Below are 54,874 nucleotides of genomic sequence, written 5' to 3' on the forward strand. Positions count from 1 at the left end.
CGGCCCGTTCTGGGCGCGCCTCAATCGTAGCCCGAGACGGTCCCGGGCTGACAATTTCGACTGTAATGGACGTTCTTTAATGACTAGCTGTTTAAGAACGTCGCATGCGACTAGTTCACCTCGACAGGCTTGGCGCCGGGATAGCGGTCCTCAAAGTCCTGACGGTACTTGTTGTCATTGGTGCCCGCCACGTTGTCGCGCGACAGCGGCGCCACGATTTCGTCCTTATGGTCCGCGGGCTTTGCGTACTTTAGGCTGATCTCCCAGGCATCGCAGATCGCGTCGATGCGGTGGTCCAGGTCGTCATACAGGGCGACGATGTCTTTCCAGGAGCTGTAGTTCTTAGAGCTCATGGGGACGTCCAGGTCCTCGACGATATCGTAGTACTGTTCGATGGTGTCTTCCGTGCGCTCGGCGACATCAGCGAGATTTTGACGGGTGGTACGGTCCTCTTCCAGATAACCGCCATTGAACGCCTCTGCGCAGGCACGGACCTGGCTATCGAGATCTTCGAGCAGGTCGTAGTATTCGCTCAGGCGACGGTAGAGGTTTTGCTCGGAGAGGGTTGCTTCGCCGTCATCATCGTCGTCGTCATCGTAGAGGCTATTGGGGTCGTCGAGAGGCTTAAGGTCGTCGGCGTCGACATCATGGTGCAGCTTGGTAACCTCAGCTGTCGTTTGCGTAGCGGCGTTGTCGAAAGGCTTGATCACAAAGAAAATGACCAGGGCGATGATGATTGCCACCAGCACAACGATAACGGCGATAAGCGCCCTGGTGGCGCTCTTTTTTGCGGCGGGGGCCTGCGGTGAATCAGACGCGTACGCAGACGCCGGTTGCTGTTGGGCTGGGGTGCCCGCGACGGGTATGCGCTGCGTCGTCTCGACCGCTGCGGGGTCGGCAGCGGGGTCGGGGCGATAGGCGAGGGGGTCGTCCGGTTTGGTTTGTGGCGTATCGAGGGAGCCGGTCTGTTCAAACGCGGGTTGGCCATTGCTTGCAGTTGTTTGCTCAACGGGTGCACCGCATGAGGTGCAGAACTTGGCATCGTCTGCAAGAAGCTTGCCGCACGAGGCGCAATACCGAGACATTGCCGCTCCTTTCGTCACATTTCAAATCAATACGACGATTATACCCACCGCCCAAAAAAGCCGGTGGTTAGGGACGTTCCTTTTCGGACGGCATTTTAGGAACGTCCCTAACTGTCGCCTGGTCATTCAAGAGCGTCCCCAATGGCTAGGTGGGATTTGGGACGCGCCGAGCACTGGGGTATCATGGCTTGGTTGATATATCTGCATTTACGCGCCTTGTAGGAAGGGGCTGCGCCCATGGCTTTTGAGCCCGCTCAACATAGCTTTATCACGCTCGAGGGCGTCGACGGTGCCGGCAAGTCCACGCAGGCGCGCCTGCTTGCCCGCGCGCTCGAGCTCGCTGGCCACCAGGTTGTGAGCCTGCGCGAACCGGGCGGCACCGCCATCAGCGAAAAGATCCGTGCTCTGCTGCTCGACCCCGCCAATACGGCGATGGGCGACACCTGCGAGTTGCTGCTCTATGAGGCGGCGCGCGCCCAGTTGGTGCACGAGGTCATCGCGCCCGCCCTCGCGGCCGGCAAGGTGGTCCTGTGCGACCGCTTCTACGATTCCACAACCTGCTACCAGGCATTTGCCGACGGCCTCGATCGCCAGATGGTGCGCGATGCCAACAGCCTGGCCGTCGCGGGGACGCACCCGGCGCTCACGCTCGTCTACCACATCACGCCCGAGCAGGCGGCGTTGCGCATGGCCGCCCGTGGCGCGGCGGATCGCATGGAGGCAAAAGGCATGGCATTCCAGGAGCGTGTCTACCAGGGCTTTTGCGCAATTGCCGCCGAGGAGCCAAATCGCGTAAAGCTTATCGACGCCACCGCGCCCATCGAGGAGGTCTTCGGGAAGACGGTCGAGCAGGTTCGCGCGTACGGTCTCGACATTCCGCAAGACGCCGTCGTCGCCGCGCTTGCCAAGGAGGCCGAGTAACATGGCCCCCGCTCAGGCAAGCCTGCTGGCCAAGCTCGACACCCAACAGCGCGTGCGCGATTTTTTGACCAACGCCGTCGCCAGCGGCCGTGCATCGCACGCCTACCTGTTTTTGGGCGCTCCCGGCGCCGGCAAGCTCGATGCCGCATGGGCGCTCGCCCAGGCCTTCCTGTGCGAGCAGGACGGCTGCGGCGCATGCGACAGCTGCGTGCGCGTTGCGCGGCACACACACCCCGACGTGCACTATTACACGCCTGAGAGCGCCACGGGCTACCTCATTGCCCAGACCCGCGAGCTGCTCGACGACGTGCCGCTGGCGCCCATCCGCGCTAAGGCCAAGGTCTACATCATCGACCGTGCCGAGCAGCTGCGCGCTAACACCGCCAACGCACTGCTCAAGACACTCGAGGAGCCGCCCGAGGGCGTTATGTTTATCTTGCTGGGCACCTCGGCAGACGTGATGCTGCCCACCATCGTGAGCCGCTGCCAGTGCGTGCCGTTTCGGCTGGTGTCGCCCGCCGTGGCCGCGCGTGCCGTGAGTCGCGCGACGGGTCAGGACCTCGCGCGTTGCCGCATGGCGGTCGCCGTGGCGGGGAGCCCCACGCGCGGCATCGAGTTCCTTAAGAGTGCCGAGCGCCAGGATGCTCGCCGCCAGATGGTCCGCGCCATCGATTCTCTCATCGCTGCCGACGAGGCCGATGTGCTCAGTCGCGCCAAGTCGCTCATCGTCGCCGTCAAGGCGCCGCTCGCCGAGGTCAAGTCCACGCAGGAAAAGGTGCTCGAGCAAAACGCCGATTACCTGTCGCGTGGAGCATTGAAGCAGCTTGAGGACCGTAACAAGCGCGAACTCAACGCGCGCGAGCGTTCGGGTATCATGGAAGCGCTGGCGAGCGCACGGACGCTCATGCACGACGTGCTGCTGACACTTCAGGACGAGGCGGCCGACGTCGTGAACGAAGACGTGCGCGACACGATCGGTCGGCTTGCCGCCGCGACGAATGTTGCGGGTGCCACCCGGGCGCTCGAGGCGGTCGCGACCGCCGAGCGCAACATCGCCAGAAACGTTACTCCCCAGCTGGCTATCGAGGTCATGCTGTTCGATATCAGGAAGGCACTGAAATGCCGTTAGTCGTACCCGTTAAGTTTACCTACGCCTCGCGCGACCTGTGGTTTGACCCGCAGGATCTGGATATCCTCGAGGCCGATTATGCCATTTGCTCCACCGAGCGCGGAACCGAGATCGGCCTGGTCACGGCCGATCCCTTTGAGGTGCCGCAAGATGAGATCGGCCAGCCGCTCAAGCCCGTGCTGCGCGTGGCGAGCGACATCGACCTGCAGCTTGCCGACGACCTAGCCATCCAGGGCGACGAGGCGATGGTTGATTTCCGCCGTCTCGTCAAAGAGCTCGACCTCGAGATGAAGCCGGTCGGCGTCGAGTACCTGTTTGGCGGCGAGAAGGCCGTGTTCTACTTTGCGGCCGAGGAGCGCGTCGATTTTCGTCAGCTCGTCAAGGACCTGTCCTCGACGCTGCACATTCGCGTCGACATGCGCCAGATTGGCGTGCGCGACGAGACTCGCCTGGTGGGCGGCTATGCTCAGTGCGGACAGGAGCTCTGCTGCACGCGCTTTGGCGGACAGTTTGAGCCCGTCTCGATTCGCATGGCAAAAGAGCAGGACCTGCCGCTCAACTCGTCCAAGATCAGCGGCGTGTGCGGTCGCCTGATGTGCTGCCTGCGCTATGAGTTCGAGGCGTACAAGGACTTTAAGAGCCGTGCGCCCAAAAAGAAGACGCTCATCGATACGCCGCTCGGCAAGGCGCGCATTCAGGAATATGACACGCCGCGTGAGCAGCTGGTGCTGCGCCTGGAGAACGGCAAAGTCTTTAAGGTCAACCTAGCCGATATGACGTGCTCGGAGGGCTGCAAAAAGAAGGCCGCCGAGCAGGGCTGCAACTGCCGCCCCGACTGCGTGACGCGTGACGTGCTCGAGCGCATCGAGTCGCCCGAGATGCGCCTGGCGCTCATGGAGCTCGATCGCGAGAACGGCGTCGATGTGGGCGATGGCCTGTCGAGTGCCGATCGTCTGGCCGGCACGTCGATGCCCAAGCGCCGTCGTCGCGATGCCGATTCCGATACCCGCGCTGCTCAGAGCCAGGGCGAGGGTCGTGGCCGCGGAAAGAGCCGCGGCAAGGCCGAGGCGCCCGAGGCCGAGGGGGCGGCCGATGGCCGTCGCCGCCGCAAGCGCGCGGCGTCCGTCGACAATGGCGAGACCGCGGGCAAGAACGCTTCCCGCGAGCGCGAGGCTCAGCAGCCCCAGCAACAAAACCGCGGCGGTGGCATGAATCCCACGCGCCGTCGTCGCCGTCACCTGTCGAGCGAGGAGCGCGAGGACGCCTTCCGCGCCGCAGCCGCTCGCGAGGCCGGTGCCGCTCCCAAGGGCGCCTCGGCCTCCGATGCGCCTGCCGACAAGGCTGGCAAGCCGCGTGGCGAGGAGGAGCGCGCGCCACGTCCGCGTCGTCGCCATTCCTCGGGCGCGCAACAGAAGCCCTCAGTGCCCTCCGTGGCCGATCAGGTCTCGGATGGCGAGGTCAAGGTCACGCGCCGTCGTCCCGGAGATGGCGGGGGAGCGGCTGCTAAGGCTTCGCGTGGCGCCGCTCGCGACGAGCACGAGCCGCGCGAGGATCGCGGTGGCGAGGGCTCGGCCGACCAGGGTCAAAAGCGCCGTCGCCGTCGCCGTTCCCGCAAGCCGCGCCAGGATGGTGGCGAGGGCTCGACCCCGTCTTCGTCCGCACCACAACCGCCCGCCGGCGAATAACGCCCGCGAGCGGATTTAGCTCGCCTTGCCCCGAGCGCATCGGGGTATCATAGCGCCGAATCAACAACCCTCCCTGCGACCGAACGTAGGGAGGGTTGTGTCTTGAAGAGCCATCTGAACATATTGAGCCGTCTGCAGGGTGCCGGTGCCCTACCGTTTGCGGACGAATTACTACCGTTTGCCGAGCGGGCGGCACGCGAGGCGCTCGAGGCATTGTCGCCAACACGATGTGCTGGCTGCGAGCGCGCCGGTGCGCTTATTTGCCAAGACTGCCTGGCCGCGCTCACGCTCATCGACCCGCGGCATAGCTGCACTCGATGCGGCGCCCCGTTTGGAGACTTGCTGTGCACCGAGTGCTCGGTCGAGGGCACGTCCTCGGCAATGGCGGAGGCACTCGACCGCTGCCTGGCGTGCGCCGTCTATGCGCATCCGCTGCCGCGCATCATTAAAGCGTACAAGGATGCGGGCGAGCGACGTCTGGCTCCGTATCTGGCGGAGCTGCTCTACGACACCGCCCTGCATGCCCAGGTCGTAGCGCCCGAACGCTTAGGAGGTGTGCTGTCCGGTGCGGATGCGGTGGTGTTTGTACCCGCGACGGCGACAGCGTTTCGGCGGCGTGGTTTTGATCATATGGAGGCTATTGCGCGCCCATTTTGCGAGCTGTCGGGTGTTCCCCTGCTCGATGCTCTCGTCAAGTACGGGCATGGCGACCAGCGCGAACTCGGTCGTGAGGAGCGCCGCGAGCGTGCCCAAGGCATGTACGAGACGGTTGAGGACGTGCACGGCCGCCGCCTGCTGCTTATCGATGACGTTATCACCACGGGCGCGACGATGGCCGCGGCTTCGGCGGAACTCAAGCGCGCCGGCGCCGCAGCAGTCGATGGCCTCGCTATCGCACGCGTTTGGTAGGGGTGGTTTTGTGGCAGTAAAGATTGAGCGGTGCAACGAGCCGACAGGCGAACAGCTAGCGGCTTCCGTAATCCTAACAGGCGCCTCGGCGCTACGCATGATGCGCGCCGAGCGCCGACAAATGGGTTACATCAGCTGGAGGGACCTCGATCCCGATGAAGAGCGCCGCGTGCTGCGCACGTCGTCGCCCTCGACCGAGGACATCTATCTTCCCGACTTGGTGCGGATTGGGGCCGCAAGCGGCGAGGTGCAAGAGGATTTGTGCTTGCTGGTAGGGTCTGCAGCGCAGCGCCGCCGCATTCTTGGCGTGAGCTGGTCCGTATGCTCCGGGTTGCCCGCCGGCTCGATTCTAGAGGTGGAACCGGGGGTGTACAGTCTATCTCCCGAGGCCCTTTGCGTAGCCGTCGCACGCGAGGTCGGCTGCATCCAGGCATTTGCCCTGGCTCAGGAGCTGTGCTCTAAGATTTCGCTGAGTGACCGCGGGAAGTATCTGCCTCCCTACACCTCGCCTGTTACGAATAAACTTGCAAAGGACAAGGACCAGCCAGCAGATGTGGGCTACTTTGAGGTTGAACCGGTGCTGATGCCCGATCGTCTGGCAGATTACCTCGCGGTATGCAAGGGGAACGCGGCCAAACAACTGCAGCGTCTGTGTCCCTATCTTTCGGAAAACCTGCGCTCACCCATGGAGTGCATCATGCTCGCCCTGTTTTCGCTTCCGTTTTCCTATGGCGGATTTGCCTGCGGTCCCTTTAAGACCGACTACAAGATTGAGTTCGATGACCGCGCGCAGGCAATCTCGGGGATGCCGCATGCAGTTTGCGATGCGTATCAGGAAGCAGCCCGGTTTGACCTGGAATACAACGGTGAGCCGGGTCATTCCTCTCGAAGGGGACGCATCCACGACGAAAAACGGAACACGGGCTTGATTACTATGGGAATCGAGGTTGCGACGGTCAACAACGAAATGCTCTGTGACATGGAAGCGGTGGAGGCGCTCGCATGGCGCATGCACCAGCGTATGCGAAAGCGGTACCGGAATCGTGTCGATGCCCGCAGGAAGAAGCAAGAGGCGTTGCTTAACACGCTGCGGGCGTGTTTTGGGCTTAAACCCGCCTAACAATGCTCTGAAACAGGGGGTTGGATATATGCTCTGGCCAAAATATAGCAAATATGAGTACTGCTACAAATTCAGTAACAGTAAAATCAGGGATTTTGGGACTTGAAGATGGCGTAAATTAGAAAATTATTAAACAAATGTGGAATATCCTGGCATCAATCTGACGTTATAGAGCGTGAAAACAGCTTGCAGAGCCAAAAACTCCTGCTACTAAATTGGTAACAGTACTCATATTTGCTATTTTTTGGCCACGGCGCCCTAAGACGGGTGTGTTGGGGCTTTCCATGGGGGAGCGACGGGCTTAATCAGAGCGCGTGCGGCCCGTCCTGACCCGCAAAATCTGTGCGCACGATGCGAATGACGCCCTTAACCTTAAACTTTAGCTTGAACTTAGCTATAATGCGCTACGTTCCTACCAGGCTGTGGTTGCGGACGGACGAAATGCCCGTCCTAGTCCAAGACAGACGCGGTCAAAGGGATCCACGTAAGCGACCGCGTGCGCGCGGCGCGATCATGGCGCGTCCTAGATGTAAGCCGCACCGTCCGTTCTACTTTCTTTGGGGCAATACCGCCTCGCGGGCGAGCGGGCCAGTCGTGAAGGTGGCTGCGGCCTCCCGAGCAAACACCCCGGTGCGCAAGTGTGGGGTCAAATACCAGGTCAGCTGGTGGGAACAACCTGATATTCCGCGCAACGCACGGATCGTATACGACACAGAAGGCAGGGTAGTGGACATGGTGAGGGGCAGCTTGATGCACGCGGCTCGGTTAGGTGCTGGGACCGCAGCGGTCATCGCCGTTTTGGGCCTGAGCGGATGCGCGTTCAACCCGCTGTCTACGTTCACGACTCCCACGATCGACCAGATCGAGTACGAGACGGTCACGCCGGCGGTGTCGGACGATGCCCTGGTCACTCCCGGAACCCTGACGGTTGCCCTCGATACTTCCGATGCGCCGCAGGCCATGCAGGGCGCCGACGGCGAGCTCACGGGATATGCGGTCGACGCCGCCCGCGCCCTCGCAAGCCGCATGGGCCTTAAGGTCGCCTTTGTCGATGCGTCCTCGGCGGGTTCCGCGCTCGGCGACAAAAAGGCTGATATCTTTATCGGCGAGATCAACTCCACAGACGGGGACGTTAGCTCGCTCGGCACCTGCCTGTACGATGCCGCTTCTGTGTTCGGTAAAACCAGCGATGGTGGGTCGCTAAGCGTTTCCACCGATACCCTTAACACGTCTACCCTGGGTGTCCAGATGTCCTCGGCCTCGCAGGAGGCGCTTGCCAAGCAGAGCATTACTGCCAACCAAAAGACCTACTCCAACATCAACGAGTGCTTTGAGGCGCTCGAGTCCGGCGAGGTCGACTATGTGATCTGCGACTCCACGGTCGGCGGCTACCTTGCACGCTTGATGAGCGAGATCTCCTTTGTCGGTGCGCTCGAGGCGCCCTCGACGCTTGGTGTTGCGGGCCTCTCGTCCAATGACGAACTGTGCCGTGCCGTGAGCGATGCCCTCGACGGCATCACGGTCGACGGTACGCTCGAGGCAGTCCACTGCGTCTGGTACGGCCAGATGCCCTACGACCTCACCACTAAGGCGGTTTCGGGCGCTAACGTGCAGCCGGGCGACTCTAAGTCCAGCGAGACCACGTCCTCCGTCAGCGAGTCCTCCGATTCCAACAATGAGACCGCATCCTCCGAGGACAAATCGTCCAGTCAGGAAGGCACCATCGCTGACGACGACATTAACAAACTCAATAGCTAGTTATTGCTAGGGGTGGTGTCTCCTATACGTTGGAAATAACACCTCTTCACGGTTTCAACACGCACTGCCGGGCTTCCCCAATAGGGGAGCCCGGCTTTTTCATCCCTATAAAACCAGCAGGTCAAAGCCAATTTTCGGGATCAAATACAAATCTGTCGGCTCCCTCCTATAGCGCACTTTGCCATGGAAAAGTACGAGACTTCGGTATGCGGTATCAAGCAATCGTTATTCGGGTCTTTAGGAATCCGCGTGATTAAATGCACGGCAATGGGTACATAGCCAGTACAGTAAGTCCCCGAGGCAGATTGGAGCCACGTATGGATATCAAGGTTTCTGGACGCAAGACGACGGTAACCGATGCTCTGCGTGCGCATGTGGATGAGAAGATCGGCGAGGCGCTCAAGGTTTTCGATATCGAGCCCATGACGGTCGACGTTGTACTTCGCTATGAGAAGAACCCCTCGAACCCCAACCCGGCAATCGTTGAGGTCACGGTTCGTGCCCGCGGTTCGGTGATTCGCGTTGCCGAGCACGGTGCAGATATGTACGCCGCCATCGACCTCTCCGCCGATAAGGTCACCCGCCAGCTGCGCAAGTTCAAGACCAAGGTCGTGGACAACCGCCAGGGCGGTGCCAGCGCCGCGGATGTCGCGCCGGTCGAGCGCGTCGAGGATCTGGCCGACCTGCTGCTGCCCGAGGAGGAGGACGACCTGCTCGTCCGCGAGAAGGTTATTGACGTCACCCCGATGACCGAGGAACAGGCGCTGGTGCAGACCGATCTGCTGGGTCACGACTTCTACGTGTTTGAGAACGCGACGACCGGTCTCATCAATGTGGTGTATCACCGTAAGAATGGTGGATATGGCATCATCAAGCCCCGCATCGAAACACTTGACGAGTAAAATACGTTAACTTGCATGAGTTAACGGTTGGCGGCCATCCCATGCGGGTGGCCGCCTTTTTACGTAAGGAGTCGCTTTGATGGACAAGGCCGCATCCGCCGGTCATTCGAACCGTTGCCGCATCGTCGTCGATACCTGCTGCGACTTTAGCCCCGAGGTCGCCGCGAACCTCGATGTCGATATCCTGGGTTTTCCCTTTATTATCGATGGCGAGGAGCGCACAGACGACATCTGGTCGAGCATGAGCCCTAAGGAGTTCTACGACCGCATGCGCGCTGGTGCCCGCGTGTCCACCTCGGCTGTGTCGCTCGGTCGCTATATCGAGTTCTTTACCGAGTGCGCCAAAGAGGGTACGCCCACGGTCTACCTGTGCTTTACCTCGGCGCTGTCGTCGAGCTACAACTCCGCGTGCCAGGCGGCAGATGCCGTGCGCGCCGAGTATCCCAACTTTGAGCTCTACGTGGTCGACAACGCTCTGCCCTGCGCGACCGGCGCGCTCTTGGCGCTCGAGGCCGTGCGCCAGCGTTCGGCGGGACTGACCGCCAAACAGCTGGTCGATTGGGCAAACGAGGCAAAAACCTACGTGCACGGCTACTTTACGCTCGAGAGCTTCGACGCACTGGCTGCCGGCGGCCGCATTCCTCCCGCGGCGGCGCAGCTCACGGCAAAGCTCGACGTCAAGCCCGAGCTCTCCTACGACCTGGCCGGCTCGCTGTCGCTGATCGGCGTCAACCGCGGCCGCAAGAAGGCGCTCAAGTCCATCCTCAAGTCGTTCCGCGAGAACTACGTGCCCGATCGCACCATGCCCATCGCCATCATGACGGCCGATGCCGAAAAGGATGGTGACTGGCTCGAAGCCGCCATCCGCAAGGAGGAGGGTTGCGCCGACGTCACGATCATTCGCGGCTCCGTGGGTCCCACCATCGGCTCGCACGTGGGCCCCGGCATGGTGGGCTGCGCGTTTTGGGGTAAGAACCGCGCCGACAAGGCGTCGCTTTCCGACCGTATCGCCCGCCGCGTGCGCGGTCAGTAGGCAAGCGCTGCGTCCGTAATCGCCCTCGACTCACAGCCCAAACGCTGGCACCGAGTATTCAACCTGGTAACAACACCCAACCCAAAAGGAAAGGTTTCATGGCAAACAAGCTCTCCGTCGCATTCATTGGCACCGGAATTATGGGTGCCCCCATCGCCGGCCACATTCTGGACGCCGGCTATCCCGTCACGGTCAACAACCGCACCAAGTCCAAGGCCGCAGCGCTCGTTGAGCGCGGTGCCGTCTGGGCCGATACGCCGGCAGATGCCGCGGCGAACGCCGACGTCGTCTTTACCATGGTGGGTTATCCCTCCGAGGTCGAGGAGCTCTACCTGGCGGGCGACGGTCTGCTCGCGTGCACTAAGCCCGGCGCGGTCCTGATCGACCTCACCACGAGCTCGCCCGAGCTGGCGCGCGACATTGCCGAGGCCGCCCAGGTCTCCGGCCGCATGGCGTTTGACTGCCCCGTCACCGGCGGCGAGTCGGGAGCTATCGCCGGCACGCTTACGGCTATCGTGGGCGCCACCGAGAACGACATCGCGCCGGTCCGCGACATCCTTTCCACCTTTGCGGCAACCATCTGCTGCTTTGATGGCGCCGGCAAGGGCCAGGCTGCCAAGCTCGCCAACCAGGTGTCGCTGGGCGCCTGCATGGTCGGCATGGCAGACGCCATGGCGTTTGCCGAGCTGAGCGGCCTTGATCTTGAGAAGACCCGTCAGATGATCCTGGGCGGCACCGGTAAGTCCGGTGCCATGGAGAGCCTGGCGCCCAAGGCGCTCGACGGCGACTACAAGCCCGGCTTCATGGTCGAGCACTTCATTAAGGACCTGCGCTTGGCGCTCGCCTATGCCGACGACCGTGAGCTTGCGCTGCCCGGCGCCGACGTGGCCTTTACGCTTTACGACATGCTCGATGCCATCGGTGGCGCCAAGCTGGGCACCCAGGCCGTCACGGTCCTCTATAAGGAGGAGGCCGACGCCATCGCCGCCGGTCTGGACTGGTCGCAGTATCGTCCCGAGGAGCATGGTGCTCACGAGGAAGGCTGCGGTTGCGGCGAACATGGCGACGATCACGAGTGCGGTTGTGGCCACCACCACGACGAGGGCCACGAGTGCTGCGGCGGCCACGGCCATGATGATGGCCACGAGTGCTGCTGCGGCCACCATCACGGGGAGTAGCGCCCATGAGCTGGACGTTCGTGGTGCTTGCGCTGGCGCTCTTTCTCTTCGCGATCTACATCGGCTTTTTGTGCGGCCAGTGGGCGTGCGAAAAGCGCGTCATCACCAAGCGCGACTACTGGATTGCCAACTTTGCGGGAGCGGCGGCAGTCGTCCTGCTGACCTGGGTGTTCTCGCTGTTCCCGCTGGTGCAGTTTGCGCCGATCGGCTGGCTCGGCGGCTTTATCGCCGGCCTTAAGATGAGCTTTGGCGAGTCCGTCGGTCCGTGGCGCAAGCACGACGAGGTCTTTAACGTCAACAAGGCACACCGCGCCGCCGCCGACGCGGGCGATGCCGAGGAACGCCGCCGTGCGCGTCGTAATGGCGCTGCCGACCGACAGCTCATCTCGGTCACCGATGACAGCAAGGGTGCTGGCAAGCACGCTAAGAAATAGTAAAAAGAGGTAACTATGGCAGAAAACAAAGACGAACAGCTCACCGACGAGGAGCTGGCGCAGCTTCAGTTGGCAGAGGAGAACGAGAATGCCGTCGACCGTCTGGTCCAGGAGCTCGGCTGCCCCACGCGCCGCATCCGCCAGTTTGCCGCCCGCGTGCTGCACCTGCTCGCCGAGCGCGATCCGCAGCGCGTCGTGCCCTGCGTCACCGCGCTGATCGAGGCGCTCGACCGCCCCGAGGCTCAGACCCGCTGGGAGGCCCTCGATGCCCTGACGGCGCTTGCCACCACCTGTCCCGAGCAGCTGGGCGATGCCTTTGAGGGCGCCGAGACCGCGCTGTTCGACGAGATTTCCTCCACGCTGCGCTATGCCGCCTTCCGCCTGCTGTGCGTGTGGGGCGCCACGAGCGTCGAGCGTTCGCGCGAGGCTTGGCCCATCCTGGACGAGGCTATCCAGTGCTACCACGGCGACCTCGAGTATCGCGACATGCTCGGTTGCCTGTACGAGTTTGGCCAGGGCGAGATCGACGCCGAGGTCGCCGAGAAGCTTGCGCTGCGCCTTAAGTTCGATGCCGAGAACGGCAAGGGCAGCTATCTCAAAGCCCGTTCGAGCGAGATTTGCGAAATGCTTGTTAAACGCTTTGACCTTGATCTCTCCAAAAAGAAGAAGCGTGCTAGCGTTAAAAAATCTGACGACGCCGAAAACGAGGAGTAACAGATTATGGCGCACGATGTAGTCCTGATTCCCGGTGACGGTATCGGTCCCGAGATTACGCAGGCCATGCGCCGCGTGGTCGAGGCCACCGGTGTCCAGATCAATTGGAATGTCCAGGAGGCCTGTGCCGGCGTCATGGACGAGTTTGGCACGCCACTGCCCCAGCACGTGCTCGATGCGGTCGCCGAGACCAAGGTTGCCATCAAGGGTCCCATCACCACGCCGGTCGGCACGGGTTTCCGCAGCGTTAACGTCGCCCTGCGCAAGCACTTCGACCTGTACGCCTGCGTGCGCCCCTGCCTGTCGCAGCCGGGCGACGGATCGCGCTTTCGCGATGTCGACCTGGTCATCGTGCGCGAGAACACCGAGGACCTCTACGCTGGCATCGAGTTCGATGAGGGGGCTGCCGAGGTCGAGGAGCTCTCGCAGCTTGTCGAGCGCTCGGGTCAGAAGACCTTCGCCGCCGATTCCGCCATCTCGATCAAGCCCATCTCCATCGCCAAGAGCCGCCGCATTGTGGAGTATGCCTTTGAGTATGCCCGCCGCTGCGGCCGCAAAAAGGTGACGGCCGTGCATAAGGCCAACATCATGAAGGCGACCGACGGCCTGTTCCTGCGCGTTGCGCGCGAGGTGGCCGCCAACTATCCCGATATCGAGTTCAACGACAAGATTGTCGACGCCACTTGCATGGGCCTGGTCCAGAACCCCAACGACTTCGATGTCCTGGTGCTGCCCAACCTGTACGGCGACATCGTGAGCGACCTGTGCGCCGGCCTGGTGGGTGGCTTAGGGATGGCCCCCGGCTCCAACATCGGTGCCGACTGCGCCATCTTTGAGGCTACGCACGGCTCCGCGCCCGATATCGCTGGTCAGGATATCGCCAACCCCACGGCCGAGATCCTTTCTGCTGCGATGATGCTCGATCACCTGGGCGAGAACGACGCTGCCAATCGCATTCGCGCCGCCGTATCTGCCACGCTCGACGAGGGCGAGCAGGTTACCGGTGACGTGCGTCGTGCCCAGACCGGCTCCGTCGAGGGGGCCGTGGGCACGCAGGCCTTTGCCGATGCCGTTATCGCGCACCTGGCCTAAGGCATGCGTGCTGCAAACGCCTAAATAGTACTTAAGTGTTTGCGTATAACCTAAGAATCAATACGCCCGGCGCTCTGTCGGGCGTATTCTATTGAGGACTATGTTTCCTAACAAGGAGTAACCGATATGGGTCTGATTCAAAAGAAGGACGAGAAGGACGAGATCGACGGCATCCAGATCATCGAGCGCGGCGAAGGCCCCGACGGTGACGAGGATGAGAAGATCGATCTGGTCGCCGGTACGTCTGCCGAGCACATTGCCGCCGGTACGACGGCCGAAGAGGAGGACGCCCGACTGGAGGCTCAGATTGCCGCGGATGCCGCTGACGAGAATCTGATGCCCGAGGCCCAGGATGAGGACGACGACTCCGACTTGGACGACCACGCTTGCAAGCACAAGAAGACGATGATTGCCGCCTTTGTGGTCGCCGTCGTGATCGCTGCCGTGGTCGGCTTCTTTATCGGCAATGGCGGTTTTGGCGGCAAGGGCGTCGGCTCGGCGACCCTCACCGAGGACCAGCTCGATTCGACCGTGGCAAGCTACAGCTACAACGGCAAGAAGAGCGACATCACCGCGCGCGAGGCCATCGAGAGCCAGTACAGCCTCGACACCGTCAAGGATAGCGATGGCAACTACACCGCTCCGTCTGCCGACGTTATCCTGTCCTACGTGCGCAACAAGATCCTGCTCGATGCTGCCGAGGACGAGGGCATTACCGTCTCTTCCAAGGAGATGAAGAAGTACGCCGAGGATTCCATCGGCACCTCCGACTACAAGACCATGGCCACGCAGTACGGCGTGTCCAAGGATCAGGCCAAGCAGATTGTCCGTCAGTCCGCGACGCTGCAGAAGCTCTACAAGAAGAAGGTCGGCGACAGCTCCGCAAGCATGCCGACCGCCCCGACCGAGCCTGCTGACGGCAACGAGGAGACCGCGAGCAAGGACTACGCTGACTACATCATCAACCTTGCCGGTGACGAGTGGGATAGCGAGAAGGGCGCCTGGAAGGATGCCGACAGCACCTATGCCAAGGCCTTCGCTGACGATGCCTTTACGGCCGATAGCGCTACCTATAAGCAAGCCATGACCGCCTATTACACTGCTTATCAGCAGTATTCCTCGCAGGCTTCGAGCGCCAGCTCCAAGTGGACCGAGTATGCGAACGGCCTCTACGCCAAGGCCAACATCAGCATCTACGGCCTGTTTGCGTAAGGTTTGCCTGCACTACTGCGCGCTAACCGATCTACCTGATTGAGCCCGCTAGAACGGACAACGTTCTAGCGGGCTTTTTGCGTTGAGGGCGTGATTGACGGCTTAATTATGACTATTCATCTTTAAGCCCAAAAAGGCTATCGGCTTCATCGTCGGATATATATTCCAGTACATCGCCTGGTTGGCAGTCGAGTGCCCGGCATATCGCGTCAAGAGTTGAAAAACGTATGGCAGAAACCTTGCCCGTCTTAATGCGTGACATATTGACCTGGGAGATGCCCACGCGTTCCGCAAGCTCTTTGGATGAGATCTTGCGTTCGGCGAGCATGCGGTCAAGCCGCAGAATAATCATGGATTTCCCCTAGAGCAACTCGTCATCTTGCTTTTGCAGGATATACCCGTAGCGGAAGATGCTGGCAATCAGGCAAATAATCAGGCCTGCAAAGAGCATGGAGGGCTCGAATAACTGGCCGACGAACGCATCCGTAAAGCTGCCGCCAAATCCTGAGAGTATCATTCCCGTGATTACGGCGCCAAGAAGCCTCACGGCAACGCCGCCGATAAGGAATAAATGTCCTACTCGACGAAGTGTCTGGTTACATTCAAGGTCAAAGGGCCTGCCTTCCTTTTCAATGTTGAGGAAAAGCCTGCGCACGCTTATCGCGATGGTAAGCGCGAGGCATGTCATCAAGAGGCTCCCTATGGCAGTGTGACCATCGTGTGCGACGAGCATAAGTGGGGCCTGCGCATCGGTACCGACGATAGCAAGGCACGGCCCTTCGCCGGCTTGAAGTTCTACGGATTGGAGACACGAGCCTTGGGAGAGGCCAGGCAATATGAGTAGAAGGTCAATCGCAATGACTGCGAGGAGCCCCAGAGCGAGCGCGGTGGTAATGCAGATCGTGGCCCATTTGCAGATGCGAGCGAGCTTCCTCAGTTTGGCTACCGTCTGTTCGCGGCTGATGGTTTCATTCGATATAGATGCGTTTCGATGGACCATAACCCCTCCAATCGGCGTTTTGGATGATACTTGTATCTTATCAGAATTAATGACAAACGATAAATAATTACGGATACTGAGTATGTAATGATTGAAAACGATTAGCGTGAGCTATTAGCTCATTTTGGATGCCGGAGTTTGGCGCGTGGGGGATAAGGACAAATGCCAAAATTTCCTGTGATCGCGCAAGCGCTCCATCGGGTTCCCCTAATTCATATGGGAAAACAGCTGCAAACGATTGCAAGTAACCGGTGAACGGTCGAAAACTACCGTTCACCGATAATCTCAAAACTGGTTCTAACTGGTATTAAGTCAAAAAGACCAATTCACATATCTTCACAATGACCTGCAATTTTTCTACACGCTATTTTTAGCCGCCCTACGTTGTTTAGACACAGGAAAAGATCAGATTTTTTGCCAAAGCATTTCGAAACGGTTTCAAAACCGCAGGTAGAAGTGTTAACGACCGGTAAACGGTCGATTTATCACCGTGAGCGGTGCAAAAACGTTTTACCGTATGAATCAACGAAAGCGACCTCTTCTGGGGTGATATAGTGACAACAACACGTCACGTGGTTACTACCAGTTTAGAAACCACTGGTCTTCAAAGAACGCTTTCTAAGAAGCTTTAAGGGCGAGCGCCCGCTGGCTTCCGAAAATCATCGGACTCAGATCGTACACACCTTCGGAAGGGAAATTTGAATGGTTGGCTTTATTCTTACCGGTCATGGACAGTTCGCACCCGGTCTTGCAAGCGCTATCGCTATGGTTGCCGGCGACCAGCCTGCTTTTACCGTCGTTCCTTTTGAGGGCGACCAGGCCGCATCCTACGGTGAGGATCTCCGCGCCGCTATTACCGCCATGCGCGAGGAGTGCGATGGCGTGCTTGTCTTTACCGACCTGCTTGGCGGCACCCCGTTCAACCAGTCGATGATGATTGCCCAGGATGTCGACAACGTCGAGGTTCTGACTGGCACCAACCTTCCCATGGTTATTGAGCTTCTGTTCCTCCGCGGCAATGCCACGCTCGCCGAGCTTGGCGAGCAGGCCGTGACCGTTGGCCAGACGGGCGTCACCGCCCAGACGGTCGCATCCGTTGCCGGCTCCGAGGAAGAGGATATCTTCGGCGACGAGGACGGCATTTAATGGCCGATTTCGGAGCCAACGTCCTGAGCTCCTCGGTCGCCCTTTTAGGCCTGCTTGTCATCATGGGCTTGATTTACACCATCTGGTCGCAAATCAACATGAAGAAGAAGCAGAAGTACTTCAAGGAGCTGCACACCGAGCTCAAGCCGGGTCAGGAGGTTCTTTTCGCCGGCGGTATCTACGGAACCGTCAAAGGCTTCGAAGGCGAGAAGGTCCAGATCAAAGTCCGATCCGGAGCCGTCGTAGATGTTTCGCGTTACGCGATTCAGGAGATCAAGTAACTGTCGTCAGCAAATATCGAAAGGAAGCTGATCAACATGGCAGAACCCAACATTCTTCTTACCCGCATCGATAACCGACTGGTTCATGGTCAGGTTGCCACCCAGTGGAACTCCACTCTGGGCTCCAACCTCATCCTCGTCGCCAACGACGACGTGGCGTCCAACACCATGCGCCAGAACCTCATGAAGATGGCCGCTCCCGCCGGCGTCGCTACGCGTTTCTTCTCTCTGCAGAAGACCATCGACGTCATTGGCAAGGCGAGCCCGCGCCAGAAGATCTTCATCGTGGCCGAAACACCGGAAGACGTGCTTACGCTCGTCAAGGGCGGTGTGCCTATAAAGAAGGTAAACATCGGCAACATGCACATGTCGGAAGGAAAGCGCCAAGTCGCCACCTCCGTCGCAGTTAACGACGAGGATGTCGCTGCGTTTAAAGAGCTGCAGGAATTGGGGGTGGAGTTGGAGATCAGGCGCGTTCCGAGCACGCCTGTTGAGGACACGAGCAAGCTCTTCTCGTAATCCTCGTGATCCACGTTGTCAGGAGTGAAACCCTGACGTTCTGTACGTGATATCCAAAGTGCGTACATTCATTTTGAAAGGAGGAGCAAGATGGAATACTCGATCATCCAGATCGCTCTGGTCTTCGTCGTCACGTTCATCGCGGCAATCGACCAGTTTGACTTCCTCGAGTCTCTCTATCAGCCCATCGTCACCGGCGCCGTCATCGGTCTTATCCTTGGCGACCTCAACACCGGTCTTCTCGTGGGTGGTACTTATCAGCTCATGACGATCGGCAACATGCCGATCGGAGGCGCTCAGCCGCCTAACGCCGTCATTGGCGGCATCATGGCAGCCATTCTCGCTATCGCTACGGGTCTCGAGCCCAACGCGGCAGTCGGCCTTGCCATTCCGTTCGCTCTGCTTGGTCAGCTCGGCGTTACCCTGGTCTTCACGCTTATGTCCCCGCTTATGTCCACGGCCGATAACATGGCTCATAACGCGGACACCAAGGGCATCGAGCGCCTGAACTACTTCGCCATGGCTCTGCTCGGCCTGATCTTCGCTGTCGTCGTCACCCTGTTCTTCATCGCTGGCGCTACCATCGGTCAGACCATCGCTTCCGCCATCCCGACTTGGCTGCAGACCGGTCTGTCCGCTGCAGGCGGCATGATGCGCTTCGTCGGCTTCGCCGTCCTGCTCAAGGTTATGATGAACCGCGATATGTGGGGCTTCTTCCTCATGGGCTTTGGCCTCGCGCTCATCACCGTTGCCAACGATTCTCTGGCAACCCCTGCTCTGCTCATCCTCGCTCTCATCGGCTTCGGCATCGCTTTCTGGGACTTCCAGCAGCAGACCGAGCTGAAGGGTGCAGCTGTTTCTGACGGAGGTGACTTCGAAGATGGCATCTAATGAGTATGTGATCCCGGAGCACTACGAGGATCTCACTCCTGCTCCGCAGCTCGACCAGAAGACCCTCAACAAGATGGCTTGGCGCTCCTGCTTCCTGCAGGCCTCGTTCAACTACGAGCGTATGCAGGCCGCCGGTTGGCTCTACTCCATCATCCCCGGTCTGGAGAAGATCCACACCAACAAGAACGACCTCGCGGCTTCCATGAGCCACAACCTGGAGTTTTTCAACACCCACCCGTTCCTCGTCACCTTTGTTATGGGCATCGTGCTTTCGCTCGAGCAGAACAAGGTTGACATCCCCACGATCCGCGCCGTCCGCGTCGCCGCAATGGGCCCGCTCGGTGGTATCGGTGACGCTCTGTTCTGGCTGACGCTCGTGCCTATCACGGCCGGCATCACCTCCAACATGGCCATCAACGGCAACGCCGCTGCGCCGATCATCTTCCTGGTGATCTTCAACGTCGTCCAGTTCGCTCTGCGTTTCTGGCTCATGAACTGGTCCTACAAGCTTGGCACCAGCGCTATTGACGCTCTGACCGCCAACATGCAGGCCTTCACGCGTGCCGCTTCCATCATGGGCGTCTTCGTCGTCGGTTGCCTGGTCGTCACCATGGGTGGCACCCAGATCAACCTCCAGATCCCCAACGGCACCACCCGTGGTCTCTCCGCTACTACCGTGATCGTCTCCGAGAAGGAGGCCGAGAACTTCACCGGTATGGAGGGCATCGATACCGAGACCGCTGAGGCCGGTACCATCGCCATGACCGATAAGGACGGCAACGCCCTTACCGCTTCCGATGCCGACGGCAACGCTGTCGAGTGCGGCGTCACCGATCTGGGCAACGGCATGGAGTCCGTTACCTACGGCACCGTTACCGAGGATCCGGTCAACTTCTCTGTTGCCGACACCCTCAACACCATCGTCCCGAAGCTCGTCCCGCTTATGCTTACGCTGCTGCTTTACTACATGTTCGCTAAGCACAGCTGGACCCCGACCAAGGGCATTCTCCTGCTCTTCGTCCTTGGCATCCTGGGCGCTGGCCCGCTTGGTCTCTGGCCGAGCATCTGGTAAGGCTCTAGCTTGAGGGGTGTGTCCCTACGCGGCTCACACCCCGACCCCTTAAGCCATGTGTATGTTAAAAGCCGCGTGCTCGAAAGAGCGCGCGGCTTTTGTTTTCTTGTTGATTCGGGTGTGGCAGACAGATAATGCATAACACCCTAGGTAGTTAGCCGAATTCGAGCAAAAGGGAGGATAGGATGGCGATCGGAGCGCGTAAGCAACCGCTGTACGATCAGCTGGTCGATATTCTGACCGAAAAGATTGACCATGAATATCGCGCCGGTGACATGATTCCTTCCGAGCGCGAACTTTCGGAGCGCTATGGTCTCTCGCGCACTACGGTACGCCTGGCTCTGCAGGAACTGGAGCGTTTAGGACTGGTGGTTCGGCAGCACGGTCGCGGTACCTTTGTGACCGACCGTTCGGCAAAAGCAACCAATCTTATGCAGTCCTACAGCTTTACCGAGCAGATGCGCGCGATGGGTCGAGAACCCGAGACCACGATTCTCGAGTTTTGCGAGATGGAGGCCGATAAGAATCTGGCCGAGCATATGGGATTGCGCATCGGTGATCGCATTTTTAAGCTCAAGCGCCTTCGTTCTGCCGACAACATGCCCATGATGGTCGAACGCAGCTATCTACCGGTTCGTCAATTTCTGTCCCTAAAGCGACCGCTGCTGGAGCGTAAGCCGCTTTACGATGTGATTGAGCAGGACTTTCAGCAAAAGATTCGCGTGGCCGAAGAGGAGTTCTATGCGAGCATAGCCCGTCCCACCGATGCCCACCTTTTGGGAATTGTCGAGGGCTCGCCTGTGCTCGATTTGGTCAGGACTACGTATAACGAGTCAAACGAGGTAGTGGAGTACACACTCTCGGTTGCTCGTGCCGATCAGTTTAAATACAAGGTTTACCACCAGCGCAGTAACTAGTGCTCGCATCGTTTCCATATGGTGATTCTTTGCATTTAACTGGTTACTACCAGATAACCAACCGAAGTGTATAATTGCACGTCAGAGGATTACTTCTAGAGAGAGGTATTAGAAATGTTCGAGAAGAGTGTCGAGGAGCTCACCGAGCTCGGCGCCCAGATCACCACGGCCGAGATTGCTCAGCAGCCCGAGCTTTGGCGTGATACGCTCAACATCTATCGCGAGAATAAGGAGGCCATCGAGGCCTTCCTGGCCGAGGCTCGCGCTATGGGCGAGGGTCGTCTGTCCGTTGTCTTCACCGGTGCCGGTACGTCCGACTACGTTGGCGATACCTGCGCCCCGTACCTGCGTCACGCTGGCAACACTGATCTCTACGACTTTAAGCCCATCGCCACGACCGACATCGTGAGCGCCCCGCGCGACTTCCTGCGCGCCGAGGATCCCACGCTCGTGGTTTCCTTTGCCCGCTCTGGCAACAGCCCCGAGAGCCTTGCCGCCGTTGCCGTTGCCAAGGAGCTCGTCCACAACGTCAAGTTCCTCAACATCACCTGCGCTCCCGAGGGCAAGCTTGCCGTCGAGTCTGCCGATGATCCCAATGCGCTGACGCTGCTCATTCCGCGCGCCAACGACAAGGGCTTCGCCATGACCGGTTCTTATTCCTGCATGACCCTGCTCTCCACCCTTATTTTCGACACTGCCTCTGACGAGCAGAAGGCCGAGTGGGTCGAGACCATCGCCAAGATGGGCGAGGAGGTCATCTCCCGTGAGCCTGAGATCGCCGATTACCTGGCTGGCGATTTCAACCGCGTGACCTACTTGGGTTCTGGCTCCTTCGGTGGCCTTGCTCAGGAGAGCCAGCTCAAGATCCTCGAGCTCGCTCACGGTCTGGTCGCTACTTCCTACGACACCTCCATGGGCTATCGTCACGGACCTAAGTCCTTCGTCGACGATAAGACGCTCGTCTTCGTGTTCGTCAACAACGACGCCTACACCCGTCAGTACGACATCGACATCCTCAACGAGATCGGTGGCGACGAGATCGCTCAGCACACCATCGCCGTTCAGCAGGAAGGTGCCACCGTCTATGAGGGTGAGTCCTTCACCTTTAAGGGCTACGAGGCACTTCCCGAGGGTTACCTTGCTCTGCCGTTCGTGATGTTTGCCCAGGCTATCAGCCTGCTCAACTCCGTCCGCGTGGGCAACACGCCCGATACGCCGAGCCCCACCGGCACGGTCAACCGCGTGGTTAAGGGCGTGACGATTCACCCCTTCACCGCTTAATCGCGTCCCCCTGTAAGGGCGCCCGTCCGCTCATAACGGCGGGCGGGCGCTTTTTGTTTTACGTGAGCTGGGTATAAGCATTACCACAGTCAACTGCTTTAGAAGCGAGGAGTGCATATGAGCACGTACGCAATTAAGGCTGACAAGTTCTTCTTGCCGGCAGGCCCGCAACTGGGCGGCTATCTTATGGTCGAGGATGGCGTTTTTGGCGCCTGGCAGGCCGACGAGCCCTCTTGCGAGATTAAGGACTACACGGGATCGTGGATCGCACCGGGTATGGTCGATACTCACATCCATGGCTTCTACAACCACTCAACTACCGATAACGATCCCGAGGGCATCGATATCAGCTCAACCGAGCTCGCCCGTCGCGGTACCACCAGCTGGCTGCCCACGACGTTCACCGATGGCGTCGAACAGATCAAGGACGCCTGCGCTGCTATCGCCAAGGCGGACGAGGGCCGCGGCCCCGACTTCTGCGGTGCCCGCATTCAGGGCATCTACCTGGAGGGCCCCTTCTTTACCATGAAGCACGTGGGCGCGCAGAACCCCGCTTACCTGATTGACCCCTCCGAGGAGGTTTTCGACCAGTGGCAGGAGGCTGCGGGCGGTCGCATCGTTAAGAGCGCCATGGCCGCCGAGCGCGACGGTGCCGCTGCTTATGCGGCTGCTCTGAACGCCAAGGGCGTGGTGACCAGCATCGGTCACTCCGACGCCACCTACGATGAGTGCATCGCCGCTATCAATGCCGGTGCCAGCTGCTTTACGCATACCTATAACGGCCAGCGCGGTCTGCATCACCGTGAGCCCGGTGTCGTGGGTGCTGCCATGTCTACGCCCGAGACCTACGCCGAGATCATCTGTGACGGCAAGCACGTAAACCCTGCCGCCATCAAGGCGCTGCTGCAGGCAAAGGGCTGGCAGCACACGGTACTCATCACCGACTGCCTGGGTTGCGGCGGCATGCCCGAGGGCAGCTACACCAGTGGCGGCATGGACGTCATCATGAAGGACAACCTGTGCTGGCTCGCCGACGGCAAGAGCATTGCCGGCTCGGTGCTCACGCTTGCCCAGGGCGTCAAGAACATCGTCGACTGGGGCATCGCCAGCGCCGATATCGCCATTCGCATGGCAACCGAGGTGCCGGCACGCTCCGCGCACATCGAGGATAAGTGCGGCAGCATCATGCCGGGTCGCGACGCCGACTTTGTCGTGTTCGACCATGAGCTCACCCTCGTCGAGACGTATGTTGGCGGCCAGAGCGTCGGCAACGCCTTTACCGAGTAACGATAGAAAAAGACGGCGGGCCCGAATCTGCTCGGACCCGCCGTATGAGTTAAACGCTCAAAAGCACCTTCACAGTTACAGCTTGTTAGCGATCTTCTTTGCCGTGCGCTTGACGCCGGCCACAAGACCTCCCGCAGGATGCTCCTTTTCGTATGCTAGACGCTTCTCGCGCTTGGCGTACTCTTCGACGATGATATCGCCATACTCGTCTTCGATCTTGTCGAAGAAGTCGACGGCGCCCTTAATTTCCTCAGCGGTCGGGTGTCCCTTTTGGACACCGCCGGTGAGCTTGAACGGCCCCCACGTATCAAAGCCGGGGCAGCCGTAGACACCCATAAAGATGGCCTGCCTCATGCGGCAGATGCCATCGATATCCTTGCCGTACCACTTGTTTTTGCCACCGTAGGTCATAAGGCCAAACACCTTGTCCTGCGGCTGCAGCACGTTAGTGAGCACGCGTGCCATGTCCTTGTCGATCTCGGAGTAATAGATGCCCGTGGCGACACCGATCAGATGATATTCGTGCAGGTTGGGATACTCGTTTTTACCGAGTGACTTCACGTCGAGGGTATCGATCTCGGGGTGTGCCTCGACGATGGCGTCCACGAGCTTTTTCGTATTGCCGTGATGGCGCGAGGCGTAGAGGATGATGGTTCGCATAAGAAGGCCTTTCAGCTGTAATTGCATCAATGTCTGTATGGTACCCCGTTGTATGGCTGGGATATCGGACGCATCGATGAACGTGCGGGTTTGTCCTTTGGTCAGGGCCGAGACGGGTTCTTGCGAGCAAAAAAAGCAGTTGTTCGAAAGGATGGGCAATGGAATACGCTCTCTCCAACGATTCGATTTCTATTAAGGTGTCCACGGCTGGTGGTTCGTTTACCTCGATTGAGGCCGGAGGCCGTGAGTATCTGTGGCAGGGCGATCCCGCCGTGTGGTCCGGCCAGGCACCGATTTGCTTCCCAATTTGCGGAGGCTTGCGCGATAACAGCGCCATGACGTTTGCCGGGCATCATGTAAAGCTCGCTCGCCACGGCTTTGCGCGCAAGCAGGAATGGAAGCTGTTGAGCCAAAGCGCGAACGAGCTGGCGATGTGCCTGGCTTCGGAGGATAACGCTGCATTGCTGAGCGATTACCCATATCCGTTTAAGCTTGTCGCTCGTTATGCGCTCGAGGACGCTGCCGTGCGCGTTTCCTATGAGGTGACCAACGAGGGTACCGAGGACATGCCTTTCTTTATCGGTGGGCACCCCGGCTTTAGGTGCCCGCTCGACGAGGGCGAGGCCTATACGGACTACGAGTTGCGCTTTGAGAAAGACGAGGCTGCGGAGCTTTGCACCGCTGTCCCTTCGACTGGCTTGATTGACGTGGCAAACCGCTCCAAGAACCCCATGGCGGGAAAGACGCTGCCCCTGTCGCACGAGCTCTTCGATTTTGCGGAGACCATCTTTGACGTGCTCGAGAGCCGTCAGGTCACGCTTTCCAAAAAGGGCGAGGACAAGGGCGTCCGCCTGAGCTTTGAGGGCTTCCCATATCTCATTGTGTGGAGCAAGCCCGAGGGCGATTTTGTGGCGGTTGAGCCTTGGGGCGGCCTCTCGACCTGCTCCGATGAGGACGACGTGCTTGAGCATAAGCGCGGCTGCCTTGTCGCCAAGCCCAAGGAGACCGTCGTTCGCTCGTTCACGATTGAGATTCTGTAATTCCGTTTTGTCGACTCGTATCGCGAGGCATAAGGAGCCTGCGAGATAAGGAGCTAAAAATGATCCTCACCGTTACGATGAACCCGTCTGTCGATACGCGCTATCAGCTCGATGAGCTCATTATCGACGACGTCAACCGCGTGACGCCCGAAAAGACCGCCGGCGGCAAGGGCCTTAACGTGGCCCGTGTGCTGGGTCAGCTGGGCGACGACGTTGTGGCAACCGGTCTGCTCGGCGGCCACATGGGCGCTTACATGGCTGAGCTCATGGACGCCAACGGTATTAACAACGACTTTGTGCCCATCAAGGGAGAGACTCGCATTTGCCTCAACATCCTCCACGCCGGCAACCAGACCGAGCTGCTCGAGAGCGGCCCGACGATTGCTCCTGAGGAACTCGATGCCTTTACCGCCAAGTTTACCGAGCTTGCGGGAAAGGCCGACGTCGTCACCATCTCGGGTTCGCTGCCTCGCGGTGTCGAGGCAGACTACTATGCCAAGATCACGGGCATTGCCGAGAACGCCGGCGCCAAGGTGTTGCTCGATACCTCGGGTGCTTCGCTCGAGGCTGCGCTCAAGTCCGATATTAAGCCCGAACTGGTCAAGCCGAATCTGACCGAGATCAACGGCCTTCTGGGCACGAGCTTTACCACCGATGATGTGGACGAGCTCCGCGCCGCGCTTGCCTCTGATGCCCGCTTCTCCGATATCCCCTGGGTCGTCGTATCCATGGGCGCTGCCGGCTCCGTTGGCTTCCACAATGGCCGTGCGTTCCGCGCAAAGACGCCCGATATCCCTGCCGTTAACGCTACGGGCTCTGGTGACTCCACTATCGCAGGCTTCGCACATGCTATCGCTGCTGGCGCGGATGACGAGACGGTGCTGCGTACCGCCAACACCTGCGGCAAGCTCAATGCCATGGATCCCATGACCGGCCATCTGGTCATGGACCGTTGGGACGAGGTCTACAACGGCGTTGTCGTGACCGAGCTGTAAGAGCTTGGGCGTCGGCCCCGGCATTGCTTGCTAGCTCATGTCGACGACAAGTGCAGTAGCATTATGCCGGGGCGCGACGCCGGCTTTGTCGTGTTCAGTCCCGACCTTACCCTGGTCGAGACGTAGACGTATGTGGGCGGCAACAGCTTTGGTAATGCGTTTGCCGAGTAGCCGCCACGGAAACGATCCGAGAGGGGATTTAGATGATTTACGGTGCACTGGGCGATATCGAGGAGTATCGCGGAATGCTCAAGGGCCTCGATGTACTGATCGACTGGCTCGAGGAGAACGACCCGGCGGAGCTCGAGGTCGGCAGCCATCCGATTCTGGGCGACAAGGTCTATGCGAACGTCATGGCTCCCACAACGCGTCCCGAGGCTCACTATGAGACGCATCAGCGCTATCACGACTTGCAGATCGACGTCGAGGGTCGCGAGGCCTTTAAGGTTGCCACGGGCAGCCTGACGCTGGTTCAGGAGTTTGACGAGAAGGATGACTACGATCTGGTCGATTCCGACGCCTCGATCGCCGGCGACCTTGCTGACGACAAGTTTGCACTGTTCGTTGCCGGTGAGCCTCACATGCCCACGCTCGAGTTCCCGGGCGATGGCGCACAGCCGGTCAAGAAGATCTGCTTTAAGCTGCTTGCAGATGCTTACTGGGAAGAGTAGCGCGCTGCTCGGTTGAGCTGTTCGTATGTTGGCGTGATTCCCCTAGGGGAATCACGCTAGGACCCCGCCAAGCGTGTTTCCCTAGGGGAATCACGTTTGGCGGGGTTTTCTGTTTTTGAATAGGGAAGCTGTTTATTTGCGAAGAACATCGGCTAGCCGCAGGATTGAAATCATTGACCGATAAGTGAGTTCCACTTTTTCGCCCGCAAGCAGTCGTTTCGAGCCAATCTCATCTAGCCCCACAAGCCGAGAAAACAGTGGGCCGCTCATCGTGCCCTCGTCAATTGACTCCCTTATGGTTTTCAAAACGTCCGTATCATGAAACGATGCCGAGCTGTAGGGGACAACACGAGCGGAACTCTCAATTAACGACGAGACAAAAGGATGGAGATGCTTTGGACATAATCCATCAAACACCACATCCCCATTGTCGTTCGAGCCGACCAGGCGCCAAGTATAATGATCGACCCAGTCATCTCCGTCATATATGGCGTCCATGAGCAACTTCCCGCCTAGAGAGAGAAACCTATTTGGACATCGGGGCGCAAGACCGCAATCCATATCGGGCCTGCAGCAGCTCCAACCCAACGCACCACATAGGTTCCCTTTCGTACATGTGTATCAATCTGCCCCGAAATGCCGGTGAATGCAATTCCAGACCCGTTTGTCGGATAGCAATCGACGTATTTTTGTATTCCGCTCACAACCTTGTATAGATATATCGTTCCAGCAAAAGAGAAGGGATCGTGACTATTTTAGATCTATATGGCCAATTCGAGCCCTCACCATGGCAATTGTTGCAGCTGGGTTTCTATTCATTAATATTTCACTTCGGTAAATCCCCGCCCCTAAGCATTAAACCCGAAGTCCACCGAGTGGGCGAATTGGCAACAAAAAAGCCGCCCGAAGGCGGCTATCTTGTGCAATGGAGCCAGCGACCGGGCTCGAACCGGTGACCCCCGCTTTACGAGAGCGGTGCTCTACCAACTGAGCTACGCTGGCGACCATGTGGTGACGCAACTGAGGCGTCAACGGCTGTCTATGATACGGGACATTGCACATCCGCGCAAGTGTTCTGACGGCTTTTCTCACTTTAAATGCACTAATATTGGAGACGCGATGTCTTGCTCTTACGGGTCTCAAGCAGAATGGGGCAGCGATGGCTCAACCCAAGATTCTTCTCACACGCATTGATGACCGTTTCATTTACGGGCAAGACGTTGAGCTGTGGAACGAGGCTGTGGGTTCCAACCTCGTCATAATCGTCAACGATGAGATCGCGGCGGATTCGCGCCAATGGGCACCCATGAGGGTGGCGGCGCCAGAAGGCGTTTGGACGCGGTTTTTCTCGGTGCAAAGGACCATCGACATCATTCATACCGCAACGCCGCGTCAATGGATTCTGATTATGGTGGCCTCACCCGCCGATGCGCTCGCGCTGGTTAAGGGTGGTGTGCCAATAACCAAGATCAGCATTGGCCATATGCGGGCAGGGGAGGGCAAGCGTCCCGCAACGCCCGCAGTCGCCATAGACGATGCGGACGTCGCTGCTCTGAGAGAGCTGCAAAAGCTCGGAATAGAACTAGAAATCCGCTACCTCCCCAACTCCAATCCCGACCCCATTCAACTAGTCATTTAAGAACGTCCCCAATGACTAGGCAGCAAAGCGCCCGTCGGCGGTGGTGCCGGCGGGCGTTGCTGTGCGATATGTCGCGTTGTGGGCCTAGTGCCTCATAAAGTGGTATTCAATCACATTGCTGTAGGGATGACCGGGGCCCACGATGCCCTGGGGGAACAGCGCATGGTGCGGCGTGTCAGGATACATTTCGGCCTCGAGGGCAAAGCCGGCGCCCCAACCATAGTTGGCATCGTCTTTGGCGTGTTCGTCGCCCAGCCAGTTGCCGGTGTAGAGCTGCACGCCCGGGGCAGTGGTGTAATAGTCCAGCTCACGGCCGGTCCACATCTCCTCGACGTGCATCGCGCGGCGCAGATTACGGCCGTACTGATAGCCATCGATGCACAGGCAGTGGTCGTAGCCACGGGCCTGCTTAATCTGCGGGTCGTCGGCTTCCATGCCGGGCGCGACGGGGCGCAGCTCACGGAAGTCAAACGGCGTGCCCTCGACCGGAGCGATCTCTCCGGTGGGGATATTCTGCTCGTTGATGGGCAGGTAGTGGGCAGCGTTAGCAACAAAGAAGTGCTCACAGTCCATGCCGGCGTTGTGACCGGCAAGGTTAAAGTACGTGTGGTTGGTCATGGACACGTACGTGGCGCGGTCGCTCTCACAGCCATATTCGATACGGAAGCAGCCGGTGCGCGTCACGGTAAACACGGCCGTAAAGGTGCGGTTGCCGGGAAGGCCCAGCTCACCGTCCTCAAGCGAGGTGGTCATGCGCACGGCATTGTGGACCTCGTCGAGCTCAACGTCCCATACGCGCTTGTGCAGACCATGCTCAAGATCGCTGTGCAGGTTGTTGGTGCCCTCGTTGGCGGGCATATGCCAGTCCGTGCCGGCGATGGTGATCGTGGCACCTGCAGTGCGGTTGGCCACAGGTCCGATGGTCGCGCCAAAGCAGGCGGGGTTGTCAAAGTAATCCTCGAGCTTATCGAAGCCTAGCACCACATCACGCGCGTTGCCGGGGATGTCGGGCACGTCGATGCCCAACACGGTGGCGCCATAGTCCATAATGCGAACGCAGATCTCGGGCCCGTTGAGGGTGTAACGATGAACGGGGGTACCGCACGGCGCGGTGCCGAAAAGCTCGGAAGTGATCATTTGGTTCCTAACATCGAGGTATTTCGGACAAACTGTAGCGCGAACAGGCGAGATTATCACTACACCCCACTAAAGCAGGGGGTATTTTTCTCAAAAAAGTGATGATTGGAGCTGTGCGGGCGTTCATTTTTGACGCGCGCGAGTCTGATACAATTTGTTCGTTACTGTTTGAATGATATGCGCGCAAAGAACGGCGAGGATTCATCGTGATTAAGGCAGAGCGACAGGATAAGGTTCGTCAGCTGCTCGAAGAGCAGGGCACGGTCTCGGTCAAGGAGATTTCGGATGCGTTAGGTGTCTCGGATATGACGATCCGCCGCGACCTCGAAGAACTTGCGAGCCTGGGCGAGATTGAACGCGTGCACGGAGGAGCCCGTAGTGCACAGGGCCGTCCCCACGCTATGTTGCGCCACGAGTATTCGCACAGCGAAAAGCGCACCAAGCATGCCGAGGAAAAGCTGCAGATCGCGCGCCGCGCTGTGGAGCTCATCGAGGAAGGCTCGACCATCTTTTTGGGCACGGGCACTACGGTGGAGCAGATGGCCTCGATGCTGCCGGCGTTTCGCCTGCGCATCGTGACTAATTCGCTTTCGGTGTTTAACCTGCTCGAGGCGCGCGAAGACTGCGACCTGTGCCTCGTGGGCGGTATGTACCGTCGCCGCACCGCCGCTTTTGTGGGGCCAACGGCCGAGGATACTCTGCGTGCGCTGGGTATCGATGCGGCGTTTATCGGCGCCAACGGCATTCTGGATGGCGACGTGTCTACGTCTAATATGGATGAGGGTCGTATCCAGCAGCTCGCCTTTAGCAAGGCCGACTCGCGCTATCTGATCGCCGACTCCAGCAAGATCGGCAAGCGCGACTTCTACACCTTCTGCCGTCTGGACAGCCTGGACGCCGTGGTGTGCGAGCCGGGCATCGCCGCCGAGGATCGCGCCGCCATCGAGGAACTCACGCAGGTCATTTGCTAGCTAGCGCTGCAAGCGATACATCTGCCCCCTGCCGGCGCGGGGGTACCGCTTTACAATGACGCGTAAATAACTTTGGGCAACAAGGATGAGGCTATTCTGGGATATGACTAGACTCCGTATTTCGTCTTTATGTCCCTTGAGAATGAATCGTAGTCTGCATAGAGCCCCTCTCTGCTTTCATCCTCGGCGTGGTTTACACGTTCAAGGAGCTTATCCTTTGGAGCCTCTTTTGTTATTGCGGCCTCGCTATCGGGTAATGTGGATTGCAAGAATAGTTCTAGAGCATGGACGTCTTTGAGTATGTAGCCCGTCGAACGACCCGCTCCTGTTTTTTCGATTGCGCTGCAACTAACAAGCTGACCGAGGGTTCGTTTAACGGTAACCTCGCTGATATCGGGGCAGTTGGATCGGATGTCGGATTTCTTAATGACACCGGGTCTCTGTTGAAATAGAACGGCGATGCGCGCTTGCTTCGACATGGGACGAGTGCTTGATTCAATTAAGGTACGCTGCTCGAGCTGTCGGTAGGCGGCCAGGGTTGTTCCGAGCATGAAACGGATAAAGGGTGCTTCGGTGTTTTGATTTTCATTCCATCCAGCGGAGCTTGCAGCGAGGGCGTTGTAGTAGAGCGCCTTGTTGTCTTCAATAAGTCGTTCGATGCTGATGTAACGCGCAACGTCGTATCCAGTCTTTTCGAGTAGCAGCGTTGTAAGGAGCCGGCTCATCCTGCCATTGCCATCGTTGAAGGGATGAATGCTGACAAAATCGAAGATGAAGCGGAATGATATAAGGAGGGGGTCGCAAACTTGACGAGATAAGGCGTCGTTGAGGGACCGACAGGCTTCTTCGATAAGTCCGGGGGTTGCTAGGGCCGAAGGCGGCCTAAAGCGCACAAATCGATTGCCTTGATCGTCGATGGAGATGATTTCGTTATCGCTATCTTTCCAATGGCCCCCATACGAGATTGCTGTGTGTACCATGAGGTCACGATGCAACTGCAGAATGACCGATGGCGTTACGGGAATGGAATCGTGTTGCTCGTGAATAAGCGACAGCACATCTCGGTATCCAGCGATTTCTTCCTCTGCGCGGGAGCTTGGCTTGGCGGAATACGCCATGATCGCTTTGAGTCTTTTTTGGGTGGTAACAATTCCTTCAAGTCCGTTGGAGGATTGGGTGCTTTGGATCTTAGCTTCCTCCATAAGGGACGATAGAAGTTCGGGTTTGACTTGACTCAGAGCAAGCTGTCGGCCTTTATGCTCGCGTATCGAGAGGAGGAGGTTGGTGATTGGAGTTGCTTCGAGTTCCGCTGGGACTGTGGTGTAATCGAACTGGTGCATGCGGCTCCTTTCGGTATCACGAACACACTTTCGATATCATAATACCATTAAATGATACCGAAAGTATGTTCGTGATACCGAAAACTAGAAACCATGCTTCATAACTGCTTGGAAAGTTTGGATTTGACTATCTTATTGTCTTGATCTGTAACATCTAGACGGTCAAAAGTGGTCTACATGTTACAGATCGAGATTGTTCGGCCCGGGCCACCCGTTCGTCTAAATCTGTAACAGCTAGGGCCGAAATACTCGACTAGATGTTACAGATCGAGACGAATGATCCGCTCGGGCCCACCAAAACAAAAAAGCCGCATGCGAACCCATGGAGGGATTCGTATGCGGCCGACAGGGGGTATGCGGCAAAAGTTAGGCCATAAGCAGGCCGGTCTCCGAGACGTTCTTGTACCAGTACGCGCTCGCCTTGGGATAGCGCTTCTGAGTCTCAAAGTCGATGTAGAACAGGCCATAGCGCTTGTTATAGCCGTTGGTCCAGGAGAACTGGTCCTGCAGCGACCACACAAAGTAACCGTCGACGTTCACGCCGCCGTCGATTGCCTTGAGGATCCATGCGAGATGCTGGCGCATATAGTCGATGCGAGGGGCGTCGTCGATAAAGCCATCCTCGAAGTCGTCCTTATAGCCCATGCCGTTCTCGGTGATGTAGATCTTCTTGTAGTTGGGGTAATCGTTCTTAATACGCAGCAGCAGGTCGTAGAGGCCCTCGGGATAGATGATCCAGTCCCAATCGGTGGTGGGTACGCCTTCGCGCACGCATGACTCGCCCACGCCCTTGAGGAACCAGCGCGAGGAGCCCTTGTCACCGGTGCCATTGTGGTTGATGTCATTTTCGCCCTCGGCGGCACGCAGGAACTGGCACTTGTAGGTGTTGACGCCCAGGCAATCGTTGTAGGGGAGCGCGGCGGTCAGCGCGGCGATGTCCTCGTCGCGGACGTCGAGCTCGCCGCCGGCGATATGGGACAGCTTGGTCGCAGCCTCCATCGTGTCGGCGGCATAGTGGCCGCGGAAGGTGGCGTCGAGTACCCAGCGGTTGTTGATGACGTCGGCCATGCGAGCTGCCTCGCAGTCGGCGGCGTTGTTGGGGTCGAGGGGATACTTGGGCTCCAGGTTCTGGACAATGCCGATCTCGCCCTCAAAGCCACCCTCATGGAAGGCGACGACGGCCTTGGCGTGGGCCACCATCATGTTGTGCATGAGCTGGAAGGCCTTGTCCAGGCGATACTTCTCGCCGTGCGGCCAGTTGCCGACGATAAAGCTGCCCTCGGCGGTCGCGGGAATCTCGTTAAAGGTAAACCAGTGCTTGACCTCGGTGAACTCGGCAAAGCAGAACTTGGCGTACTCGACAAAGGCATCGATGGTCGTACGCGTCAGGAAGCCCTCGCCGCCGTCCTGGTAGAAGGCCTCGGGCGTGTCAAAGTGATCGAGCGTGACATAGGGGATAACGCCAGCTTTGTTGCAGGTGGCGAAAAGCTCGTGATAGAAAGCGACGCCCTCGGGGTTAATCTCGCCGGTGCCACTGGGGAAGATACGGCTCCAAGCGATGGAGACGCGAATACCGTTGATGCCAAAGCGCTGGCACAAGTCGATATCGACCGGATACTTGTTGTAGAAATCGCTTGCGGGGTCGGGGGAGAAGCGACCCTGAGCAGCCAGGAAATCGTCCCAGGGCACTTTGCCCTTGCCGTGCGTGCGGGTCTCGCCCTCAACCTGGTAAGCGGCGGTGGCGCCGCCAAACACAAAGCCGTCGGGGAACTGCATGGGGTTGGTCATGAGTCATCCTTTCTGTGGGATACGAATAGGGAGAGGTGCCCGAACTGGGGATCCGGGCACCAACAGAGGGAGGAACTAGTCGAGGTTCTCGCGGAGCCACTTGATGGCGCCAGCGGGGTCGCGAGTAAGGTCGATATATTCCTTGCCGCGGGGAGCGAGCAGCTTAATGCCCAGACGATCGGTGTCGGCCTTCATGTCGTTGTAGTAGCTACGAACCTGCGGGGCGAGCACGATGACATCGTACTGATCCATGATGGCAGTGTGCTGGCCATAGGCGCCTGCGGAGGAAGCGATGTTCTCTCCGGTCTGCGCGGCACCTTCCTTGATGGCATTGGCAAGCATGGCAGAGGTGCCGGCGCCGGCGCACAGGACGAGGACCTTCAGGCCGTCGACATCCTTCTTGGCGGATGCATCGGCAGCGGGCTCGGGCTGATCGGCGACAGGCTCGCTGCCGGCGGCGGCAGCGGTCGTCTCGACGGAAGCGGTGGTCTGCTCGACAGCGGGCGCAGGGGCGTTGGCGGCGATGGCAGCGGCACCATCGGACTCGAGACCCAGCTCGGCGGCGCGCTCGGCCTCCTGGTCGCAGAGCAGCTTATCGTATGCCTTCAAGAACGGCAGGTAGATGATGGCGTCCAGCAAGATGATGATTGCAACAAATACCAGGGCGATAAGCTGGAAGTTCGTGGTGATGAAGATGCCGATGGGGGCAGGGGTGGCCCAAGGCACCACGAAGGAGAAGCCGTTCATGCCCACATTGTCGATAAAGAACTTGGCAACGCTTACGTTGACGCAGCCGGCGGCAACAAAGGGGATGAGCATGTAAGGGTTAAGGATCATCGGCGCGCCAAAGAGCAGCGGTTCGTTGACGGCGAAGGCAACAGGAACAATCGAGGCCTTACCGACGGCTTTGAGCTGCTTGGACTTCATAAAGAGAATCAGCAGAAGCGGCACGATGAACGTGGCGCCGGTGCCGCCGAACTCACCCACGAGCGACATGTTAAAGGTGAGGGAGTGTGCGGGGTGGCCGCCTGCCAGCAGAACCTGCAGGTTCTCGGCCTGGTTGGCAAGACGGATGGGGTCGATGCCCGGCTGGACAATCGAGGGGCCGTGGACGCCGATGAACCAGAAGAACGCGGTGGCCGCCTGGATGAGGATGAGGCCAGGATAGGTTTCTGCAGCGGTAAAGAGCGGGGAAAGCAGTTTAATAAGCAGCTCAGAGAACGGAACGCCCATGAGGTTACGCACGACGACATCGATGATGCCGCAGATGATGACGGCGCCGCCAAAGGGGATGATGTCGCGGAAGTTCTGAGCGATGGCGCCCGGGACCTCCTTGGGCAGCTTAATGGTCAGATCGCGCGAGACGCAGAATTTGTAGACCCACACGGTGATGAACGCGGCGATATAGGCCGAGAACAGACCGCGCGTGCCCATGCTGGTGCAGTCGAAGACCGAAAGCTCGGAGCCGTTGAACTTGGTGGTGAACTGCGTAACGGCGAGCAAAAGCATACTGCACTGGGCGGCCACCATGGTGGAGCCGTCGTTGAGCACCTTGCCGGCGGGCATGCGACGGTTCATGGAAGCCGTAAAGTTCTTGGCAGTGGTGCCGGCAACCATGATGCCCATGACGCCCATGGTGAAGTTGTACAGCTTGTTGCACCAGTCGATGAGCGGCTGGGGCAGCGTGATGCCAACGACGCCGGGAAGGGTGGCGATCAACAGGAAGATCGAAGAGGTGAGGACAATGGGCATGCACCCAAGGAATCCGTCTTTGATGGCCTGGAGGTAAATGTTCCTCGAGATCTTCTCAAAGAACGGCTGATGCTTTTCGAGCATCTTTACGATGGCGTCCATAGAGCTCCTTTGCTACTTGATGCGCGATGCATGTGGATGGAACTGGTCGTCGATGGATGGTCAGGACTGCCCGGAAACCTTCCGCTTAAGGAAGGCATTGCGAAATGACAACGTTGTCATTTCGTTAATGATAACGTAAGACATTTTTGGAAGAGCAACAAGGATATACGGGTGAGCGGTCGATATTGTCCGGTAAACGGTTGATTTGTCAGTCGGGCAGGTAGTGTATGCTAGAACGCAAAAAGCAAGCGATGCAAAACCGACTGGAGAAGTAGTGGCAACGATGGACAAGAAAAATGTCTCAATGAACGATGTGGCGATTGCTGCGGGTGTTTCTCTCAAGACGGTTTCGCGTGTGATCAACGAGCCCGATAGCGTGCGAGAGTCGACACGCGATAAGGTTCATTCCGCAATGGAGGCGCTCGGGTTTCGAGCCAACTTTGCCGCGCGTTCACTCAAGTTGGGCCGTTACGGGTGCATCGGCGTGGTGCTGTTCCACTTGTCAGGCGGTGCCGTGGACATGATTGACGGTATCGCCGATGCCGCCGAAGAACGCGGCTTTGCGCTCACGATGATCAAAAAGCGGGCGGGGGAGAAGATGACCCTTGCCGAAGCGGCGCGTAGGATGTCGCAGCTTCCCGTCGACGGCATGATCTTCAATCTGCGCCAGATGGTCGATGACTTTGATACCTTTGAGGCGCCGAAAGACCTCAAGACGGTGATTATCACGCCGATGGAGCATCCTGCCTGCTCTACCGTTAGTGACGATCAAGAGGGTGGTGCGCGCATGGCGTGCGAGTACTTCTTAAATCGCGGGCACAAGAACGTGTACTTCGTCTCTGGTAAGAAAGAAGCGCTGTCGAGCCAGTGCCGTATGAAAGGTTGGCGAGCGGCGCTCGAGGCGCGTGGCATTGAGCCGCCCGAGCCTCTGCAAGGCGATTGGAATGCGGATAGTGGCTATGCCGCGGGCCTTGTGCTTGCCGATAAACCCGATTGCACGGCGGTCCTCGCTGCTAACGACTGCATGGCAAACGGCGTGATGATGGCTCTACGTGACAAGGGTCTGAGTGTGCCCGACGACGTGTCCGTGATCGGCTTCGACGATGAGCTCTACAAGACGATTCCCAACTCGATTCTGACGTCGATGAAGTTCCGTCACCGCGAACTGGGCATCCGTGCGCTTAATGAGGTCGTCGCAGGTCTGGAAGCCCCGAGCTCCAGAAGCCGTACGCTCGTCTCGGGCGTGTTGGTCGAGCGCTCCAGCGTAAAGGACCTGCGGTCGTAGACGTGCTCAGCCTGTTCGTCTAAATCTGTAACAGGTAGGGCCGAAAAACTCGGCTAGATGTTACAGATCGAGACAAACGTGCGATACGGTCCGCCCAAAAAAGGCCGGGGGCGGCGCGCCGTGTGACGTGCCGCCCCCGGCTGAGAAATGGGGACAGGTTATGTGGGCGGGCAACCCCGCCAGTCACTAGTCCAGACGACGGGTCTGCGCCACGTGCTTATACCAGTATGCGCTTGCCTTGGGCGTGCGCTTCTGGGTTTCAAAGTCAACGTAGAAGAAGCCGTAACGCTTGTTGTAGCCATTAGTCCAGGAGAACTGATCCTGCAGGCTCCACAGGAAGTAGCCGCCCACGTTGACGCCCACCTCCATGGCCTTGAGCAACCAGCGCAGGTGCTGCTCGATGTAGTCGATGCGCGGCTGGTCGTCCACAAAACCGTCCTTGTAGGGGTCCTTGTAGCCCATGCCGTTCTCGGTGATGAAGATCTGCTTGTAGTTGGGGTAGCGCTGCTTAATGTAGACGAGCAGATCGAACAGACCCTCGGGATAGATAATCCAGTCCCAGTCGGTGGTGGGGATGCCAGGCTTGTTCACATGCTCGCCAATACCCTTGACGCGCCAGCGGCCGGTGCCCTTCTCGCCCGTACCGTTGTGGTGCAGGTCGTTCTCGCCGTCGTAAGCCTTGAGGAAGCGGCACTGGTAGTTGTTGACGCCCAGGTAGTCGTTGTAGAGCGCGGCCTCGCGCATAATCTCGAGGTCTTCGTCCGGGATCTCGATGGTGCCGCCCGAGATGGCCGCCAGGCGGTTAGCGCACTCGAGCGTATCGGGCGCATAGTCGCCGCGGAAGGTGGCGTCGAGCAAAAACTGGTTCTGCAGCACGTGCTCGTTGTTGGCGGCTTTGATGTCGGCGGGGTCGTTCTCGTTGAGCGGATACTTAAATTCCAGCGACTGAATGACGCCGATCTTGCCCTTAAAACCGCCGTTGTGGAAGGCCAGTACTGCCTTGGCGTGGGCGAGCATCATGTTGTGCTCGCACTGGAAGGCCTCGGCCAGATGTGCCTTAACGCCACCGGGGAAGGTGCCCTCGATGTAGGTGTTGGAGGCGTCGGCCCAGATCTCGTTAAAGGTGAACCAGTAGGTCACCTGGTCGGCGTACTCCTTAAAGCAGAAGGTGGCAAAGTCCACAAAGGCGTCGATGGTCTCGCGGTTGAGGAAGTCGCCCTTCTCAAAGAGGGGCAGCGGCGTATCGAAGTGATGCAGCGTGACAAACGGCTCAACGTGGTGCTTGTGGCACTCGGCGAAGAGGTCGTGGTAGAACTGGACACCCTCGGGGTTGATTTCGCCGGTGCCGTTGGGGAAGATGCGGCTCCAGGCGATGGAGAGGCGGATGCCGTTGATACCGAACTCCTCGCACAGCTCCAAGTCGACGGGGTACTGGTTGTAGAAGTCCGAAGCGGGATCGGGGGAGAAGCGCCCCTGGGCCTCCAGGAAGTCGTCCCAGGCAACCTTGCCCTTACCGTGGGTGCGGGTCTCGCCCTCTACCTGGTAGGCAGCGGTGGCGCCGCCAAAGACAAAGTCCTCGGGAAACTGCGCAGGCGGGTTGGTGACGCTAGCGGGGTTAACGGACATGATGATCCAATCGTCTAAATCGAAGGGCCAGCCGGTCTTGGATGGTCGGCTGGCCCTGAGCGTTACTTACTTCGAGAGTTGCTCGCTTACGAAGGCGAGAGACTTGTCGCCGTTCTGGGAGAGCTCGATGTACTGCTTACCGCGGCAGGCGACGCATTTGTTGCCCACGCGCTCGCAGTCCTTCTGCAGGTCGGCCAGGTAGCTTGCGGCCTGCGGGGCCAGGACGACCAGGTCAAAGTCGGGGAGCATGTCAACGTGGTTGCCATAGGCCTCGGCAGCGGTCTCAAGATTGATGCCGCGCTCTTTGGCAGCCTTGGCCAGCGCGTTGGCGAGAAGGCCCGAGGTACCGCCGCCCTGGCAGAGCACGAGCACGCGCTTGCCGTTGAGGTCGCTGGCGGTCGTTGCCTCGGTGGCGACAGCGGCGGGGGCGTCGGCCTTCACGGCCTCGGCAGCAGCGCCGGCGGCAACGCTCTTGGCGTCAGCCTTGCCCTGGAAGGCATCGTTGAGCTTGGCGGCCTTCTCGGCGTTCTTGGCGGCGAGCTCCTCCTCGGAAATCTCGGCCTCCTCGGCGCACTTCTGGGCGTCGTAGGCACGGAAGAACGGGTAGTACAGAACGAAGTCGACGACCAGGATAAGGGCGAGCATCACAAAGGCGAGCGGCTGGAAGCCCAGGCCCATGATGGTGCCGATGGGGCCGGGGACGGTCCAAGGCAGAGTGTACATAAAGCCGTTCATGCCCAAGAAGTCGATAAAGATCTTGAGGATCCAGATGTTGGCGATCGGTGCAAAGACAAACGGGACAAAGAAGACGGGGTTGAGCACGATGGGCGCGGCGAACAGCAGCGGCTCGTTGACGGCAAAGCAGACAGGGACGATGGCGGCCTTACCGACGGCGCGCATCTCCTGGGACTTAGCCAGGAAGCAGAACATAAAGACCAGGACGAGTGTGGCGCCGGTGCCGCCCATGCAGACGACGAAGTACTGGGCACCCTGGGTCAGGACAGCGGAAGCGTGCTGGCCAGCCTGGAACGCAGCTAGGTTGTCGGTCATGTTGGCAACGAGAGCGGCGGCGATGGCGGGCTCGACGATCGAGGGGCCGTGGACGCCGACGAACCAGAAGAGGCTCATGGCGCCGTAAATCACAGCGAGGCCGATATAGCCGTCGGCAGCGGTGAACAGGGGCTGGAACACCTGGATGACGCCCTGGGCAAAGCAGAAGCCAAAAGCAGCGCGGAAGACGATGTCAAAGACCCAAAAGACGGTAATGCAGACGGAGAAGGGGATGATGTCCTTAAAGGTCTGCGAGATGTTGGGCGGAACCTGCTCGGGCATCTTGACGGTGATGTTGCGCTTAATGAAGAACTTGTAGATGATGCCGGTCACAAACGCAGCGATAAAGGCGGTCAGCAGGCCCTTGGAACCAAGGTAGGTGGTGTTGAAGCCGCTGGCGGCGTCCGTGGCGATGGTGTCGCTCGAAAGGAGCAAGAAGCCGATGATGGCCGCGCACATGCATGAGATAAAGTTAATCTGGTTATTCTTGGGCAGGTCGCGGTTCTGAGCGTCGGCGAAGTGCTTGGCCGTGGTGGCGGCGCAGGCGATGGCCAGGATGCCCATGGAGTAGTTGTAGCACTTCCACAGAGCGTTGTTGATGTCATCGGGCCAGTAGAAACCCCAGATGTTGGGGACCGAGGCTACCAGGCAGAAGATGGACGAAAAGATGATGATGGGGATGACGGAGATAAAGCCGTCGCGGATCGCCTTGAGGTACTTGTTGCGGGCGATCGCGTTGAAAAGGGGCTGGCCCTTTTCGATGATGGCGATGAGTTGCTCCATGCAATGCTCCTAAGAGTCGGTGGGTTAGCAACGATGGTAGCTTTTGACGTTCGGTTGCTAAAATGTTGACGTTGCCATTTTGTGACACAAAAAAGGACGCGAACCGGTGGTTCCTGTGCCTGCGAACCGTCGATTCCTTACGCGTAAACGTTTGAGCCGCCCGGTGGCTCTGTGTTTGCACAATGGCAACGTTAACATTTGGGCGACAAAAGCCGTTCGGGGAAGCAAAAATGTCGGTGAACGGTAGGTTTTGGGTGGTGAGCGTATGGTGGGGGAGGCGTTAGATATACTTGAAGACGTTTCATTTGACTGCGTAGGGTGCCACTAATGGCATCGTTGACATAGAAAGATCGACCTATGGCCGCTGTTAAAAAATCGGTATCCGTCAAAGACGTGGCGCGCCTCGCGGGCGTCTCGGAGCAGACGGTCTCGCGCACCGTGCACGATTCGCCCAGTGTGCGCCCCGAGACCAAGGAACGCGTGCGTGCCGCCATGCGCGAGCTGGGGTATCGCTCCAATTTTGCCGGTCGATCGCTGCGCCGTGGCAAGTTTAAGACCGTCGGCGTCGCCATGTTCAACATTACCGGTACCGGCAACCTCGACCGTATGGAGGGCTTTGCCGCCGCGGCCGACAAACATGGCTATGCCATCACCCTCACTAAAGTAGATGGACATCCCTATACCCTCGAGAGCGCATCGTCGCGTATGAGCGCGCTGCCGGTAGACGGCATGGTCGTGATCATGAATCGCATGCCAGCGGACTTTGGCACCTTCGAGCCGCTGCCCGGCATGCAGACGGTGCTCGTTACGATGCTGGAGCACCCGCTCTGTTCAACGGTCGATAACGACCAGTTCGATTGCTCGCGCCAGGTGGTCGAGTACTTGCTGGGGCGGGGGCACAAAACCGTGCACTTTATCTCGTGTCCCGAGCGCTCGCTTTCGGGCATGCGGCGCGAGGAAGGCTGGCGCGAGACATTGCGCGCGCATGGAATTGAGCCGCCGCGACTCGTCCGTGGGGATTGGACGGCACAGAGCGGATATGCTGCCGGTCAGGCTCTGGCGGAAGATCCGACCTGTACGGCCATTTATGCTTCCAACGATGCCATGGCATACGGCTGCATTCGCGGGCTCGAGTCATGCGGAAGGCGTGTGCCCGAGGACGTGAGTGTGGTGGGTGTTGATGACAGCCTGGGCGATATCGTGCCCGACCGTCGCCTGACCACGGTGCGCTTTGACAACAAGCGCGTCGGCATGTGGGCGGTCGACAAGATTGCCGACGCCGATGGGGGTGCGTCTGGCGTGGAGCACATGCTGATCCCCGGTGTGCTCGTAGAGGGCGATACGGTGCGCGATTTGTGTTAGGGTGCGGTCCTGTTTTGGTTGCCGATAATTGTGTTTGATATTGTTCAGATTGGTTTAAAAACCGTTCACGGGCGAAAAGTGACCGTTCATAGCTCGAAATTACGTTTTGAGCTGTTCTTTTTTGTTTGAATGTTATTGTTTCTGTCATACACAACGCAGCGCGTATGCCCGGACGCGATGCTCTCCATTGGTTCATATGTGAAAGGAACGCAACATGGCAACCAAAGAAGAAATCTCGATGGTTGGATTCGAGATTGTCGCATACGCAGGTGACGCCCAGACCGATCTGCTTGCAGCGCTCGATGCTGCTCGCGAGGGTGACTTTGAGAAGGCCGAACAGCTGCACAAGGATGCCAGCGATGCACTTATCGGCGCCCACGACACGCAGACCAAGCTGCTTTCGCAGGAGGCCGGCGGTGGCGAGATGGAGATGACCTTCATCATGGCTCACGCTCAGGACACTCTCATGACCACTATGATCCTGGAGAAGCAGACCCGCTTTACCATCGATGCCTACAAGCGCATCGCCGAGCTCGAGGCCAAGCTCGCCTAACGAGCCCTCACAACCAAGTCCCCTTCCAAAAGCTCTGCCGCTACCCGCGGCAGAGCTTTTTCTGTCCTCCTCCAAGTTGCGGTGAAATGGGGACTGAATAGGGGCCGGCGGGCGCAAAACAATCCCTATTCCACCGCAACTCATCCCGAGATAGTCATTGAGGACGTTCTTAAACGACTAGTCGTTGGGGGCAGTCTTGGAGCTTCTGCACGCCCTCCCGTTCGGTTTTTCGATGGGTGGGTATACTTCCATCCGCAATGCAGGCCGGAATGAGGAGGTGTCCAAATGCCGGACAACGGATTGATTCAAAAGACAGATGCGCACGAGATGGCTCATGGGCGTCCTGTCCAGATAACCGAGCATACGACGGTAACCGAGCTGCAGCCCAGCCTGTCCGATGTCGTGTGCGCAAACAAAAAGCTGCAGATTGGCTTTATCGTTGCGCTCGTGGTACTGGCGCTGTTGTCGGGCTTTGTAGCTCGTCCGCATTTTGCCGATACCAAGACTTGGGACTCCACCATCGAGGTCATCGATCAAAAGAAGGGCAATGTTTTGGCGCTCACAACCTCGTGCGTCGCCCTATCTGCGGGTATCACTGCGCTGCCGGGCGATACAGGAACGCCAGTTGCCGAGCAGCTCGCGCAGCTTTCGGGAAACTTGGGTATCGTGCTTGCCGTGCTCTACCTTGAAAAATATCTGCTGACCATTTTATGGTCGGTCGGGCTGGGCATCCTGATTCCGTTCTCGCTCGTACTCTTCGCGGTGTCGCTTGGCATTCACGGACGCTGGAGCACGAGCGCAGTCATTCGCCGCGTGGCAACGCGTGTGCTGGTGGTCGCCATGATCGGCATGGCGCTTGTACCCGCGAGCGTGTGGGTATCGCAAAAGGTCGATGAGACGTATCAGGTGAGTATCGAGCAGACAGAGCAAAAGGCGACTGAAGCGAGCAAGACGAGCTCCACAAAGAGCGAAAAGAAGTCTGAGACTACGGAAAACAAGAATGTACTTGAGCAGCTGACCGATGGGGCATCGAGTCTACTTACATCGGTGACCGACAGTGCCAAGCAGATGACCGACGAGATCGTGCAGCAGGTGACCGATCTGATTGAAGGCGTCATCGTGATGATCGTGACTTCGTGCGTTATCCCGCTGCCGGTGCTCGTGGCGTTCCTGTGGCTGGGCCACGTGCTGCTGGGGATCGATATTTCCGGCCCGGCGAACTATTTGACGGGTCGTTTCTTGAGCGCTCCGTCCAAGCACGCCAAAAAGGGCGGGCAGTCCGAGTAGCTAAAACAGCTGTATATACCGGGGAATACCGCCGAAGGGCGGCGAGACACGTTCTCGGCCGCCCTTTTGTTTGTTGAATACGCGGTCGCTACGTCCGCGCCGGGCTCAAACGGCCAGCAATCATCCGTAAACGGTATTTGTCAAAAAAGAACAAAGATAAACAAATAATTCTTGCAGTTGATGTTCGAATGTGTTCAAATAAACATGAACAGTGAAGAACCGCACATTCAGATGCCCGGACCTGAACGCGATTCAACACTTCCAAACAGAAACTACGCACCTGCGTATCTCTCAAGGAGGATGTCATGAGGGTTGTAATCGCTTCCGATGCCGACGGTATGTCGATGAAGGAGTCCATCAAGGAGATGCTCATCGCTGACGGTCACGAGGTCGTCGACTATTCCGAGACCCCTGCCGCGGACTTTGTCGATTCCGCGACCGCCGTTGCCAAGGACCTGCTGGAGCACAAGGATTCCCAGGGCTTCGCATTCGATAAGTACGGCGTCGGCTCCTATATGGCCGCCGTCAAGATCAAGGGCATGGTCGTCGCCAACATTTCCGACGAGCGTTCCGCCTACATGACCCGCGAGCACAACGGCTCGCGCATGGTCACCATGGGCCCGGGCGTTGTGGGCACCGAGGTCGCCAAGAAGATCGCCCGCGAGTTCCTGCGCGCCCAGTACGCCGGCGGCCGTCACCAGATCCGTGTCGACATGCTCAACAAGATGGCCTAACGAGAGCCACCGAGAACTCGAACTTCTACCTCAACTTGTGAATTCAGACGAAAGGACGTTCTGATGAAGAAGACCATCGCAATCGGTTGCGACCATATCGTTACGGACGAGAAGATCTATCTGGCCGACCGCCTGGAGCAGGCTGGCTACAAGGTGCTCGACTGCGGCACCTACAGCCACACCCGTACGCACTATCCCATCTACGGTAAGGCCGTGGGCGAGGCTGTTGCCAGCGGCAAGGCCGACTTTGGCGTGGCCCTGTGCGGCACCGGCATCGGCATCACCAACGCCGTCAACAAGGTTCCCGGCGCCCGCTGCGCCCTGGTCCGCGACATGACCTCTGCCCTGTATGCCCGTCGCGAGCTCAACGCCAACATCGTGGGCTTTGGCGGCAAGATCACCGGCGAGTTCCTGATGGCCGATATCATGCTTGCCTTCCTGGAGGAGCCCTACGAGAAGACTCCCGAGCACGATGCCCTGATCGCCAAGATCGATGCCTGCAACAAGGCCGACGCCGAGGCTCAGGCTGACCCGCACTTCTTTGACGAGTTCCTGGAGAAGTGGGACCGCGGCGAGTATCACGACTAAGGAGGTTACGCGGTTTTACCAAACCGCGTAACGGGTCGACGCTGCGAAGCCATCTGGCGGGCTAGCTGCTCCGATAACACGTTTGCTTGCTTGGCTTGAGTGCTTCGCTCTTGGCGGTACCCGGCATTCTGCAGCTTTTCAATTGACGGCTCGCGTTTCTGTGAGGGGGCGCGGGCCGGTTTTCTAAACAGGAGTTCAACATGATTCTGACCGTTACCATGAACCCGTCGATTGATACGCGCTATCAGCTCGACAAGTTGATCATCGACGACGTGAACCGTGTGACGCCCGAAAAGACCGCTGGCGGCAAGGGCCTCAACGTGAGCCGTGTGCTGCTGCAGTTGGGCGACGATGTGCTCGCGACCGGTCTGCTCGGCGGACACATGGGTGCCTATATGGCCGAGCTTATGGATGCCGACGGCGTCAAGAACGACTTTGTGCCCATCGCCGGTGAGACGCGCATTTGCCTGAATATTCTGCACGAGGGTAATCAGACCGAGCTGCTGGAGAGCGGCCCGCAGATCGCTCCGGCCGAGCTCGAGGCCTTTACGGCCAAGTTTGCCGAGCTTGCAGCGAAGGCGGACGTTGTGACGCTTTCGGGCTCGCTGCCGCGTGGCGTCGATGCCGGCTACTATGCCGAGCTCGTCAAGATCGCCGAGGAGGCGGGCGCCAAGGTGCTGCTCGACACTTCGGGTGCATCGCTGGAGGCCGCGCTGGAGTCCGACGCTAAGCCTGAGCTCGTAAAGCCCAACCTGACCGAGATTAACGGCCTACTGGGCACGTCCTTTACGACCGATGATGTCGATGCCCTGCGCGAGGCGCTTGCCGCCGATGACCGTTTTGCCGGTATCCCCTGGGTTGTCGTTTCGATGGGCGCTGCCGGTTCGGTGGGCTTCCATGAGGGTCGCGCGTTCCGCGCCAAGACGCCCGCGATTGCGGCTGTGAACGCAACGGGTTCCGGCGACTCGACCATCGCCGGCTTTGCACATGCCATTGCTGCTGGCGCCGACGACGTCACGGTGCTCAAGACCGCCAATACCTGCGGCAAGCTCAACGCCATGGATCCCAAGACCGGCCACCTGGTCATGGACCGCTGGGACGAGATCTACAACAACGTTGAAGTAACGGAGCTTTAGGGTTACGGCGTCGAGTTACGGCGTTTTACCAAACGCCGTAACCTGCCGACGCTGCGCGGGCCGCATTTGGATAATCTGACGTTCAACTTCAAGGGCGCGACCAGAAGGTCAGCGCCCTTTCGTTTCACGTCACCTTGTCTCAAATGCGACCCGCTCGCTGTCCGTCCTCTACCTGCGGCGTTGCCTTGCTCCGGATGCGGCAGTTAGGGACGTTCCTTTTCTGCCGGCAGTCTGGGACATTCCTTGGGGTAGTCATTGGGGACGTTCTTTAATGACTAGTCGTTTAAGAACGTCCCCGATGACTACACTCAAAAAACGGTGCCCGTCGGCGATATTGCCGGCGGGCACCGTTGTCGTGTAGGTGGCTATGTCGTGTGGGCTGCTGTTGAACGTTCGGGCCCGTGCTCTACAGCGAGTCGATAAAGCGCTGTTGGGCGGCGCGTCCTGCTTCGTCCCACTTAAAGACGCCGGCGTTGTCGAGCACGTGGCCAAACACCACGCCGACCTCCTCGTGCAGGATATCGATGGCGTTGTCGGCCGTAAGCTCGTCGGCGCGGCGGGCAAAGACGTCCTCAGCCCATGCGGCGTGGCTGCGGCAAAGATCATCGCCCTCGAGCGCACCGGCAAGGTCGTAGCTGGCATCGACCTTGGCTGCCAGCAGATGCTCACGGACAGCGCCAAGCTCGGGAACCAGGCGCGGCGGCAGAATGGCCAGGCCCATGACCTCGATCAGGCCGATGTTCTCCTTCTTAATGTGGTGGTACTCGGCATGCGGATGGAAAACGCCCAGCGGATGCTCGTCGGTCGTGATATTGCAGCGAAGCGCCAGGTAGGCCTCGTAAATCTCGCCGCCGGCATTGCCGCGGGAATCGACGCGGCGGATGACGGGCGTCACGGTGTTGTGGGCCACGCCGTCGGCCGTGTGTGCGATAACGCCCACCGACTCATCGGTCCACTCGCGCCAGGCGAGGATAATCTTCTCAGCAGCGTCGAGCAGCTGAGCGCGGTCATGCGAGCGCAGACGCAGCACCGAGAGCGGCCATTGCAGCACAGTGCCGGTGACCTGGTCAAATCCGGGCACGCTAAACTGCGAGACCTCGGCGGCATGCATCATGGGGAACTCGTGCGCACCGCCCTGGAAGTGGTCGTGCGACAAGATCGAGCCGCCCACGATAGGCAGGTCGGCGTTGGAGCCAATAAAGTAGTGCGGGAACAGGTCGACAAAGTCGAGCAGGCAGGTCAGACCCTTGCGGTCGACGTGCATCGGACGATGCTCGGAGCTCATGGCAATGCAGTGCTCATTAAAGTACGCGTACGGGCTGTACTGGAAGCCCCAGCGCTCGCCGTTGAGCTGAATGGGGATAATGCGCAGGTTCTGTCGAGCGGGATGGGCGCCGCCGTCGGCTGCGGCGGAGCGTCCAGGATAGCCCTCGTTTTCGATGCACAGCTGGCAGGCGGGATACTTCTCGCCCGTGTTCATGGCTGCACCTGCCGCGGCGATATCGCGCGGGTCCTTCTCGGGCTTGGACAGGTTGATGGTGATCTCCAGGTCACCCCAGTTGGTGGAAGTGCTCCATTTAATGTTGCGCGCGATGGCGGCGCGGCGCACGTAACCGGCGTCACAGCACAGGCCGTAGAACCAGTCGGTCGCGGCGCGGGGCTCGTTGACGCCCATGCGGCCGTTGAATTCCTCGTTTACAACCGAAGGCCTCGGCATGAGCGCGCCCATGATGCGCATGGCGATGCGGTCGCGGCCCGACGCCGTGTCCTCGGCGGCGCCGTTGGCAACGGCGGTCTCGGAAAGCGCGGCAAGCGTGCCTTCAAGGTCAAAGTCGGGCAAGGTATCGGGGTGCAAGAGCGAGAGTTTCTCAACCTGGAGCGCCCAGGCCATATCGAGCGCGGGCCCCGTAGCGCCGATGCACTCCAAAATGGTGTTGTATGCCCAGATGCGGTCGTCCTGGCCGATCATCGATCGGTGGATGGCGTACTCGATCAGGTTCTGTGCGGCCTCGCGCACGTCAGTCATTACAGCCATGCCGCGTAAGCCCCCTTGTCAGAGATGGCGTAGTGACGGGCAGAGCCCTCGCCCAGCCAGCCGTTCATCTTGGCAATGAAGGTGTCGACCAGGTCGAGCGGCACGAAGGCCTGGATGGTGCCACCAAAGCCGCCACCGTGGATACGGACGGCGCCGCGGCCGTCGAGCACGTGCTCGGCCAGCGCCAGGGCATACATGGAAGGCTGCTCGGAACCCAGCTTGGCAACAACATTCTGCAGGTACATGGCAGAGCTGGCGCCGGACTCGCGCGTCAGGACCAGGAACTGGTCGATGTCGCCGGCGTTCAGAGCTGCCCAGCGCTTGTCGACCAGGCCGTTCTCGTACCAGTAGTGAACGGCGCGCAGGCAGGCACGGTCGCCCAGTTTGGCGCGCAGCTCGGGGAGCCTGGCGTCAAAATCGGCAACGTCGACCTCGCACAGGCGTGCCTTGCCAAACTCGGCGGCAACGTCCTGCATCTCGCGCGGAACGGCGGCGTAGTCGTCGGTGGCGGCCACGTGGTCGGCACCGACCTTAACGAGCACGAGCGCATAGCCGTGATCCTCAAAGTTGAGCTCGAGCTTCTGGGTTTTAGGCTGAGCCTGGTCCTCAAAGTCCATGTAGGCAAGGCCGCCCAGGCACACGGCGGCCTGGTCCATCAGACCGCAGGGCTTGCCGTAATAGTTGTTCTCGGTGCGCTGGCTCATCTGCGCGAGCGCGACGGGCTCAATGGCGGGTGCGCCCCAGAGGGTTTCCATGGCGCGACCGTACGCGGCCTCGACGGCGGCAGAGCTGGAAAGACCGCCGCCCGAGGGGACGGAGCAGGTAAAGGCAAAGTCGAAGCCGTGGGGCTCAACGCCCAGAGCAGCGATTTCGTGGGCCATGCCGCGGACGAGGCTTGCGGACGTGCCCTTCTCGGACTCCTGAACGTCTAGCGTGTCGAGCGCGATTTCAAACGTGGGATAGCCCTCGTCGGCTACGCGAACCTTGTTGGAATCGGTTGCCACGGCGATGCCGTCGACGGCGACATCGAGCGAGCCGGCGATAACGTGGCCACCCTCGTGGTCGGTGTGGTTGCCGCTGATCTCGGAACGGCCGGGCGCGTGCACGTAGAGCACCTGGCGGTCGCCGATGGGGCCAAACTCCTCCTCGAACAGCTTGGTGAGCGTGGCGAATGTCTTTTCGTCGGGGGTGGTCATGGGAGTCCTTTCCTTGGCGCGCCCGGGTGGGTTTTGCGTCGTTATGAGTACGTTAACAACTTGAAGCGGCGTGAACCAAGTATTCACGATACCGCACGCTACGGGCTATGTTAACGTACTCATAACACAACGCTTGTCACTTTTTGAGAATCTGGTAATCGGTAGAAATTCAGCCGTGAACGGTACTGCCGTATGGACTTATAAAGCAGAAGAGATGCAGATAGAAAAAGTAGAGTACGTTAACATGCGTCCGACGATAGCGGGCCTTGGCGCGGGATGTATTTCTGCCCGGGCCGGCATTCACGCTATTCAAATCTCGCAAGGGTGAAGGTGATCCTGTGGCAAGGCGCCCGTCCAACGATACCAGTTCGCGTCCGGTCTCCATGGCCGACGTCGCCCGCGCTGCCGGCGTTTCGCAGCAGACGGTTTCGCGCGTCGCCAACGGCTTGCCCAACGTTAACGAGCAGACGCGCCAGCGCGTGCAGGCCGCTATGCAAGAGCTCGGCTTTCGTCCGAGTTATGCCGGTCGCTCGCTGCGCGACGGTCGCTACCATTCGGTCGGCCTGTGCGTCAACGATGTCACCAAGTTTGGCAACCTCTCAATGATCGACGGCATCGCCAGCGCTGCTCGCGAGCATAATTGCGCCATCACGTTGGTCGAGATGTCCAAGACCGAGGAGTTTTCGCTTGCCGAGGCCACGCGTCGTATGGCCGCATTGCCGGTGGACGGCATCATCATCGGCATGAGCCGCATGGCGCCCGATTTTGAGACGTTTGATCCACTGCCGGGCATTGGCACGGTCATCGTTACCATGTACGCGCACCCGCGGGTGACCACGGTCGACTCCGATCATTACGGCTGCTCGCTCTTGCTTATGGATCACCTGTTTGAGCTGGGGCACGAGCAGATTCGCTATATTGGCGGCCCGTCGTTCTCGGTCGACGAGCAATTTCGCCGCGCTGGCTGGCAGGATGCGCTCGAGCGTAAACACATCGAGCCGGCAGAGCCGCTCGAGGGCGACTGGTCTGCCAACAGCGGCTACGAGGCCGGCAGATATCTGGCCGAGCACGACCGCACCATGACGGCGATTTACGCGGCAAACGACCAGATGGCAAATGGCGCGATTGCCGCGCTGCGCGATAGCGGTCTGCGCGTGCCCGAGGACGTGAGCGTGGTGGGTGTCGACGATTCGCTCGATGATTTTGTCGCGCATAACGAGCTTACGACCGTTCGATTCGACTTGCATCAACGTGGGCGCGAGGTGTTTGAGCATGCGGTTCCCGAGGCGGGTACGGCGGGCAAAACCGTTGCCATTCGTATTCCCGGCCAGCTCATTATTCGACATAGCACGGCGATACCGCGCACATAGTTTTTGCAGGTAAACGGAGGTATATTCCGCCTCAATAACAATCGATAAGGATGCTGACAGATAGCCGTGGCTATGAAGGCGAGTGCTATGATAGACGGGTTCTTTTGTCTATCTAGGAGGCTTTGCCTGATGGAGATCACCAAGGATATCCGCTACATCGGTGTCGACGATCACGACATTGACCTGTTCGAGGGCCAGTACGACGTGTCCGAGAACGGCATGGCATACAACAGCTATGTTATCTTGGGCGATAAAATCGCTGTCGCCGATTCGGTTGACGCTGGCTTTGTCGACGAATGGCTCGGCAACCTCGAGGCCGCGCTCGACGGCCGTACGCCCGACTACCTGGTCGTCCATCACATGGAGCCCGATCACTCCGCCGGTATCGCCGCCTTTATGGAGCGCTATCCCCAGGCACAGATTGTGGCCAGCATGGGCGCCTTCCGCATGATGGTCAACTACTTTGGCACCGACTACCCCGATCGCAAGATGGTCGTCAAAGAGGGCGACGTGCTCGACCTGGGTGGCCACAGCCTAACGTTTGTCGGCGCCCCCAACGTGCACTGGCCCGAGGTGATCTTCTCCTACGAGTCCACCGACAAGGTGCTCTTTAGTGCCGACGGCTTTGGCAAGTTCGGCGCCAACGACATCGAGGACCCGGAAGGCTGGGCTTGCGAAGCGCGCCGCTACTACTTTGGCATCGTCGGTAAGTTCGGCAAATTCGTTCAGACCGTGCTCAAGAAGGCCGCCGATCTGGATATCCAGATCATCTGTCCGCTCCACGGCCCCGTACTGACCGAGAACCTGGGCTATTACCTCGACACCTATAACACCTGGTCGAGCTATCAGCCCGAGGACGAGGGCATCACGATTGCCTATGCGAGCGTGTACGGCCATCTGAAGGCTGCCGTTGAGGAGCTCGCATCTGCTCTCGAGGCCCGCGGCCAGAAGGTCTCCGTCTTTGACCTGGCTCGCGATGATATGGCCGAGGCCGTTGAGGATGCGTTCCGCTATGACCGTCTGGTGCTCGCCTCCATCACCTATCAGGGCGAGATCTTCCCGTTCATGAGCACCTTTATCCACACGCTTGCCGAACACGCCTATCAGAACCGTACGGTAGCGCTCGTTGAGGCTGGCTCCTGGGCGCCCACCGCTGCCAAGGTTATGACCAAGGAGCTCGAGGGCATGAAGGACATCACCCTGGCGCAGAACAAGGTGACCGTGCTGGGTTCGCTCAACGACGCCTCGCGCGCTCAGATCGAGGTTCTCGCCGACGAGCTTTCCAAGTAGCGATATTTCGCTTTTAACGAGCAAAACCACCACAAAGGCATCTTTGTGGTGGTTTTTATTTCAAGACTTTAGTCTGCTGGCCGCGCAGCGGCCAGCTTTAAACCACCCGCTACGCGGGTGGAGACAAACGGCTTTACAAAGCCACCCCTCCGACCGATATTGACGATTGTTCAGGCCGTCAAGAATTCGAGTCGAAGGGGTGGTCGCCATGGCCCAGAAGGCCTACAGCCTTTCCCACACGAAGTGGATGTGCAAGTACCACATCGTGTTCACGCCGAAGTATAGGCGCAAAGTGATCTACAACCAAATCAGGAGCGACATAGGGGAGATCCTCAGGAAGCTGTGCGAGTACAAGGGGATCGAGATAATCGAGGGGCACCTGATGCCCGACCACGTGCACGTGCTGCTGGCGATCCCGCCGAAGTACAGCGTCGCGAGCGTCATGGGCTACCTGAAGGGGAAGAGCTCGCTGATGATATTCGACAGGCACGCCAACCTCAAGTACAAGTTCGGCAACAGGAAGTTCTGGGCGGAGGGCTACTACGTGTCCACCGTCGGCCTGAACGAGGCGACGATCGCCAAGTACATCAGGGAGCAGGAGTCCCACGACATCGCGCTGGACAAGCTGAGCGTGAAGGAGTACGAGGACCCCTTCAAGAGGGGGTGATCCCGCCGGTTCGACCGGCGCGCCACGGGTCAAGATGCACTAGGCCTGGACGAAGTCCGGGCCCGCGCCTTTAGACGCGAGCCCGGGGCCCGTGGGTTATACCCTAAGAGCAAACCACCCTTTTTAAGGGTGGTTTTGATTTTAGCTGGTGGCGATGATGAGGGCCGGACGCGCGCTGCCGGTGGTCTCGGCGATTGATGTGGCGACGGCATGATCGGGGTCGCGGTCCATCACGATGGTGTTGACATCGGTCAGTTCGGCAAAGCGGTACATGCCTCGTCCGTTAACCTTGCTGTTGTCCATGAGGGCGACGCTTTGACGGGCGGCGGAGATCATGGCTGTTTTGGTCTCGGCCATCTGCGGAAAGTCGGTCGTAAAGCCGCAGCCGGGAACAAAAGCGCCGGGGCACATGACGGCAAGGTCGGCGTGGACCGTTTGAAGCGCCTGCATAGTGAGCGGTCCGTACAGATAACGATGGCCTTTGCGCAGCGCCCCGCCCAGCATGACGACATCGACCGAGGGCATGCTCTCGTCGATATAATCGGCAATGGTAATGTCCGCCGTGATGACGGTGATGCCATCGCGCTGGTCGAGGAGCCGGACAAATTCGAGAGCGGTGGTGCCCGAGTCTACGAGCAGCGTGTCGCCGTCATTGACGAGCTCGATGGCGCTTTGCGCGATGGCCTGCTTGGCGGCGACATTGACGTTGATGCGGCGATCCTGGGTGGATACGGTCAACCGCTTCTGGAGCGACACGGCGCCGCCATGCGTGCGACGCAGCTTGCCGGACTCGGCGAGCGCGTCTAGGTCGGCACGGGCGGTAACGGAGGACACGCCAAAGGTCTGGGCGATTTCTGCCACCTGCACCGAGGCGTTATGCTCGAGCATCTCCATGATGGCGGAACGACGCTCATCGGCGAAAGCTCGGGTTGTTGCATGGGCCATATCCGCTCCATCATCGTCTGAAATTTGCAGGAATTGTGTTGACTCTATTTTCGTTCATTTTCTTTTTAAGTAAGAAAACGCCTTTCGAATACTTATCTTTTCTATAAAAGAAAGACGATCAAGGCGCAAAACTCAATATCGAACACGCGCGCTCGGGTTCGATCTCTTCCGTTTGCTTTTCAAAAATGAAGGTTGAACCTCGCGCGATGACAATATCTCGCACGTGCAAAGCCGCTGAATTTCATACAATGAGCGCAGCAAAACGCAAGGTAAAACGCCTTGCGGACACGTACGCCCGATGTCCAGATGCGGGCGAGGGAGAGGAGCAAACGCTCATGGCACTTGTTACCACCGAAAAGATGCTCAAGGACGCTCAGGCCGGCCACTACGCCGTTGGCGCGTTCAACGTCGAGAACCTCGAGTTTGTTATGGCCGTTCTGGCCGCTGCCGAGGAGACCAAGTCCCCCGTCATCATGCAGACCACCCCGGGCACCATCAAGACCGCTGGTCTGGACTACTTCTACGGCATGGTCAAGGCTGCCGCCGAGCGCGCTTCCGTGCCCGTCGCTCTGCACCTCGATCACGGCGATGGCTATGACCGCTGCATGCAGGCTTTCCGCACGGGCTACACCTCTGTCATGATCGACGGTTCGCACGAGTCCTTCGAGGACAACATCGCCCTGACCAAGTCCGTTGCCGACGCTGGCCGCGCCATGGGCGTGCCCGTCGAGGCCGAGCTCGGCAAGGTTGGCGGCAAGGAGGACGACGGTCCCGCGGTTGAGGGCGAGAGCCCCTACACCGATCCTGCCGAGGCCAAGGAGTTCGTCGAGCGTACCGGCTGCACCTCCCTCGCAATTGGCGTTGGCACCAGCCACGGTGTGTACACGAGCGATCCGCACATCGAGCAGTCCGTGGTCAAGGCTATCCGCGACGCCGTCGACGTGCCGCTGGTTCTGCACGGCACCTCCGGTGTGCCCGATGAGCAGGTTGCCGAGGCTGTGAAGAACGGCATCTGCAAGGTTAACTACGCCACCGAGCTGCGTCAGGCCTACACCAAGGGCTTCATGGCCTACATGGCCGAGAACCCTGCCTGCTTCGATCCCAAGAAGCCGGCCAAGGAGGGTATGCGTGAGATCACCGAGCTGGTTAAGATCCGCATGACCAACCTCAACTCCGTGGGCAAAGCAGAGTAACAGCAAGGGTACTCTGATCCCACCGGACGGCTTGGGCGGGTCCCCGTACTTAGTTTCCAAAACGTCCTCGCGCATGAAGGCCCCCGTTGCCTCGCTTCTACGAAGCGTTGGCA

General features: G+C 59.2%; 51 protein-coding genes and 1 tRNA gene. 37 read left to right on the plus strand and 15 right to left on the minus strand.

The features are described from left to right. Positions 1-110: 110 nt before the first annotated feature. The gene (locus tag ABCP74_RS07360; protein ID WP_343001431.1) at positions 111-1,085 is read right to left on the minus strand and encodes a zinc-ribbon domain-containing protein; all 975 of its coding nucleotides are present in this window, start codon (positions 1,083-1,085) and stop codon (positions 111-113) included. A 237-nt stretch (positions 1,086-1,322) separates the two neighbouring features. Here ABCP74_RS07360 and tmk point away from each other — a divergent pair, with 237 nt between their 5' ends. The 13 genes from tmk to ABCP74_RS07425 all read left to right on the plus strand — a co-directional run bounded on the left by tmk (position 1,323) and on the right by ABCP74_RS07425 (position 15,172). Then, entirely contained in the window at positions 1,323-2,006 is a 684-nt protein-coding gene (tmk, locus tag ABCP74_RS07365) for a dTMP kinase (RefSeq protein WP_343001430.1), read from the plus strand. Position 2,007: 1 nt separating this feature from the next. Continuing rightward, positions 2,008-3,135, plus strand: a complete 1,128-nt coding sequence (locus ABCP74_RS07370; protein WP_343001428.1) for a DNA polymerase III subunit — start codon at positions 2,008-2,010, stop codon at positions 3,133-3,135. Then, positions 3,126-4,820, plus strand: coding sequence for a PSP1 domain-containing protein (locus ABCP74_RS07375; protein ID WP_343011768.1), 1,695 nt, complete (start codon positions 3,126-3,128; stop codon positions 4,818-4,820). Before ABCP74_RS07370 ends, ABCP74_RS07375 begins: the two co-directional genes overlap by 10 nt. Before the next feature lie 102 nt (positions 4,821-4,922). Further along, positions 4,923-5,729: a double zinc ribbon domain-containing protein gene (locus ABCP74_RS07380; protein ID WP_343001425.1), complete on the plus strand. Its 807-nt coding sequence runs from the start codon at positions 4,923-4,925 to the stop codon at positions 5,727-5,729. Between the two features lie 10 nt (positions 5,730-5,739). Then, positions 5,740-6,849 carry a hypothetical protein gene (locus ABCP74_RS07385; RefSeq protein ID WP_343001423.1) on the plus strand — a complete coding sequence of 370 codons (1,110 nt, stop codon included), beginning with the start codon at positions 5,740-5,742 and terminating at the stop codon, positions 6,847-6,849. 732 nt (positions 6,850-7,581) lie between these two features. Continuing rightward, positions 7,582-8,607, plus strand: a complete 1,026-nt coding sequence (locus ABCP74_RS07390) for a substrate-binding periplasmic protein (protein ID WP_343001433.1) — start codon at positions 7,582-7,584, stop codon at positions 8,605-8,607. 317 nt (positions 8,608-8,924) lie between these two features. Next, positions 8,925-9,509 carry a ribosome hibernation-promoting factor, HPF/YfiA family gene (gene hpf, locus ABCP74_RS07395; RefSeq protein WP_035137685.1) on the plus strand — a complete coding sequence of 195 codons (585 nt, stop codon included), beginning with the start codon at positions 8,925-8,927 and terminating at the stop codon, positions 9,507-9,509. A 79-nt stretch (positions 9,510-9,588) separates the two neighbouring features. Continuing rightward, entirely contained in the window at positions 9,589-10,542 is a 954-nt protein-coding gene (locus ABCP74_RS07400) for a DegV family protein (RefSeq protein WP_343001421.1), read from the plus strand. Positions 10,543-10,640: 98 nt separating this feature from the next. After that, the gene (locus tag ABCP74_RS07405; RefSeq protein WP_343001420.1) at positions 10,641-11,720 is read left to right on the plus strand and encodes an NAD(P)-dependent oxidoreductase; all 1,080 of its coding nucleotides are present in this window, start codon (positions 10,641-10,643) and stop codon (positions 11,718-11,720) included. A 5-nt stretch (positions 11,721-11,725) separates the two neighbouring features. After that, complete coding sequence (locus tag ABCP74_RS07410; protein WP_117716283.1) at positions 11,726-12,154, plus strand: hypothetical protein; 429 nt, start codon at positions 11,726-11,728, stop codon at positions 12,152-12,154. 15 nt (positions 12,155-12,169) lie between these two features. Beyond that, complete coding sequence (locus ABCP74_RS07415) at positions 12,170-12,868, plus strand: HEAT repeat domain-containing protein (RefSeq protein WP_343001419.1); 699 nt, start codon at positions 12,170-12,172, stop codon at positions 12,866-12,868. Between the two features lie 6 nt (positions 12,869-12,874). After that, positions 12,875-13,960: an isocitrate/isopropylmalate dehydrogenase family protein gene (locus ABCP74_RS07420; RefSeq protein ID WP_343001417.1), complete on the plus strand. Its 1,086-nt coding sequence runs from the start codon at positions 12,875-12,877 to the stop codon at positions 13,958-13,960. 126 nt (positions 13,961-14,086) lie between these two features. Next, positions 14,087-15,172, plus strand: a complete 1,086-nt coding sequence (locus ABCP74_RS07425) for a hypothetical protein (protein ID WP_343001416.1) — start codon at positions 14,087-14,089, stop codon at positions 15,170-15,172. 112 nt (positions 15,173-15,284) lie between these two features. Here ABCP74_RS07425 and ABCP74_RS07430 read toward each other — a convergent pair whose 3' ends face one another. Both ABCP74_RS07430 and ABCP74_RS07435 read right to left on the minus strand, forming a co-directional pair. Continuing rightward, positions 15,285-15,524 (minus strand): helix-turn-helix domain-containing protein, encoded by a 240-nt coding sequence (locus tag ABCP74_RS07430; RefSeq protein WP_118388347.1) that lies wholly within the window; start codon positions 15,522-15,524, stop codon positions 15,285-15,287. A 9-nt stretch (positions 15,525-15,533) separates the two neighbouring features. After that, complete coding sequence (locus ABCP74_RS07435) at positions 15,534-16,172, minus strand: hypothetical protein (protein WP_343001415.1); 639 nt, start codon at positions 16,170-16,172, stop codon at positions 15,534-15,536. Between the two features lie 702 nt (positions 16,173-16,874). Between ABCP74_RS07435 and ABCP74_RS07440 the strand changes: the two genes are divergently transcribed. From ABCP74_RS07440 to nagA, 8 genes are all read left to right on the plus strand, one after another. After that, the gene (locus ABCP74_RS07440) at positions 16,875-17,318 is read left to right on the plus strand and encodes a PTS sugar transporter subunit IIA (protein WP_035137680.1); all 444 of its coding nucleotides are present in this window, start codon (positions 16,875-16,877) and stop codon (positions 17,316-17,318) included. Beyond that, complete coding sequence (gene yajC / locus ABCP74_RS07445; protein WP_250787259.1) at positions 17,318-17,599, plus strand: preprotein translocase subunit YajC; 282 nt, start codon at positions 17,318-17,320, stop codon at positions 17,597-17,599. The genes ABCP74_RS07440 and yajC overlap by 1 nt, the downstream gene beginning before the upstream one ends. A gap of 36 nt (positions 17,600-17,635) precedes the next feature. After that, positions 17,636-18,118: a PTS N-acetylgalactosamine transporter subunit IIB gene (gene agaV, locus ABCP74_RS07450; protein WP_022094611.1), complete on the plus strand. Its 483-nt coding sequence runs from the start codon at positions 17,636-17,638 to the stop codon at positions 18,116-18,118. A 90-nt stretch (positions 18,119-18,208) separates the two neighbouring features. Next, positions 18,209-19,009 (plus strand): PTS mannose/fructose/sorbose/N-acetylgalactosamine transporter subunit IIC, encoded by an 801-nt coding sequence (locus tag ABCP74_RS07455; protein ID WP_022094610.1) that lies wholly within the window; start codon positions 18,209-18,211, stop codon positions 19,007-19,009. Beyond that, complete coding sequence (locus ABCP74_RS07460) at positions 18,999-20,081, plus strand: PTS system mannose/fructose/sorbose family transporter subunit IID (RefSeq protein WP_055251210.1); 1,083 nt, start codon at positions 18,999-19,001, stop codon at positions 20,079-20,081. The genes ABCP74_RS07455 and ABCP74_RS07460 overlap by 11 nt, the downstream gene beginning before the upstream one ends. 185 nt (positions 20,082-20,266) lie before the next feature. Continuing rightward, positions 20,267-20,998 (plus strand): GntR family transcriptional regulator, encoded by a 732-nt coding sequence (locus ABCP74_RS07465; RefSeq protein ID WP_022094608.1) that lies wholly within the window; start codon positions 20,267-20,269, stop codon positions 20,996-20,998. 114 nt (positions 20,999-21,112) lie between these two features. After that, positions 21,113-22,279, plus strand: a complete 1,167-nt coding sequence (locus ABCP74_RS07470) for an AgaS family sugar isomerase (protein WP_035137674.1) — start codon at positions 21,113-21,115, stop codon at positions 22,277-22,279. Between the two features lie 117 nt (positions 22,280-22,396). Continuing rightward, complete coding sequence (gene nagA / locus ABCP74_RS07475; protein ID WP_117769904.1) at positions 22,397-23,566, plus strand: N-acetylglucosamine-6-phosphate deacetylase; 1,170 nt, start codon at positions 22,397-22,399, stop codon at positions 23,564-23,566. Positions 23,567-23,641: 75 nt separating this feature from the next. On the opposite strand, the gene ABCP74_RS07480 is transcribed toward nagA, so the two are convergent. After that, the gene (locus ABCP74_RS07480) at positions 23,642-24,226 is read right to left on the minus strand and encodes a flavodoxin domain-containing protein (RefSeq protein WP_229089801.1); all 585 of its coding nucleotides are present in this window, start codon (positions 24,224-24,226) and stop codon (positions 23,642-23,644) included. 158 nt (positions 24,227-24,384) lie between these two features. Here ABCP74_RS07480 and ABCP74_RS07485 point away from each other — a divergent pair, with 158 nt between their 5' ends. The 3 genes from ABCP74_RS07485 to ABCP74_RS07495 all read left to right on the plus strand — a co-directional run bounded on the left by ABCP74_RS07485 (position 24,385) and on the right by ABCP74_RS07495 (position 26,932). Further along, positions 24,385-25,266: an aldose 1-epimerase family protein gene (locus tag ABCP74_RS07485; protein WP_343001413.1), complete on the plus strand. Its 882-nt coding sequence runs from the start codon at positions 24,385-24,387 to the stop codon at positions 25,264-25,266. Between the two features lie 59 nt (positions 25,267-25,325). Beyond that, positions 25,326-26,261 (plus strand): hexose kinase, encoded by a 936-nt coding sequence (locus ABCP74_RS07490; protein WP_343001412.1) that lies wholly within the window; start codon positions 25,326-25,328, stop codon positions 26,259-26,261. A 203-nt stretch (positions 26,262-26,464) separates the two neighbouring features. Next, positions 26,465-26,932, plus strand: a complete 468-nt coding sequence (locus ABCP74_RS07495) for a NanQ anomerase/TabA/YiaL family protein (RefSeq protein WP_343001411.1) — start codon at positions 26,465-26,467, stop codon at positions 26,930-26,932. Between the two features lie 132 nt (positions 26,933-27,064). Here the strand turns inward: ABCP74_RS07495 and ABCP74_RS07500 are convergent, their stop codons facing one another. Together ABCP74_RS07500 and ABCP74_RS07505 are read right to left on the minus strand one after the other, a co-directional pair. Further along, complete coding sequence (locus ABCP74_RS07500) at positions 27,065-27,430, minus strand: hypothetical protein (RefSeq protein WP_343001410.1); 366 nt, start codon at positions 27,428-27,430, stop codon at positions 27,065-27,067. Positions 27,431-27,858: 428 nt separating this feature from the next. Further along, positions 27,859-27,934 (minus strand) — tRNA-Thr (locus tag ABCP74_RS07505). A gap of 157 nt (positions 27,935-28,091) precedes the next feature. On the opposite strand from ABCP74_RS07505, the gene ABCP74_RS07510 reads away from it, so the two are divergent. Continuing rightward, complete coding sequence (locus ABCP74_RS07510) at positions 28,092-28,571, plus strand: PTS sugar transporter subunit IIB (protein ID WP_343001409.1); 480 nt, start codon at positions 28,092-28,094, stop codon at positions 28,569-28,571. Positions 28,572-28,655: 84 nt separating this feature from the next. Here ABCP74_RS07510 and ABCP74_RS07515 read toward each other — a convergent pair whose 3' ends face one another. Next, positions 28,656-29,708 carry an aldose epimerase family protein gene (locus ABCP74_RS07515; protein WP_343001408.1) on the minus strand — a complete coding sequence of 351 codons (1,053 nt, stop codon included), beginning with the start codon at positions 29,706-29,708 and terminating at the stop codon, positions 28,656-28,658. Between the two features lie 206 nt (positions 29,709-29,914). On the opposite strand from ABCP74_RS07515, the gene ABCP74_RS07520 reads away from it, so the two are divergent. Continuing rightward, complete coding sequence (locus tag ABCP74_RS07520) at positions 29,915-30,679, plus strand: DeoR/GlpR family DNA-binding transcription regulator (protein WP_343001407.1); 765 nt, start codon at positions 29,915-29,917, stop codon at positions 30,677-30,679. 107 nt (positions 30,680-30,786) lie between these two features. Here the strand turns inward: ABCP74_RS07520 and ABCP74_RS07525 are convergent, their stop codons facing one another. From ABCP74_RS07525 to ABCP74_RS07535, 3 genes are all read right to left on the minus strand, one after another. Next, complete coding sequence (locus ABCP74_RS07525; RefSeq protein WP_343001406.1) at positions 30,787-32,019, minus strand: Fic family protein; 1,233 nt, start codon at positions 32,017-32,019, stop codon at positions 30,787-30,789. Between the two features lie 366 nt (positions 32,020-32,385). Continuing rightward, on the minus strand, positions 32,386-33,807 hold the full coding sequence (gene lacG, locus ABCP74_RS07530) for a 6-phospho-beta-galactosidase (RefSeq protein WP_343001405.1): 1,422 nt from the start codon (positions 33,805-33,807) through the stop codon (positions 32,386-32,388). Positions 33,808-33,882: 75 nt separating this feature from the next. Continuing rightward, entirely contained in the window at positions 33,883-35,661 is a 1,779-nt protein-coding gene (locus tag ABCP74_RS07535) for a PTS lactose transporter subunit IIBC (RefSeq protein WP_055310564.1), read from the minus strand. A gap of 283 nt (positions 35,662-35,944) precedes the next feature. On the opposite strand from ABCP74_RS07535, the gene ABCP74_RS07540 reads away from it, so the two are divergent. Beyond that, entirely contained in the window at positions 35,945-36,946 is a 1,002-nt protein-coding gene (locus ABCP74_RS07540; RefSeq protein WP_343001404.1) for a LacI family DNA-binding transcriptional regulator, read from the plus strand. A gap of 186 nt (positions 36,947-37,132) precedes the next feature. On the opposite strand, the gene lacG (ABCP74_RS07545) is transcribed toward ABCP74_RS07540, so the two are convergent. After that, positions 37,133-38,572 carry a 6-phospho-beta-galactosidase gene (gene lacG, locus ABCP74_RS07545; protein WP_343001403.1) on the minus strand — a complete coding sequence of 480 codons (1,440 nt, stop codon included), beginning with the start codon at positions 38,570-38,572 and terminating at the stop codon, positions 37,133-37,135. A 66-nt stretch (positions 38,573-38,638) separates the two neighbouring features. Beyond that, on the minus strand, positions 38,639-40,405 hold the full coding sequence (locus ABCP74_RS07550) for a lactose/cellobiose PTS transporter subunit IIB (protein WP_343001402.1): 1,767 nt from the start codon (positions 40,403-40,405) through the stop codon (positions 38,639-38,641). A 357-nt stretch (positions 40,406-40,762) separates the two neighbouring features. Here ABCP74_RS07550 and ABCP74_RS07555 point away from each other — a divergent pair, with 357 nt between their 5' ends. The 6 genes from ABCP74_RS07555 to ABCP74_RS07580 all read left to right on the plus strand — a co-directional run bounded on the left by ABCP74_RS07555 (position 40,763) and on the right by ABCP74_RS07580 (position 46,065). Next, the gene (locus ABCP74_RS07555) at positions 40,763-41,767 is read left to right on the plus strand and encodes a LacI family DNA-binding transcriptional regulator (RefSeq protein WP_343001401.1); all 1,005 of its coding nucleotides are present in this window, start codon (positions 40,763-40,765) and stop codon (positions 41,765-41,767) included. A gap of 214 nt (positions 41,768-41,981) precedes the next feature. Beyond that, positions 41,982-42,320 carry a PTS lactose/cellobiose transporter subunit IIA gene (locus tag ABCP74_RS07560; protein WP_006234827.1) on the plus strand — a complete coding sequence of 113 codons (339 nt, stop codon included), beginning with the start codon at positions 41,982-41,984 and terminating at the stop codon, positions 42,318-42,320. Positions 42,321-42,605: 285 nt separating this feature from the next. Next, on the plus strand, positions 42,606-43,607 hold the full coding sequence (locus tag ABCP74_RS07565) for a hypothetical protein (RefSeq protein ID WP_343001400.1): 1,002 nt from the start codon (positions 42,606-42,608) through the stop codon (positions 43,605-43,607). 305 nt (positions 43,608-43,912) lie between these two features. Next, a complete protein-coding gene (gene lacA, locus ABCP74_RS07570) occupies positions 43,913-44,341 on the plus strand; it encodes a galactose-6-phosphate isomerase subunit LacA (protein WP_006234830.1) in 429 nt (142 codons plus the stop codon). A gap of 63 nt (positions 44,342-44,404) precedes the next feature. Then, positions 44,405-44,929, plus strand: coding sequence for a galactose-6-phosphate isomerase subunit LacB (lacB, locus tag ABCP74_RS07575; protein ID WP_006234831.1), 525 nt, complete (start codon positions 44,405-44,407; stop codon positions 44,927-44,929). A gap of 200 nt (positions 44,930-45,129) precedes the next feature. After that, positions 45,130-46,065 carry a hexose kinase gene (locus tag ABCP74_RS07580; protein WP_195361267.1) on the plus strand — a complete coding sequence of 312 codons (936 nt, stop codon included), beginning with the start codon at positions 45,130-45,132 and terminating at the stop codon, positions 46,063-46,065. A gap of 406 nt (positions 46,066-46,471) precedes the next feature. On the opposite strand, the gene ABCP74_RS07585 is transcribed toward ABCP74_RS07580, so the two are convergent. Together ABCP74_RS07585 and ABCP74_RS07590 are read right to left on the minus strand one after the other, a co-directional pair. After that, the gene (locus ABCP74_RS07585) at positions 46,472-48,100 is read right to left on the minus strand and encodes a UDP-glucose--hexose-1-phosphate uridylyltransferase (RefSeq protein WP_343001399.1); all 1,629 of its coding nucleotides are present in this window, start codon (positions 48,098-48,100) and stop codon (positions 46,472-46,474) included. Next, positions 48,091-49,296, minus strand: coding sequence for a galactokinase (locus ABCP74_RS07590; RefSeq protein WP_343001398.1), 1,206 nt, complete (start codon positions 49,294-49,296; stop codon positions 48,091-48,093). The genes ABCP74_RS07585 and ABCP74_RS07590 overlap by 10 nt, the downstream gene beginning before the upstream one ends. Positions 49,297-49,679: 383 nt before the next feature. On the opposite strand from ABCP74_RS07590, the gene ABCP74_RS07595 reads away from it, so the two are divergent. The 3 genes from ABCP74_RS07595 (at position 49,680) to tnpA (ending at position 52,623) form a co-directional block, all read left to right on the plus strand. Further along, positions 49,680-50,666 (plus strand): LacI family DNA-binding transcriptional regulator, encoded by a 987-nt coding sequence (locus ABCP74_RS07595; protein ID WP_343001432.1) that lies wholly within the window; start codon positions 49,680-49,682, stop codon positions 50,664-50,666. 129 nt (positions 50,667-50,795) lie between these two features. After that, complete coding sequence (locus tag ABCP74_RS07600) at positions 50,796-51,956, plus strand: FprA family A-type flavoprotein (protein ID WP_343001397.1); 1,161 nt, start codon at positions 50,796-50,798, stop codon at positions 51,954-51,956. Positions 51,957-52,164: 208 nt separating this feature from the next. Beyond that, positions 52,165-52,623, plus strand: coding sequence for an IS200/IS605 family transposase (tnpA, locus tag ABCP74_RS07605; RefSeq protein WP_055287554.1), 459 nt, complete (start codon positions 52,165-52,167; stop codon positions 52,621-52,623). Positions 52,624-52,764: 141 nt separating this feature from the next. Here tnpA and ABCP74_RS07610 read toward each other — a convergent pair whose 3' ends face one another. Further along, positions 52,765-53,568, minus strand: a complete 804-nt coding sequence (locus ABCP74_RS07610) for a DeoR/GlpR family DNA-binding transcription regulator (RefSeq protein WP_343001396.1) — start codon at positions 53,566-53,568, stop codon at positions 52,765-52,767. Between the two features lie 335 nt (positions 53,569-53,903). On the opposite strand from ABCP74_RS07610, the gene ABCP74_RS07615 reads away from it, so the two are divergent. Then, a complete protein-coding gene (locus ABCP74_RS07615) occupies positions 53,904-54,761 on the plus strand; it encodes a class II fructose-bisphosphate aldolase (protein ID WP_022095149.1) in 858 nt (285 codons plus the stop codon). The last annotated feature ends 113 nt before the right edge of the window (positions 54,762-54,874 follow it).

Origin of the sequence: Collinsella aerofaciens (assembly GCF_039062315.1) — a bacterium.
GTDB classification, from domain to species: Bacteria; Actinomycetota; Coriobacteriia; order Coriobacteriales; family Coriobacteriaceae; genus Collinsella; species Collinsella aerofaciens_BG.

Coding starts and splice junctions, on each gene's coding strand:
- tmk (WP_343001430.1), top strand. CDS start 1,323: ATGGCTTTTGAGCCCGCTCAACATAGCTTTATCACGCTCGAGGGCGTC.
- ABCP74_RS07495 (WP_343001411.1), top strand. CDS start 26,465: ATGATTTACGGTGCACTGGGCGATATCGAGGAGTATCGCGGAATGCTC.
- lacA (WP_006234830.1), top strand. CDS start 43,913: ATGAGGGTTGTAATCGCTTCCGATGCCGACGGTATGTCGATGAAGGAG.
- yajC (WP_250787259.1), top strand. CDS start 17,318: ATGGCCGATTTCGGAGCCAACGTCCTGAGCTCCTCGGTCGCCCTTTTA.
- ABCP74_RS07490 (WP_343001412.1), top strand. CDS start 25,326: ATGATCCTCACCGTTACGATGAACCCGTCTGTCGATACGCGCTATCAG.
- ABCP74_RS07535 (WP_055310564.1), bottom strand. CDS start 35,661: ATGGACGCCATCGTAAAGATGCTCGAAAAGCATCAGCCGTTCTTTGAG.
- ABCP74_RS07515 (WP_343001408.1), bottom strand. CDS start 29,708: ATGATCACTTCCGAGCTTTTCGGCACCGCGCCGTGCGGTACCCCCGTT.
- lacG (WP_343001403.1), bottom strand. CDS start 38,572: ATGTCCGTTAACCCCGCTAGCGTCACCAACCCGCCTGCGCAGTTTCCC.
- ABCP74_RS07470 (WP_035137674.1), top strand. CDS start 21,113: ATGTTCGAGAAGAGTGTCGAGGAGCTCACCGAGCTCGGCGCCCAGATC.
- ABCP74_RS07610 (WP_343001396.1), bottom strand. CDS start 53,568: ATGGCCCATGCAACAACCCGAGCTTTCGCCGATGAGCGTCGTTCCGCC.
- ABCP74_RS07400 (WP_343001421.1), top strand. CDS start 9,589: ATGGACAAGGCCGCATCCGCCGGTCATTCGAACCGTTGCCGCATCGTC.
- ABCP74_RS07405 (WP_343001420.1), top strand. CDS start 10,641: ATGGCAAACAAGCTCTCCGTCGCATTCATTGGCACCGGAATTATGGGT.
- agaV (WP_022094611.1), top strand. CDS start 17,636: ATGGCAGAACCCAACATTCTTCTTACCCGCATCGATAACCGACTGGTT.
- ABCP74_RS07565 (WP_343001400.1), top strand. CDS start 42,606: ATGCCGGACAACGGATTGATTCAAAAGACAGATGCGCACGAGATGGCT.
- ABCP74_RS07410 (WP_117716283.1), top strand. CDS start 11,726: ATGAGCTGGACGTTCGTGGTGCTTGCGCTGGCGCTCTTTCTCTTCGCG.
- ABCP74_RS07615 (WP_022095149.1), top strand. CDS start 53,904: ATGGCACTTGTTACCACCGAAAAGATGCTCAAGGACGCTCAGGCCGGC.
- ABCP74_RS07390 (WP_343001433.1), top strand. CDS start 7,582: ATGGTGAGGGGCAGCTTGATGCACGCGGCTCGGTTAGGTGCTGGGACC.
- ABCP74_RS07500 (WP_343001410.1), bottom strand. CDS start 27,430: ATGGACGCCATATATGACGGAGATGACTGGGTCGATCATTATACTTGG.
- ABCP74_RS07440 (WP_035137680.1), top strand. CDS start 16,875: ATGGTTGGCTTTATTCTTACCGGTCATGGACAGTTCGCACCCGGTCTT.
- ABCP74_RS07460 (WP_055251210.1), top strand. CDS start 18,999: ATGGCATCTAATGAGTATGTGATCCCGGAGCACTACGAGGATCTCACT.
- ABCP74_RS07485 (WP_343001413.1), top strand. CDS start 24,385: ATGGAATACGCTCTCTCCAACGATTCGATTTCTATTAAGGTGTCCACG.
- lacB (WP_006234831.1), top strand. CDS start 44,405: ATGAAGAAGACCATCGCAATCGGTTGCGACCATATCGTTACGGACGAG.
- ABCP74_RS07455 (WP_022094610.1), top strand. CDS start 18,209: ATGGAATACTCGATCATCCAGATCGCTCTGGTCTTCGTCGTCACGTTC.
- ABCP74_RS07360 (WP_343001431.1), bottom strand. CDS start 1,085: ATGTCTCGGTATTGCGCCTCGTGCGGCAAGCTTCTTGCAGACGATGCC.
- ABCP74_RS07430 (WP_118388347.1), bottom strand. CDS start 15,524: ATGATTATTCTGCGGCTTGACCGCATGCTCGCCGAACGCAAGATCTCA.
- ABCP74_RS07585 (WP_343001399.1), bottom strand. CDS start 48,100: ATGGCTGTAATGACTGACGTGCGCGAGGCCGCACAGAACCTGATCGAG.
- ABCP74_RS07525 (WP_343001406.1), bottom strand. CDS start 32,019: ATGCACCAGTTCGATTACACCACAGTCCCAGCGGAACTCGAAGCAACT.
- nagA (WP_117769904.1), top strand. CDS start 22,397: ATGAGCACGTACGCAATTAAGGCTGACAAGTTCTTCTTGCCGGCAGGC.
- ABCP74_RS07480 (WP_229089801.1), bottom strand. CDS start 24,226: ATGCGAACCATCATCCTCTACGCCTCGCGCCATCACGGCAATACGAAA.
- ABCP74_RS07600 (WP_343001397.1), top strand. CDS start 50,796: ATGGAGATCACCAAGGATATCCGCTACATCGGTGTCGACGATCACGAC.
- ABCP74_RS07425 (WP_343001416.1), top strand. CDS start 14,087: ATGGGTCTGATTCAAAAGAAGGACGAGAAGGACGAGATCGACGGCATC.
- ABCP74_RS07420 (WP_343001417.1), top strand. CDS start 12,875: ATGGCGCACGATGTAGTCCTGATTCCCGGTGACGGTATCGGTCCCGAG.
- hpf (WP_035137685.1), top strand. CDS start 8,925: ATGGATATCAAGGTTTCTGGACGCAAGACGACGGTAACCGATGCTCTG.
- ABCP74_RS07550 (WP_343001402.1), bottom strand. CDS start 40,405: ATGGAGCAACTCATCGCCATCATCGAAAAGGGCCAGCCCCTTTTCAAC.
- ABCP74_RS07555 (WP_343001401.1), top strand. CDS start 40,763: ATGGCCGCTGTTAAAAAATCGGTATCCGTCAAAGACGTGGCGCGCCTC.
- ABCP74_RS07580 (WP_195361267.1), top strand. CDS start 45,130: ATGATTCTGACCGTTACCATGAACCCGTCGATTGATACGCGCTATCAG.
- ABCP74_RS07465 (WP_022094608.1), top strand. CDS start 20,267: ATGGCGATCGGAGCGCGTAAGCAACCGCTGTACGATCAGCTGGTCGAT.
- tnpA (WP_055287554.1), top strand. CDS start 52,165: ATGGCCCAGAAGGCCTACAGCCTTTCCCACACGAAGTGGATGTGCAAG.
- ABCP74_RS07540 (WP_343001404.1), top strand. CDS start 35,945: ATGGACAAGAAAAATGTCTCAATGAACGATGTGGCGATTGCTGCGGGT.
- ABCP74_RS07370 (WP_343001428.1), top strand. CDS start 2,008: ATGGCCCCCGCTCAGGCAAGCCTGCTGGCCAAGCTCGACACCCAACAG.
- ABCP74_RS07595 (WP_343001432.1), top strand. CDS start 49,680: ATGGCCGACGTCGCCCGCGCTGCCGGCGTTTCGCAGCAGACGGTTTCG.
- ABCP74_RS07590 (WP_343001398.1), bottom strand. CDS start 49,296: ATGACCACCCCCGACGAAAAGACATTCGCCACGCTCACCAAGCTGTTC.
- ABCP74_RS07435 (WP_343001415.1), bottom strand. CDS start 16,172: ATGGTCCATCGAAACGCATCTATATCGAATGAAACCATCAGCCGCGAA.
- lacG (WP_343001405.1), bottom strand. CDS start 33,807: ATGACCAACCCCATGCAGTTCCCCGACGGCTTTGTGTTTGGCGGCGCC.
- ABCP74_RS07375 (WP_343011768.1), top strand. CDS start 3,126: ATGCCGTTAGTCGTACCCGTTAAGTTTACCTACGCCTCGCGCGACCTG.
- ABCP74_RS07510 (WP_343001409.1), top strand. CDS start 28,092: ATGGCTCAACCCAAGATTCTTCTCACACGCATTGATGACCGTTTCATT.
- ABCP74_RS07560 (WP_006234827.1), top strand. CDS start 41,982: ATGGCAACCAAAGAAGAAATCTCGATGGTTGGATTCGAGATTGTCGCA.
- ABCP74_RS07415 (WP_343001419.1), top strand. CDS start 12,170: ATGGCAGAAAACAAAGACGAACAGCTCACCGACGAGGAGCTGGCGCAG.